Annotated in this window: 54 protein-coding genes, 1 tRNA gene and 2 pseudogenes (2 of these 57 only partly in view); 32 read left to right on the top strand and 25 right to left on the bottom strand. The window is 47.4% G+C overall.

Annotated elements, in window-relative coordinates; all coding sequences use genetic code 11:
- Nucleotides 1–1,016, top strand: the 3' end of a protein-coding gene (gene hypF / locus VJ249_09035; GenBank protein ID HKZ94705.1) for a carbamoyltransferase HypF. The gene continues 1,279 nt to the left of window position 1, outside the view; 1,016 of the gene's 2,295 nt are visible here — the last part of the coding sequence; its start codon lies off the left edge, out of view; it ends in the stop codon at nt 1,014–1,016.
- Nucleotides 1,017–1,130: 114 nt separating this feature from the next.
- On the opposite strand, the gene VJ249_09030 is transcribed toward hypF, so the two are convergent.
- Nucleotides 1,131–1,748, bottom strand: a complete 618-nt coding sequence (locus VJ249_09030; protein HKZ94704.1) for a hypothetical protein — start codon at nt 1,746–1,748, stop codon at nt 1,131–1,133.
- Between the two features lie 204 nt (nt 1,749–1,952).
- On the opposite strand from VJ249_09030, the gene VJ249_09025 reads away from it, so the two are divergent.
- The 6 genes from VJ249_09025 (at nt 1,953) to hypD (ending at nt 8,394) form a co-directional block, all read left to right on the top strand.
- Nucleotides 1,953–2,273 (top strand): hypothetical protein, encoded by a 321-nt coding sequence (locus tag VJ249_09025; GenBank protein HKZ94703.1) that lies wholly within the window; start codon nt 1,953–1,955, stop codon nt 2,271–2,273.
- 280 nt (nt 2,274–2,553) lie between these two features.
- Nucleotides 2,554–5,865, top strand: coding sequence for a NosD domain-containing protein (locus VJ249_09020; protein HKZ94702.1), 3,312 nt, complete (start codon nt 2,554–2,556; stop codon nt 5,863–5,865).
- A 94-nt stretch (nt 5,866–5,959) separates the two neighbouring features.
- Nucleotides 5,960–6,202, top strand: a complete 243-nt coding sequence (locus VJ249_09015; GenBank protein ID HKZ94701.1) for a HypC/HybG/HupF family hydrogenase formation chaperone — start codon at nt 5,960–5,962, stop codon at nt 6,200–6,202.
- Between the two features lie 26 nt (nt 6,203–6,228).
- On the top strand, nt 6,229–6,912 hold the full coding sequence (gene hypB / locus VJ249_09010; GenBank protein HKZ94700.1) for a hydrogenase nickel incorporation protein HypB: 684 nt from the start codon (nt 6,229–6,231) through the stop codon (nt 6,910–6,912).
- A 6-nt stretch (nt 6,913–6,918) separates the two neighbouring features.
- Nucleotides 6,919–7,290, top strand: coding sequence for a hydrogenase maturation nickel metallochaperone HypA (gene hypA, locus VJ249_09005; protein ID HKZ94699.1), 372 nt, complete (start codon nt 6,919–6,921; stop codon nt 7,288–7,290).
- A 6-nt stretch (nt 7,291–7,296) separates the two neighbouring features.
- Complete coding sequence (gene hypD / locus VJ249_09000; protein ID HKZ94698.1) at nt 7,297–8,394, top strand: hydrogenase formation protein HypD; 1,098 nt, start codon at nt 7,297–7,299, stop codon at nt 8,392–8,394.
- Between the two features lie 472 nt (nt 8,395–8,866).
- Here hypD and VJ249_08995 read toward each other — a convergent pair whose 3' ends face one another.
- From VJ249_08995 to hypE, 3 genes are all read right to left on the bottom strand, one after another.
- Nucleotides 8,867–10,309 carry a dihydrolipoyl dehydrogenase gene (locus tag VJ249_08995; protein HKZ94697.1) on the bottom strand — a complete coding sequence of 481 codons (1,443 nt, stop codon included), beginning with the start codon at nt 10,307–10,309 and terminating at the stop codon, nt 8,867–8,869.
- 69 nt (nt 10,310–10,378) lie between these two features.
- On the bottom strand, nt 10,379–10,732 hold the full coding sequence (locus tag VJ249_08990; protein HKZ94696.1) for a hypothetical protein: 354 nt from the start codon (nt 10,730–10,732) through the stop codon (nt 10,379–10,381).
- 48 nt (nt 10,733–10,780) lie between these two features.
- Nucleotides 10,781–11,836, bottom strand: coding sequence for a hydrogenase expression/formation protein HypE (gene hypE, locus VJ249_08985; protein HKZ94695.1), 1,056 nt, complete (start codon nt 11,834–11,836; stop codon nt 10,781–10,783).
- Nucleotides 11,837–12,071: 235 nt separating this feature from the next.
- Here hypE and VJ249_08980 point away from each other — a divergent pair, with 235 nt between their 5' ends.
- Nucleotides 12,072–13,010 carry a 4Fe-4S dicluster domain-containing protein gene (locus tag VJ249_08980; protein HKZ94694.1) on the top strand — a complete coding sequence of 313 codons (939 nt, stop codon included), beginning with the start codon at nt 12,072–12,074 and terminating at the stop codon, nt 13,008–13,010.
- Nucleotides 13,003–15,468, top strand: a complete 2,466-nt coding sequence (locus VJ249_08975; GenBank protein ID HKZ94693.1) for a hydrogenase iron-sulfur subunit — start codon at nt 13,003–13,005, stop codon at nt 15,466–15,468. The genes VJ249_08980 and VJ249_08975 overlap by 8 nt, the downstream gene beginning before the upstream one ends.
- Nucleotides 15,469–15,471: 3 nt before the next feature.
- Here VJ249_08975 and VJ249_08970 read toward each other — a convergent pair whose 3' ends face one another.
- Complete coding sequence (locus tag VJ249_08970; GenBank protein HKZ94692.1) at nt 15,472–15,852, bottom strand: Mov34/MPN/PAD-1 family protein; 381 nt, start codon at nt 15,850–15,852, stop codon at nt 15,472–15,474.
- Between the two features lie 117 nt (nt 15,853–15,969).
- Between VJ249_08970 and VJ249_08965 the strand changes: the two genes are divergently transcribed.
- Both VJ249_08965 and VJ249_08960 read left to right on the top strand, forming a co-directional pair.
- Complete coding sequence (locus VJ249_08965; protein ID HKZ94691.1) at nt 15,970–16,554, top strand: flavin reductase family protein; 585 nt, start codon at nt 15,970–15,972, stop codon at nt 16,552–16,554.
- A complete protein-coding gene (locus tag VJ249_08960; protein ID HKZ94690.1) occupies nt 16,551–17,336 on the top strand; it encodes a biotin/lipoate A/B protein ligase family protein in 786 nt (261 codons plus the stop codon). Before VJ249_08965 ends, VJ249_08960 begins: the two co-directional genes overlap by 4 nt.
- Nucleotides 17,337–17,366: 30 nt before the next feature.
- Here the strand turns inward: VJ249_08960 and VJ249_08955 are convergent, their stop codons facing one another.
- Complete coding sequence (locus VJ249_08955) at nt 17,367–18,689, bottom strand: tRNA (N(6)-L-threonylcarbamoyladenosine(37)-C(2))-methylthiotransferase (GenBank protein HKZ94689.1); 1,323 nt, start codon at nt 18,687–18,689, stop codon at nt 17,367–17,369.
- Nucleotides 18,690–18,945: 256 nt separating this feature from the next.
- On the opposite strand from VJ249_08955, the gene VJ249_08950 reads away from it, so the two are divergent.
- Both VJ249_08950 and VJ249_08945 read left to right on the top strand, forming a co-directional pair.
- Nucleotides 18,946–19,104 (top strand): ribbon-helix-helix domain-containing protein, encoded by a 159-nt coding sequence (locus VJ249_08950; GenBank protein ID HKZ94688.1) that lies wholly within the window; start codon nt 18,946–18,948, stop codon nt 19,102–19,104.
- Nucleotides 19,097–20,224, top strand: coding sequence for a cell division protein FtsZ (locus tag VJ249_08945; GenBank protein HKZ94687.1), 1,128 nt, complete (start codon nt 19,097–19,099; stop codon nt 20,222–20,224). The genes VJ249_08950 and VJ249_08945 overlap by 8 nt, the downstream gene beginning before the upstream one ends.
- On the opposite strand, the gene VJ249_08940 is transcribed toward VJ249_08945, so the two are convergent.
- The 5 genes from VJ249_08940 to VJ249_08920 all read right to left on the bottom strand — a co-directional run bounded on the left by VJ249_08940 (nt 20,221) and on the right by VJ249_08920 (nt 25,774).
- Nucleotides 20,221–20,880, bottom strand: coding sequence for a CehA/McbA family metallohydrolase (locus VJ249_08940; GenBank protein ID HKZ94686.1), 660 nt, complete (start codon nt 20,878–20,880; stop codon nt 20,221–20,223). The genes VJ249_08945 and VJ249_08940 overlap by 4 nt on opposite strands.
- Before the next feature lie 8 nt (nt 20,881–20,888).
- Complete coding sequence (gene metG / locus VJ249_08935) at nt 20,889–21,224, bottom strand: methionine--tRNA ligase subunit beta (protein ID HKZ94685.1); 336 nt, start codon at nt 21,222–21,224, stop codon at nt 20,889–20,891.
- 64 nt (nt 21,225–21,288) lie between these two features.
- Nucleotides 21,289–22,944 (bottom strand): methionine--tRNA ligase, encoded by a 1,656-nt coding sequence (gene metG, locus VJ249_08930; protein ID HKZ94684.1) that lies wholly within the window; start codon nt 22,942–22,944, stop codon nt 21,289–21,291.
- 701 nt (nt 22,945–23,645) lie between these two features.
- Nucleotides 23,646–24,407 carry a GNAT family N-acetyltransferase gene (locus VJ249_08925; GenBank protein ID HKZ94683.1) on the bottom strand — a complete coding sequence of 254 codons (762 nt, stop codon included), beginning with the start codon at nt 24,405–24,407 and terminating at the stop codon, nt 23,646–23,648.
- A gap of 83 nt (nt 24,408–24,490) precedes the next feature.
- Nucleotides 24,491–25,774, bottom strand: a complete 1,284-nt coding sequence (locus tag VJ249_08920) for an MFS transporter (protein HKZ94682.1) — start codon at nt 25,772–25,774, stop codon at nt 24,491–24,493.
- Nucleotides 25,775–25,924: 150 nt separating this feature from the next.
- Here VJ249_08920 and VJ249_08915 point away from each other — a divergent pair, with 150 nt between their 5' ends.
- The 4 genes and pseudogenes from VJ249_08915 to VJ249_08900 all read left to right on the top strand — a co-directional run bounded on the left by VJ249_08915 (nt 25,925) and on the right by VJ249_08900 (nt 28,572).
- A complete protein-coding gene (locus tag VJ249_08915) occupies nt 25,925–26,692 on the top strand; it encodes a hypothetical protein (GenBank protein HKZ94681.1) in 768 nt (255 codons plus the stop codon).
- A gap of 29 nt (nt 26,693–26,721) precedes the next feature.
- Nucleotides 26,722–27,488 (top strand): annotated as a pseudogene (locus VJ249_08910) (M55 family metallopeptidase).
- A gap of 48 nt (nt 27,489–27,536) precedes the next feature.
- Nucleotides 27,537–27,974, top strand: a complete 438-nt coding sequence (locus VJ249_08905) for a 30S ribosomal protein S12 (protein HKZ94680.1) — start codon at nt 27,537–27,539, stop codon at nt 27,972–27,974.
- A 16-nt stretch (nt 27,975–27,990) separates the two neighbouring features.
- Complete coding sequence (locus tag VJ249_08900; GenBank protein HKZ94679.1) at nt 27,991–28,572, top strand: 30S ribosomal protein S7; 582 nt, start codon at nt 27,991–27,993, stop codon at nt 28,570–28,572.
- 13 nt (nt 28,573–28,585) lie between these two features.
- Here the strand turns inward: VJ249_08900 and VJ249_08895 are convergent, their stop codons facing one another.
- The 3 genes from VJ249_08895 to radA all read right to left on the bottom strand — a co-directional run bounded on the left by VJ249_08895 (nt 28,586) and on the right by radA (nt 31,565).
- A complete protein-coding gene (locus VJ249_08895) occupies nt 28,586–29,761 on the bottom strand; it encodes a GTPase (protein HKZ94678.1) in 1,176 nt (391 codons plus the stop codon).
- A 256-nt stretch (nt 29,762–30,017) separates the two neighbouring features.
- The gene (locus tag VJ249_08890; GenBank protein ID HKZ94677.1) at nt 30,018–30,554 is read right to left on the bottom strand and encodes a hypothetical protein; all 537 of its coding nucleotides are present in this window, start codon (nt 30,552–30,554) and stop codon (nt 30,018–30,020) included.
- A complete protein-coding gene (gene radA / locus VJ249_08885; GenBank protein ID HKZ94676.1) occupies nt 30,555–31,565 on the bottom strand; it encodes a DNA repair and recombination protein RadA in 1,011 nt (336 codons plus the stop codon).
- Nucleotides 31,566–31,712: 147 nt separating this feature from the next.
- Here radA and VJ249_08880 point away from each other — a divergent pair.
- The 4 genes and pseudogenes from VJ249_08880 (at nt 31,713) to VJ249_08865 (ending at nt 33,926) form a co-directional block, all read left to right on the top strand.
- A pseudogene (locus VJ249_08880) lies at nt 31,713–32,060 on the top strand (restriction endonuclease).
- 18 nt (nt 32,061–32,078) lie between these two features.
- Nucleotides 32,079–32,321, top strand: a complete 243-nt coding sequence (locus VJ249_08875; GenBank protein HKZ94675.1) for a DNA-directed RNA polymerase subunit H — start codon at nt 32,079–32,081, stop codon at nt 32,319–32,321.
- Nucleotides 32,322–32,336: 15 nt separating this feature from the next.
- Nucleotides 32,337–32,606, top strand: coding sequence for an Lrp/AsnC ligand binding domain-containing protein (locus VJ249_08870; protein ID HKZ94674.1), 270 nt, complete (start codon nt 32,337–32,339; stop codon nt 32,604–32,606).
- Between the two features lie 150 nt (nt 32,607–32,756).
- Nucleotides 32,757–33,926, top strand: a complete 1,170-nt coding sequence (locus VJ249_08865; GenBank protein HKZ94673.1) for a PQQ-dependent sugar dehydrogenase — start codon at nt 32,757–32,759, stop codon at nt 33,924–33,926.
- Nucleotides 33,927–33,966: 40 nt separating this feature from the next.
- Here VJ249_08865 and VJ249_08860 read toward each other — a convergent pair whose 3' ends face one another.
- Entirely contained in the window at nt 33,967–34,527 is a 561-nt protein-coding gene (locus VJ249_08860) for a TOBE domain-containing protein (protein HKZ94672.1), read from the bottom strand.
- Nucleotides 34,528–34,723: 196 nt separating this feature from the next.
- On the opposite strand from VJ249_08860, the gene VJ249_08855 reads away from it, so the two are divergent.
- From VJ249_08855 to VJ249_08840, 4 genes are all read left to right on the top strand, one after another.
- Nucleotides 34,724–35,839: a DEAD/DEAH box helicase gene (locus VJ249_08855; GenBank protein HKZ94671.1), complete on the top strand. Its 1,116-nt coding sequence runs from the start codon at nt 34,724–34,726 to the stop codon at nt 35,837–35,839.
- Between the two features lie 114 nt (nt 35,840–35,953).
- Complete coding sequence (locus tag VJ249_08850) at nt 35,954–36,091, top strand: CxxC-x17-CxxC domain-containing protein (GenBank protein HKZ94670.1); 138 nt, start codon at nt 35,954–35,956, stop codon at nt 36,089–36,091.
- Nucleotides 36,092–36,186: 95 nt separating this feature from the next.
- Nucleotides 36,187–36,330, top strand: coding sequence for a YHS domain-containing protein (locus VJ249_08845; protein ID HKZ94669.1), 144 nt, complete (start codon nt 36,187–36,189; stop codon nt 36,328–36,330).
- 46 nt (nt 36,331–36,376) lie between these two features.
- Nucleotides 36,377–36,997, top strand: a complete 621-nt coding sequence (locus VJ249_08840) for an OB-fold nucleic acid binding domain-containing protein (protein ID HKZ94668.1) — start codon at nt 36,377–36,379, stop codon at nt 36,995–36,997.
- A 239-nt stretch (nt 36,998–37,236) separates the two neighbouring features.
- Here VJ249_08840 and VJ249_08835 read toward each other — a convergent pair whose 3' ends face one another.
- Nucleotides 37,237–37,452, bottom strand: a complete 216-nt coding sequence (locus VJ249_08835; protein HKZ94667.1) for a hypothetical protein — start codon at nt 37,450–37,452, stop codon at nt 37,237–37,239.
- 126 nt (nt 37,453–37,578) lie between these two features.
- Here VJ249_08835 and VJ249_08830 point away from each other — a divergent pair, with 126 nt between their 5' ends.
- The 3 genes from VJ249_08830 to VJ249_08820 all read left to right on the top strand — a co-directional run bounded on the left by VJ249_08830 (nt 37,579) and on the right by VJ249_08820 (nt 41,145).
- Complete coding sequence (locus VJ249_08830) at nt 37,579–39,519, top strand: acetoacetate--CoA ligase (protein ID HKZ94666.1); 1,941 nt, start codon at nt 37,579–37,581, stop codon at nt 39,517–39,519.
- 252 nt (nt 39,520–39,771) lie between these two features.
- The gene (locus tag VJ249_08825; protein ID HKZ94665.1) at nt 39,772–40,389 is read left to right on the top strand and encodes a hypothetical protein; all 618 of its coding nucleotides are present in this window, start codon (nt 39,772–39,774) and stop codon (nt 40,387–40,389) included.
- A 249-nt stretch (nt 40,390–40,638) separates the two neighbouring features.
- The gene (locus tag VJ249_08820; protein HKZ94664.1) at nt 40,639–41,145 is read left to right on the top strand and encodes an Lrp/AsnC family transcriptional regulator; all 507 of its coding nucleotides are present in this window, start codon (nt 40,639–40,641) and stop codon (nt 41,143–41,145) included.
- Nucleotides 41,146–41,301: 156 nt separating this feature from the next.
- Here VJ249_08820 and VJ249_08815 read toward each other — a convergent pair whose 3' ends face one another.
- The 4 genes from VJ249_08815 to VJ249_08800 all read right to left on the bottom strand — a co-directional run bounded on the left by VJ249_08815 (nt 41,302) and on the right by VJ249_08800 (nt 47,021).
- Nucleotides 41,302–44,559, bottom strand: a complete 3,258-nt coding sequence (locus VJ249_08815; GenBank protein ID HKZ94663.1) for a GNAT family N-acetyltransferase — start codon at nt 44,557–44,559, stop codon at nt 41,302–41,304.
- Between the two features lie 97 nt (nt 44,560–44,656).
- A complete protein-coding gene (locus tag VJ249_08810) occupies nt 44,657–45,751 on the bottom strand; it encodes an aminopeptidase (protein ID HKZ94662.1) in 1,095 nt (364 codons plus the stop codon).
- A 77-nt stretch (nt 45,752–45,828) separates the two neighbouring features.
- A complete protein-coding gene (locus VJ249_08805) occupies nt 45,829–46,551 on the bottom strand; it encodes an ERCC4 domain-containing protein (GenBank protein ID HKZ94661.1) in 723 nt (240 codons plus the stop codon).
- A 50-nt stretch (nt 46,552–46,601) separates the two neighbouring features.
- On the bottom strand, nt 46,602–47,021 hold the full coding sequence (locus VJ249_08800) for a hypothetical protein (GenBank protein HKZ94660.1): 420 nt from the start codon (nt 47,019–47,021) through the stop codon (nt 46,602–46,604).
- 97 nt (nt 47,022–47,118) lie between these two features.
- Here VJ249_08800 and VJ249_08795 point away from each other — a divergent pair, with 97 nt between their 5' ends.
- Nucleotides 47,119–47,814 carry a dienelactone hydrolase family protein gene (locus tag VJ249_08795; GenBank protein HKZ94659.1) on the top strand — a complete coding sequence of 232 codons (696 nt, stop codon included), beginning with the start codon at nt 47,119–47,121 and terminating at the stop codon, nt 47,812–47,814.
- Between the two features lie 40 nt (nt 47,815–47,854).
- Here the strand turns inward: VJ249_08795 and VJ249_08790 are convergent, their stop codons facing one another.
- The 4 genes from VJ249_08790 to VJ249_08775 all read right to left on the bottom strand — a co-directional run bounded on the left by VJ249_08790 (nt 47,855) and on the right by VJ249_08775 (nt 52,028).
- Nucleotides 47,855–48,010: a hypothetical protein gene (locus VJ249_08790; protein ID HKZ94658.1), complete on the bottom strand. Its 156-nt coding sequence runs from the start codon at nt 48,008–48,010 to the stop codon at nt 47,855–47,857.
- 40 nt (nt 48,011–48,050) lie between these two features.
- A complete protein-coding gene (locus VJ249_08785; GenBank protein ID HKZ94657.1) occupies nt 48,051–49,844 on the bottom strand; it encodes an ABC transporter ATP-binding protein in 1,794 nt (597 codons plus the stop codon).
- Complete coding sequence (locus VJ249_08780) at nt 49,844–51,643, bottom strand: ABC transporter ATP-binding protein (protein ID HKZ94656.1); 1,800 nt, start codon at nt 51,641–51,643, stop codon at nt 49,844–49,846. The genes VJ249_08785 and VJ249_08780 overlap by 1 nt, the downstream gene beginning before the upstream one ends.
- Nucleotides 51,644–51,794: 151 nt before the next feature.
- The gene (locus VJ249_08775; GenBank protein ID HKZ94655.1) at nt 51,795–52,028 is read right to left on the bottom strand and encodes a hypothetical protein; all 234 of its coding nucleotides are present in this window, start codon (nt 52,026–52,028) and stop codon (nt 51,795–51,797) included.
- A gap of 187 nt (nt 52,029–52,215) precedes the next feature.
- On the opposite strand from VJ249_08775, the gene VJ249_08770 reads away from it, so the two are divergent.
- Nucleotides 52,216–52,303 (top strand) — tRNA-Leu (locus VJ249_08770).
- A gap of 211 nt (nt 52,304–52,514) precedes the next feature.
- On the opposite strand, the gene VJ249_08765 is transcribed toward VJ249_08770, so the two are convergent.
- Nucleotides 52,515–53,180 (bottom strand): transglutaminase family protein, encoded by a 666-nt coding sequence (locus tag VJ249_08765; protein HKZ94654.1) that lies wholly within the window; start codon nt 53,178–53,180, stop codon nt 52,515–52,517.
- Nucleotides 53,181–53,529: 349 nt separating this feature from the next.
- On the opposite strand from VJ249_08765, the gene VJ249_08760 reads away from it, so the two are divergent.
- Nucleotides 53,530–56,637: a NosD domain-containing protein gene (locus VJ249_08760; GenBank protein HKZ94653.1), complete on the top strand. Its 3,108-nt coding sequence runs from the start codon at nt 53,530–53,532 to the stop codon at nt 56,635–56,637.
- A 393-nt stretch (nt 56,638–57,030) separates the two neighbouring features.
- A protein-coding gene (locus VJ249_08755) for a 6-bladed beta-propeller (protein HKZ94652.1) crosses the window boundary here: on the top strand, nt 57,031–57,671 show its 5' portion. 658 nt of this gene lie beyond the right edge of the window; only the first 641 of its 1,299 coding nucleotides appear in the window; the start codon lies at nt 57,031–57,033; its stop codon lies beyond the right edge, outside the window.

The raw sequence follows: 57,671 nt of genomic DNA, 5'->3' as shown, positions 1-57,671 counted from the left end.
ATGTTGGCGATGTTGAGAATTTGGAGACGCTTCGGTTTCTGAGGAGCGCTAGTGAACATCTTTTGCGTTTGACTAACAGCAAGCCTGATGTCTTCGCTTGTGATCTTCATCCGAAGTTTACAACTACACAGTTGGCTAAGGATTGGGGTGATGAGCTGGGTTGCCCCGTGGTTCAGGTGCAGCATCATCATGCTCACGGCGCAGCGCTCATAGCTGAACATGATCTGGATCATATTGTCGCCATTGTGTGTGACGGCTACGGATATGGTTTTAATGGCGAAGCGTGGGGTGGCGAAATCCTTCACTGTGACAGACAGGGCGAGTCTCATCGCGTTGGGCACCTGGAACTGCAGCCTCTGGTAGGCGGCGATCTGGCGACGCGTTACCCTTTGCGGATGGCAGCTGGAATTCTAAGTAAGGCAGTGTTAATGGAGGACTGGCTGTTGTCGAATAGCAAGTATCTGCCCCATGGAAGAAAGGAGGCTGAAGTGATAATTCAACAATTAAATAAGGGTTCGAGTCCGGTCACTTCAAGCTGTGGTCGAGTTCTGGACGCGGTTTCAGCTATCTTAGGCGTCTGTTACGAGCGCACGTATGAGGGCGAACCCGCCATGAAGTTAGAGGCTGCCGCAACAAATGGCAAGGACATATTGAAGCTTCAACCTATAGTGAAAGACAACGTGATTAACACAACAGCCATGATCCATCAGGTTTTCAATCGAAGAACCACCGAGTCCTCTAGAGATCTGGCTTTTTCAGCTCAGCAGTATTTGGCTGAAGGTTTGGCGCAGGTGGCTGTTGACGAAGCCAAACGCTTAGGTGTTAATGTCGTTGGCTTTTCTGGCGGCGTCGCATTTAACGAGCAAATAACTAAAGCAGTTGGACGTGTCGTTGAGGAAAATGGGTTGCGGTTTGTGGTTCACAGGTTTGTGCCTGCAGGCGATGGGGGTGTTTCGTTTGGGCAGGCTTTTGTTGCAGCTTGGCGTAAAACTCAGGCTACAGAGACCGAGAAATAGAGACCACACGAACCCAATTGTAAGAAACATAGATGTTCATGGCTAGGTATTCGTATTCAATGAAGGCTGTTACTTTGTACATCGCCAATAGGCTCTTTCTATTTACACCCCGAACTATCGAGTTTCCAAACTCTTCCCTATCCTATATGTAGAGCTCAATAGTGCAAACATTGTTGCCACTACCCCGAAAAATAGACACACGAAAGGAGTGAAATAGGTCAAAGGATCCACCAGCTCCGCGTGAAAAGTCATGCTGATTCCATAAAGCCCAGAGGATATGGACAGGACAAAGAATACTGCCGCAAAAAGTCCGAGATACATTATACTTGTTTCCCATTCGTAAAATGCTGCAATGCTTCCCTTTCGTATTTTTGCATCTTTTCCTAGCTCTTCGTACAGTTTCTTCAGTAACTCTTTTTCTTCTGTGGCTTCCTCGATTTTCACCCTGAGTTCATCTCTTTTGAAACCTATTTCCCAGAGGTTTCTCATGAGTTCAATTCTTTGCGAAGATAATTCCCTAGTTCTGAACGTAAGCATTAAGCCCCAAAATGCGAGAAGGCTCACGTTCGCCTGAACCACGAGTGGCAAAATAGCAATAACTTGAGAAGAGCTTGTGAATCCTCCATCAGTAAGTTTTAATGATTGGTAGAGTTCGAAGAGAAGGAATCCAGTTAGGATGCTCATCATTATAATGAAGAGTTTTCCATACTTATCCACGTGATACTTATCCACGTGTCTTTGTAACTCCTCAGCATCCATTCAACAAGGTTGTAGGATGTTTACTACGAATTTGTTTATTACGCTTTTCATTTCAACTTGCATTAATAGAGAAATCGGATATTTCACTCACTTAATAATTTAACGTGAACCAATTGAATCAGGATTCATAGCTTCGATTCATAAACAGCTTATTGCACTAGTTTAGCCTCTATTTTTATGGAAGCTTCCTACTTCTACGTGCTTATTCTGCCATTGGGCATCTTTGTTTTTCTAATGAGTTCGCTAGCGTTTTACTACGCAAGACAGGAAGAACGTGCACGAAAGAGGTGGATGGAGCTCACAAGGGCGCACAATGAGATGGAGCCTAACCAGGAAGACGTAATGAACTTGGAGCTGAAGGGACTTGAGAAGCTGCTCCAGAACAAGTCAATCGATCAGACTACTTATGAGCGACTGAAGAAAGCATTAGAAGACTACTATAAGGTGAACATAGGGGTAGACCGCCCAGAAGAAGACGCCGCCTTCAATTTTACATGATCAATGTATATGCAACTGCCAGAGCGGGCTAAGCTATCTTCCAGCGCTCAGGGAAACAGGAGAATACCTGAATTCAAAAATACTCAGATCAAGCCTTACGCCTACTAAGTACCATAGTTTTCAGCCTCCTCACTCCTACACGTCATACGTTTTTTTGGAGAGGTGACACTCGAGCAACATCCTTTTTTCTGAAGATTTTGCAACAGATAGAGGGGTAGAATAATCTTCCGTAAGGATTAGGAGTTGTTTTTATCGTTATAATATCATTAGGGAGGAGAAGATGGGTCAGAGGAAGATTGGCTTAGTTTTTGTGGCGTTGTTTCTATTAGGCATGTTTACCTTAGCATTCAAGTTTTCTCCAGTGGTATCAAGGTCAGGGACAGATGGTAGTTGGGTTTGGTTTCGAGATACCATTACGGGTGCTTGGGGTGAAGCTGTGGTTGGAACGGGCGATGCCATCTACATCGCCAGAGGCGATGGTTTTTATCGTTATCGCCCAGCAGACGATAGCTGGACTCTTACGGCATCTCCCTCAAAACCCGATGGCTCGGCTTTCAAGACTGGTACAGCCTTGGCTTGGGACTTTGGCGATTACGTTTACGCGTTATTTGGTGCAGCAACGGATGATAGCCGCAGATGGTTTTACCGTTACAGTATCTCGAGCAACTCTTGGGAGACTTTGGCAAACACCACAGCAGACCAAGGAGAAGGCAACGCCATAACATGGGTCGACATGGACAACCGCATATATGCCACAATAGGCGGCGAGCAACGCCCCACGTATTTTATGCGTTATGACCCCTCTGCAAACAGTTGGAGCGACATGCCTGCGGATCCGCCGGCTGGCATGGGTGATGGGGCCTCACTTGTTTGGACAGGCGGCGAATACTTGTATGGATTGCGTGGTGAGTTCATTGAAACCGCACCCCTTTACGATTTTTGGCGTTATAGTCTTACAGATGATGCTTGGACTGTAGTGGCTGATATTCCAGCGCTTCCACATGGTGGTAGGACAGGCGGAGTGGGAGATGGGGGTTCACTTCTTTATGTTGGGTTTTGGCTGCCGAGCCATACGGATTACGTCTATGCTCTAAGCGGAAACCAAGCCCATCCAGACGGAATACCAGACAACCGCACCTACCGGTACACCATTTCTACGAATAGTTGGGAACGCTTAGCAGACTTGCCCTTTGGAGTAGGCTACTATGTAGGGCGCCGTTTGGGCTACGCTGACGGACGCATTTACGCATGGCAGGGAGCACCAAGCACATGGACAGGCGGGGGAGACGACCTTGCTAAATACAGGGTAGCTTGGATTGTGGATGATGATGGACCAGCAGACTTTTCAAAAATACAAGAAGCAATAAACGCAGCCAACACAGGTGACGCAATCTTTGTATACAATGGAACATACTACGAAAATGTAGTTGTAAACAAGACAGTATCGCTTATTGGAGAAAATGTAGGAGGCGCCATAATTGATGGGGGCGGAATAGGCACAGTCGTTACAGTACAGACAAGTAATGTTTCAATCAATGGATTTACGATAAGGAACAGCGGCGCTGAGTGGCAAGGTAGTTGGTGGGATAGTGCCATACTTCTAAACAACAGCAACAACAATATCCTCGTAAAAAACGATGTAATAAACAACCACTGTGGCATGTGGTTAGAAGGGGCTGCTAATAACACCATAACTCGAAACTACGTCAGTGCAAACTCCATGCGTGGGATTATTCTTGTCAATTCCGTTAACAACGTCATAATTGAAAACAACGTAACCGGCAATGATGAGGGTATTTCCCTCCTCTGGTCGTTTAACAATAGCCTTAGGAATAATGTTATGTTTGGAAACCGATATAATTTTGGGATTTTTGGTGAAATCCTTGATCATTTTATTCAGGATATAGATGTTTCAAACACCGTAAATGCGAAGCCAATCTATTACCTAATCAATCAGAACAATCTTGTAATAAATTCTTCTACATTTCCCAAGGTAGGATATCTTGGACTTGTAAACTCGACAAACATAATGGTTAAGGGGCTTGATCTAACACACAACGTTCAAGGAGTCCTAATCGCTTACTCATCAAACTCGAAAATAGAAAACAACAAACTAACAGACACCGTATATGGCATAAGTCTTGTTGACTCCGCTACCAACATAATAGCTGAAAACGACCTAACAGACAACCTTTATGGTGTTGGTCTCCGATACTCGCTTAACAATACTCTTTCTGAAAACAACATTACAAAGAACGTGCGTGGCGTCCTTCTCATCTACTCAGCTAATAACAATACAATAACCAAAAATGATATAGTAGCAAACGAGTTTACTGGCATCGATCTTACAGCCTCAACTTACAATGTCATATACGGAAACAACGTAACAGACAATAGGTATGGCATGTGGGTCGATTATTCTTCGAATAATTCCATCTACCATAATAACTTCGTAGATAATACAATTCAAGTTGACACCTCCAATTCAGTGAATGTTTGGGATAACGGCTATTCTTCTGGCGGAAACTATTGGAGCAACTACTCTGGTGTTGATGAGAAAAGTGGGCCATATCAAGATGAGCCTGGAAGCGACGGCTTGGGAGACATACCATACGTTATTGATGAGAACAATCACGACAACTACCCACTTATGAACCTTTGGACTCCCCCGGTGGACTTAACTCCCCCTCTAACCACGATAGGTTTAAGCGGTGTTTTGGGCGATAATGGTTGGTTTACCTCAGATGTTACTGCAACTTTGTCGGCAACTGACGATACCAAAGTTGACAAAACAGAATACAGCTTCGAGAGCGCTACATGGATTACTTATGCAACACCCTTCACTATAATCAATGAAGGAAACACTGTCGTCTACTACAGATCAACAGACAAAGCTCGGAACTCGGAAACAGTAAAAACCACAACGATAAAAATCGATAAAACCGCTCCATCAGGTGCTATAACAATCCAAAATGACGTTGCCTATACAACTTCAACCTCTGTGACGCTAACATTATCTGCAGCAGACGCAACCTCAGGCGAATATCAGGTTAGATTCAGCAAAGACGGTGTTTGGGACACCGAACCTTGGGAAACTTCTACACCAACCAAAACTTGGACCTTAACGTCTGGAGACGGAACGAAAACAGTCTACTACCAAATCAAAGACAACGCTGGTCTAATTTCATCTTATAGCGACTCGATCATTCTGGACACAACAAAGCCAACAGCCAACGCCGGGGTAGACCAGGCTGTCAACGAAGACATATTGGTAACGTTTGATGCTTCAACCTCCACAGACGAAAACGGCATAGGAACATACACTTGGACATTCACAGACTTAACAGTCAAGACGTTAATAGGAGAAAGACCAACATACACATTCAACACGCCAGGCGTCTACAACATCACCTTAAATGTAACAGACGCAGCTGGAAACTGGGCAACAGACACAACCACAGTAATAGTGCGGCAAGCGGAGGCACCCACTCCACCGCCAACCGAAGCCTTCCCAGTAGGGATAATAGGCACAGCCATTGCAGCGATAGGAATAGCAATGGCAGCGATATTACTCCTGAGAAAACGCAAATAACGCGTCCCCGAGGAAGTTTCATAGATTCGGGGGTTCTGCATAAACGATATCCCTTTATCTCTGGATTTCCATGGTTTCTGTTCTGTGATGGAGTATGTGTCTCGCAATTCCAGCCAAAGTGGTTGAGATTCACGGCGACATGGCTAGAGTGGATTTTGGAGCTGGAACCATGCGAGACGTAAACGTGTCGTTGGTTGAGGCAAAAATCGGCGAATACGTGATTGTGCACGCTGGCTACGCTATCGAGGTTTTGGACGCAAAAGCAGCTGAGGAAACATTGGCGTTGTGGAACGAAATCCTCAATAAGTATGAGGCGACAACCACTACTTCTAACTAGAAAGCCCATAGGAAGGCTGTTGCTGGTTGGCTCCATTGAAGAAAGGTGTTGTCAAGGCGGAAGAGGGCGAAATCTACGACGTAGAGCTGTCCGAAGACCTTCTGAAAGCTAATCAACGCTTGGCTGACGAGAATAAGTGTCTTCTGCATGAGAACGGCGCTAAAGCCATCGATATAATGGGCGCCATCGGCTCGGGCAAAACCAGCTTAATCGAAAAACTAGTCCGACTGCTCAAGAACCGCTACCATATTGCTGTTTTCAAGGGAGACCTGACAACCACCATCGACGCCGAACTGATCGCAAGACACGGCGTTGAAACCGTAGCCATAAACACGGGCAAAGAATGCCACCTTGACGCTAATCTAGTCAAGAAAGCCTTGCAAAAGCTCAGCCTTAGGATAATCAACTTGCTCCTAATCGAGAACGTGGGTAATCTGATATGCCCTGCCGAGTTTCCGCTCGGCTCAGACAAACGTGTCGTGGTTATAAGCGTCACTGAAGGACCTTACATGGTTGTTAAGCATCCCTTCATTTTCATGGACGCTGATGTCGTCGCGATAAACAAGATTGATTTGGCTAAGGCTATGGGCGTTGACGTAAGAAAGCTGGAAAGGGACGTTAAGACAATCAATCCCAAAGCCTTAGTTGTCCCCACTAATTGCCGAACTGGCGAAGGCGTCGACAAAGTTGCCACTGCCCTAGGACTGTGACCCTGAGTGCACGAGTTTTCGGTAACTAGCCAAATCGTACAAAGTGTCTTGACAGAAGCTGAGAAACGCGAAGCCAAGAAGGTAACTGAAGTCAACTTAGTCATCGGCAAACTCACATTCTTAGGCTTGGAGCAGGTGCGGTTTGCCTTTGAGGCTTTGACTAAAGGAACGATCATTGAGGGCTCAAAGCTGATTATCGAAGAACAAGAGGGCATAGTCAAATGCGGCAACTGCGGCTACGAAGGCGGCTTCAAATATCAAGATGACCCGCTATACCATGTGCCTGTGCCCACCCTGAGCTGCCCAAAATGCAACAATGCAGTCCACATCGCAGCAGGCAAAGAGTGCACCATCAGGAACATCAAAATGCTGGTATGAGAAACCATGGAACGACCCCCGTCCAGCTTCAGAGACGCCACGCTTGCCAAGCGCGTGGTGGACCAAATCCGTGGGCTAGCGCCCTCCTACCCCGTTAAGATTTGTCATGTGTGCGGCACTCACGAGTGGACTATCAGTTACTATGGATTACGGAATCTTCTCCCCGAATCAGTCGAAGTCATCGCAGGCCCAGGCTGCCCAGTATGCATCATTCCAGCGGCTGAAATCGACGAAGCCATAAAACTGTCCTTGGAAAAGAATGTAACGATAGCGACCTTCGGCGACTTGGTGCGCGTTCCTGGCTCTGAATTGTCGCTGCAAGATGCAACGGCAAGAGGCGGAGACGTGCGCGTAGTCTACAGCATCTTAGACGCTGTGAAGATGGCTGAGAAAGAGCCTAATCAAGAGTTTGCCTTCTTCGCCGTTGGTTTCGAGACAACTGCCCCTTCAACCGCTGTCGAAGTCTTGAAAAAGCCGCCTCGCAACCTCAGCTTCTTGGTTTCGCATCGTTTGATCCCGCCTGCTATGGAACTATTGCTCGGCGTGGGTGACTTGCACATTGACGGGTTCATTGCGCCAGGTCACGTATCGACTATAATCGGCATGAAACCGTATGAGTTGTTTCCACGCGCCTACCGCATGCCCACCGTCGTGGCTGGCTTCGAGCCTCTGGACGTGTTATTCGCGATCTCGATGATTCTCCAACAGATCAAGAATAACGAAGCAAAGCTGGAAAACGAATACAGCCGCGCCGTAGCATGGGAAGGCAACACCAAGGCACAAGAACTACTGCAACAAGCTTTCGATGTGGCTGCCGGACATTGGCGCGGCTTGGGCAAGCTTCCAGCCTCAGCCTTGGCTCTAAAACCAGAATACAAGGAGTATGATACTCGTAGTAAATACGACGTCAAAATCACAGGTGCCCGAGACCTCTTGCCTGGCTGCCTCTGCCACCTCGTCATGATTGGAAAAATAAAACCACCAGAATGCGACATCTACATGAAGGCATGCACTCCACAGACGCCGAAAGGCGCATGCATGGTCAGCATGGAAGGCACATGCAGAATATGGGCAAGCCACACTGTTGGAAAACAACCTGAATAGCACCAAAGAACCAAGAACTTCATTGCACCAACAAAAAACCATACAAAAAAGAGGAAAATGTCTTCAAACTTGTTGATGACACTAAGAACGATTGGGCATCAACACCCACACAGCCAGCAACCTACATAGAAGTAGTAGTCAACAAACACGAGGCACAGACCACTACTTCTGAGCAGAAACGAGCTCGGTATTATTACTGATTCTAAGCGGAAGTTAATAACATCTGAAAAGAAACTCGCCTCCAACATTCAAGAAGTTGTTGTAACAAAGCACTACGCTAGTCAACAACAACTTCAAAACAGCCACAGCCCCTCCACGCGTAACATTCCGCTCGTTGATGTCACCGGGAACACTCTGACGACGATATCCATACAGCTTCAGTCGCATAACGCACCTGCAACATGGTAGAAGAAGGCTAAAGGGAAATGGCACCTTCTTCTTTTGAAATTTGTTTTCCCGCAGCCGCTGGGACTCACTCTACCTTCAATCCGAAATGATGTTCGAGCACATGATGATACACATTAGGCGGAGCCAAAGCGTCAACTGCCTTCTGCACCACTTCGCTTAGAGCGGGATGTATGTGCATCGCCTGCAGTACAGGCTGCGCACTCTGCTCAGGCGTATACATCAGATTGACCACTTCCTGTATCAACGCAGATGCGTGCGGTCCAACGATATGCGCGCCCAAAATCCTCAACGAATCCTTCAAAACAATAACCTTCACAAAATAATTCTCGTCTTCAATGCCCATGGCTTCACCCTTAGCCGTATCCGCATACCTGTGACTGCCAATCAGAACCATGTCCTCACCATACTGCTGCACAGCCTCTTTCTCACGCAACCCAACACTCGCAACCTCAGGATACGTGAACACAGCATGCGGCACAGCATGATAATCCACTTTGACTCCCCGCTTGAGAACAGCGTTGTAGTAAACCATCTGCGCATCATAATTCGCCTTATGCTTAAACGGAAACTTGCCCGTAGCATCACCCAAAGCCCAGACACCCGGCTGAGACGTCTCCAAAAACTCATTTGTCACAATCCACCCTTCCTTGTCAACTTCTATGCCAGCACGCTCCGGATGCAAAACATCCGAATTCGAACTTCTACCCGAAGCCACCAAAATCTCATGCGCCTCTATCTCAACCTCCTCTCCCGTTTCTCTGTTCACCGCAACCAGCCTCTTCAAACCATTCCCAGCTTTCACAGCTTCACGAACCTCATGATTAGTCAGTATGGTCATATGCTTCTCCAACTCCATCTTAGCTATGGCTGACACCTCAGGCTCCTCATCAGGCAGAAACTGCGGATTCCGACCGATCACAGCAACCTTCGAACCCATAGCAGACAAAAAATGCCCGTACTCAGCAGCTATGTACCCTCCACCAATAACCACAATACTCTCCGGCAAGCGACCAAGCGCAAGCACTGTGTCACTTGTGAGATAACCCGCTTCCTCCAGCCCCTTTATGGGTGGAATCTGTGGTTTTGAGCCTGCTCCTAAAATAATGAACCTCGAGGTTACGGTGTCATCCCCAACTTTCAGCGTGTAAGGTCCAGTGAACTCAGCACACATCGGGTAGTAGTCTACACTCTTGGTGCTAGTGAGACCCTGCCGAATCATACTTATATCGCCTGAAATAAGCCTCCGCATCCGCTCCATAACCTTCCCAAAATCAACGCCCCTCACATCAACATCAATTCCAAGAATGCCCGCCTTCTCAATCGTCCGCACAACCTCAGCAGGATAAAGCAGAATCTTCGACGGAATACAACCACGAGTAAGACAAATCCCACCAGGCTCATCCTTATCAATCACAGCGACTCGCCAATGCGGATTCTCCTGTAACACCGCGTTGACAATCTCCATGACAGAGCCTGTGCCAATTACAATCAGATCATATTGCTTCAAAGTTGGACACCGCAACTACAGACCATAACGAGAACGAAGCCATGCCCTATAAATAATTGCACCGAAACGCTACTTCTTCCGGCGCCTCAACTTCCTCAACTTGGCAAACTCTCTCTCTTTCTCACGCATTCGACGCATATCTTCATGAATCGGTCTCGGAATCTTTGACCTAGGAAAATAAACGTCACCCTTGCCCTCCGGCGGAACCAACGGATACCGAACATTCTCCTTCTTGTAGTATCGAACATAGAGAAAATAGAGAGAAAAATCCAAGGCAACAACAAATGAGACAACCATATACGCCCAAATTGGATGCAGAGGCAAAGCAACAGCTAAAATGAACGCGTTGACAGCAAAGACCAAAACTATCAAAATCCAAGAAACGCGCTTTCTGCTTCTAACGGGCGTCATTACTACAAGCATGTACCCACAAGGGGCTATTACGTCTTGCGAATTATATGGCAGAGAGCACTAACATATCCTAGGGATCGGGTCACCGATAGGCGGAGTTAAAACCCTCGTTCCTCCCACTACGGTCTCCATTGCCACTTCTTTGAATTGGCTGGTTGCTTCTCCAATAATCTGCGCGTTCAGTCCTTCCTTCATCGTTCTCAAAACCTGACAGACTTCTTCAGCTTTCTCCGCCACCACGCCTATGATGATCTTTCCCTCATTTCCAACCTCTAACGGGTCAATGCCCAACATTTCACACGCTGACCGCACATCATCTCGAATAGGCACCTTTTCCTCTTTGACCAATACACCCACCTTTGACTTCTGACTCCACTCGTTCAGCGCGTTGGATAGACCGCCTCGAGTAGGGTCTTTCATAGCCACAATTCCGCCCACTTCTCCTAGCAGCCGCTGAATCACCTTATTCAGAGGAGCCATGTCTGATCTGATGTTGCTGCCAAAACCATAGCCTTCCCGACTCGACAAAACAGCCAACCCGTGATCGCCAATTGTGCCAGACAGGATAATCTTGTCTCCAGGACGCAGATTAGAGTCAAGCAGCCAATGAGCGCCAAACTCAGGTCGCAACTTCTTTACTACGAGTATATCATGGTCCAAAGCTGGGTTGCGCTTGCCAATGCCCGAAGTGTTAACCACACAGCCGCCCAGAGCCCCTTTTTCAACGACCTTAGTGTCCCCTGTAATCACGTACACGCCTGCCTCTTTGCACGTTTCCCCCATGCTTGACACAATGCGTTCAAAATCCGCTAAGGGCAACCCTTCTTCCAACACAAACGCAGAGGTAAGCGCCAACGGCTGAGCACCCAAAACAGCCATATCATTCACTGTGCCCGTCACGGCCAAACGTCCAATGTCGCCTCCCGGAAAAAATAAAGGCTTAACCGCATGAGAATCCGACTTGAGAACAATTCCATCTATCACAGCGGCGTCGTCCAACGCCTCCAAAGGAACCTCAGCGTTGCTGCCACCTAAGTACTTCAGGATGTATCTCTTGATCAAATCATTAGTGACCGCTCCTCCAGCACCATGCACCATAGTTATCCTCTGTTCCACGATAACCCTCGCTCCTAGAGAAATTATGAAAGGGAAATGCGAGACACTTAAGTCATGTCCTCACAAGCGGCACAACGAATATGCATCATATTTATCATCGAAAGCTCAGAAAATCGATGGTAAGAAACATAAAACACAGAGGACAGAATGTAAGCTTTTTATTATGGTTTACAAATGTAAATACCTTCTCAACTCACCAACTTTGAAACAGCTGGAACAAAGGAGTCGGGGCGTCATGCCAATAAAAGAGCTAAAAATCGACAACGAAAATGAGCTCACGATACAACGTCTCCTGCATGCCAAGCACTACGAGCTTACATTAACCAGAACCTTATGCGTCGGCTGCGAAATCTGCAAAACTATCTGCCCCAGAGAGGCCATCGACGTCAAAAAGCAACCAAAACAGCAAGGACAGAAAACGCAACGCCCCATCATAGATGTCAACCCACAGAAATGCACATACTGCGGCATGTGCGAACCCATCTGCCCCTTTGACGCAATACGCGTCAACGTAAACGGGCAACATCTCGTCTCAGTTGTTGAAAAAGAATCCTTCCCACGACTTATTCACGAAATCGAAGTAGACGCATCCAAATGCAGTCTAGACTGCGTAGAATGCGAAAAAGCGTGTCCACTCAACCTCATCAAAGTCGCCTTACTCACGCCCGAAGGGAAACAGCTTCCACATGAGAAACTGAAAACATATTCAGATAGAAACGACTTGAAAGTCCAAGTCAACATCCTAAAAGAACAAAGTCCGTGCTGCCGGCTATGCGAAGTCAAATGCCCAGAAGGCGCAATCCACGTACGCAAGATTTTCCACGGCGTGCTCGACATAAATGTTGAAAAATGCCCCCCCAACTGCCAAGACTGCTTAGACGTATGTCCAATTCCAAGCGCCTTATTCCTAAACAGCGACGGCAAAGTCTACCCAAACGCGGCATTTTGCGTGTTCTGCGGCGCCTGCAAAATCGTCTGCCCAGCTGATGGCGCATTAGTCATGGAGCGACGTTCAGTCTATCACACGCCAATTAAATCTGGCGCATGGAACAAAGCCATTGAAAAACTAACCTCTACACGAGAATATTCAAAAGAAAGCCAAACTAAGCGAGCTGCGAAAGTGCAGCAGTCAATTGAAAGAAAATCACTGTTAAAGGGTGTCGAAAATGCCTGAAGAAACGGCGAGAGTCGGAGTCTTCGTATGCCACTGCGGTCTCAACATCGCAGGCGTTATTGACATTAAAGCACTGGTGGAATATGCCAAGACTCTGCCCTACGTCGCGTTCGCTGGAGACAACCGCTACTCCTGTGCCGACCCAGGGCAAGAGCAGATACGTAAGGAGATCAGGGAGAACAAACTCAACCGCGTGGTCGTGGCGGCTTGCTCACCGCGTATGCACGAGCCGACTTTCCGCAAGTGCATCAGCAGCGAAGGCCTGAACCCGTACTATTACGAAATGGCAAACATCCGCGAGTTCTCATCTTGGGCACACGGGAGCATGCCTAAAGAAGCCACAGAAAAGGCCAAAGACATAGTTAGAATGGCTGTAGCCAAAGCCGTGTTGCTGAAACCGTTAGAAGTTATTGAGGTTCCAGTCACAAACCAAGCACTGGTGGTGGGCGGCGGCATCGCAGGCATAAACGCAGCTCTCGACTTGGCAGACATGGGATTCAAGGTATACTTGGTTGAAAAAAGTGAAAGCATCGGCGGCCACATGGCTCAGCTGGACAAGACGTTCCCAACTCTAGACTGCAGCATCTGCATCGAAGGACCGAAGATGGTCGACGTCAACCGCCATCCTAATATCACAATAATATCCAACGCTGATGTCGTGCGAGTTGACGGTTATGTTGGCAATTTCAAAGTAAAAGTGCGCAAAAACCCACGGTATGTAATAGCTAAGAACTGCACGGGCTGCGGCGAATGCCGAGACGCATGCCCCATCGAGTATCCGAACGAATGGGACATGAACATGGGCGTGCGTAGGGCAATATCTGTTCCTTTTGAACAAGCTATCCCGCTGATTTACACGATCAACATGGACTATTGTATCGAATGTTACAAGTGTGTTGACGCCTGCGGTGCGCGCGAAGCCATAAACTTTGAGCAGCGACCTGAAGAGATCGAGCTGGACGTCGGCGCGATCATTCTGGCGACGGGCTTTGATATCTACATGCCTACAGATGACCCATTGTACGGTTACGGCAAATACGACAACGTAATAACCGCCTTAGAGTTCGAACGGCTAATCCTTGCTGCTGGACCAACCGGCGGCAAAGTGCTTCGCGCCTCTGACGGCAAGAAGCCACACAGCGTCACCTTCATTCAATGTGTCGGCTCGCGAGACGTCAACAAATACGAATACTGCTCAGGCTTCTGCTGCATGTACGCCTTGAAAGACGCCATTTTGCTGAAGGAGAAATACAAGGACGACGTTGAAGTTCACCTCATGTACATCGACATGCGCACCAACTTCAAAGGCTATGAAGAGTTCTACCGTCGAGCCCGCGACCTAGGCATAGACTTCATTCGGGGAAAAGCATCGCAAGTTCTCGAAGACCAGAAAACAAAGAACCTCTACATAAGAGCTGAAGACATGAGCCTTGGCGAGCCCATCGAGATCGAAAGCGAAATGGTTGTCCTGTGCACCGCAGCTATAGCGAAAGATGACTCAGCTGACGTAGCCAGAGTCTTCGGCATCTCGCGTGGAAGCGACGGCTTCTTCATGGAAAGCCATCCGAAACTCAAGCCCATTGACACTCCAACCGACGGCATTTTCGTGGCAGGTGCCTGCCAAGGACCAAAAGACATCCCTTACAGCGTGGCTCAAGGCAGCGCAGCGGCAAGCAGAGCCGCAACAATATTGTCGAAGCCCAAAGTCAAGATTGAACCCATCATTGCTGTAGTAGACCAAAAAACATGTCAAAACACCAGAGTGAAATGCGGAATATGCGAAAAAGTCTGCCCCTATGGTGCTGCCAAAGCGCCCGAAAAGCAGCCCGCTTTAGTCACACCTGCAATGTGTCACGGTTGCGGCACCTGTGTTGCTGAATGCCCAACCGACGCCATCGCTCAGATGCACTTCACTGACGCCCAAATAATGAGCCAAATCCACGCAGCGTTGGAAACGAATCCTCAAGAGACGATTCTCGGCTTTCTATGCAACTGGTGCAGTTACGCTGGCGCTGACTTGGCTGGGACAAGCCGCTTTGAGTACCCGCCGAATCTTCGACCCATACGAGTCATGTGTTCAGGACGAGTTGACAGAGACTTTGTCCTTGAGGCGCTGAGACTAGGCGCTGGCATGGTGCTGGTTGCTGCATGTCACTTACCATACGACTGCCACTACATTTCAGGCAACGTTTGGATGACAAAACGCATGACAGCGCTAAAAGGCATGCTGGAAAAACTGGGGATGAGTCCTGAACGCCTTCGAATTGATTATGTTTCAGCGGCTGAGGGGGTCAAATTCGCAGCCTTGATTAAGGAACTAGCCGATCAAATGAATGCGCTTGGAAAAGACAGGATAATGGCCGAGAACGCTAAACTTAAGCCTATCATAGAGAAAATGTTGGCACGAAAAAAAGCCGAGATACCAGTTGCTGTGGCGGCTCCAGCCCCAAAATCATGAGGTTCAAGTGACCTCTAACTTCAGCTTCTCACCGTTTCTGTTGTGGACCGCAACGTTCTCCATCCCATTGTATGGGAAACCAACAATCAGCATTACTCTGCCCATAGATAGATTCTGGTCTTCAACTGACGGCTTCAGGCTTCCGCTTGGATGAGAGTGAGCAACTCCAACGATTGAAAAGTCCATGGGTAACATATGTAAAGCAAAGCTTGAGAAGTCCTCTCCATGCGTTGCTAGAGGCGGAATCACCACCTCAGAAATGCTTATCACATTCTTGTTTGCCCTGCCCCTCAAGAGGATAAGAGTCTCTCTCGGATGAAGGCGCCTAGCACCTTCGAAAATCATGTCAAGCACTCCTCTAAGAATCACAACTCTAACGTTCACGCGATGCCTCCTTGCTGATTATGTCAATGCACGTTTTGACTACCTAACGCGCGCATCGAAAAAAGGATTTAGCTATAACTGTTAACACTTCTTAAGGGTAAATGGTGGCAGTTACGCATGGCAGAAAAAGTGTGTTTAGGTGTTGACAAGGCGAAGTGGCACACATCTCCGTTACCCAGACACATTGCACTAGTGAGCACCATTAACAGAAGAAAGGCTCCAAACGTGGCGCCGAAAAGCTGGATATCCATGGTGGCGGTGAAGCCAGCAATAATTGGCTTCGGCTGCAACCTTCAACATCAGACGGCGCGAAACATACTCGAAACAAAGGAGTTTGTGATAAACATTCCAGGCGAGGATCTAGCTGAAAGCGTTTGGAGGACCGGCGAATCGGCGCATGGTGACGCTTCTAGAATAAAGAAACTGGGTTTCACTCTCGGGCCTTCTATAACTGTTGCTGTGCCTCGAATTGAGGAATGCAAGGGACATCTGGAATGCGTTTATGAGTCAGATAGGCGGTATGGGGATGAAATCTGGTTTTTTGGAGAAATAGTGTTTGCCTGTATCGATGAGAAGGCATTGAAAGGCTCAAGCCGTGAACGTTACACATATCTTAATCCGATATTCTATCTAGAAGAGAAAACCTACGGCACACTTGACCGTGTACAAGAAATCCAAGCCAAACCAGTGAGCACAAATTGAAAATCTGGAGACTCCTCAAACTCGACGTATATGATGCTTCTAAAAACATGGCCATAGACGAAGCCATAACCTCGGCAAGAATTGAAGACGCCGTTCCAAATACGTTGCGTCTCTATCGCTGGAAACCTTCCGCGGTTTCAATCGGGCGGTTTCAGGATGTATCCCACGAGGTTCAGGTTGAAAACTGCCGAGAACACGGCGTTGACATAGTGAGAAGGATTAGCGGCGGAGGAACAGTCTATCACGACAGTATGGACGAGATCACCTACAGTATTGTTGTGAAAGAGAAAGATTTCGGCAGCACAGACGTAGTCGCCGCTTACAATAAGATCTGTGACGGATTAATTGAGGCAGCAAAGATTCTGGGCGTCAAAGCCAACTTCAGTCCAGGCGACCCACGAAACTGCCCAAACATAGCGGTAAATGGCCGGAAAATCTCAGGCAGCGCCCAATACCATAAAGGCGGCGTTCTTCTACAACATGGCACATTTCTCATGCACGTTGATCTAGAAAGAATGTTCACTTTCCTGCGAGTTCCTTGGGCCAAAGCTGTTGACGACGTTGTTTGCGTAGCTAAAGACAAACTTACTTCAATTGGACAGGAACTCAAGCGCGGTGTAAATGTTGAAAGGGCTTCGGAAGCACTGATTCAAGGGTTTCAGAAAGCCTTGGAAGCCGAACTCATGAACGGAGACCTGACGAAACAAGAGCAGCAACTTGTCTCAAAACTGCGAAAGGAAAAATACACTAATGAAGACTGGAATCTCAAGGGCAAAGTCTGATTGAGAAGATGCTTGAACTCTCCTGCTGTGCTAATCAACAATCTCGGCTGCCAAATAGGTTTGAAAAGCGGCAGTCACCTTGACATCGACAAAAGTTCCGAGCAAAGATGGACTGTGATTTCTAATGACTATTGGTTTGTAGGCAAAGTTTCTCCCAATGAGTGTGTTAGCACGCTTTCCTCGTTCGTCGACAAGAATGCGTCCTTTCCAATGCAGCCACTTCCTGTTTTTTTCGAAAGAGATTTTTCTGACTAAGCTGGTAGCCCTCTTGCTTCTTTCACTGACTTCCTCTAGCGAGACCTTGGGCTTCATTTTTTCAGCTGCGGTTCCCGGTCTTGGAAAGAACTTGGATATGTTCACAACATCCGGTTTGATCTCTTTAATCAAGCCTAAAGTTCGATCAAAAGCCCCTGAGCTTTCGCCTGGGAACCCGCAGATTATGTCTGTTGCCACAGTGATGTTCTGAATGGTGTTTCTGAAGGTTTCGACAATCTGCATGAAATCTTCAATTGAGTACTCGCGATTCATGAGTTCTAACACGCGGTTATCGCCGCTCTGAACAGGCAAGTGCACGAACTTGAACACATGTTCATTTCGAAAGGCTTCAACCAGATCGGGAAGGATCTCTAAAGCTAGGTTAGGCGTCATCATTCCGACTCTTACCATGTAGTTTCCTTCCAATGCGCATCCTTTTCCCAAAAGCTCCGCAAGATTGACGCCAATGTCTTTTCCATAAGAGCCCATATCTTGTCCTGTTAACCAAACCTCTCGGGCGCCACAAAGCAAATCTGACTTGATTCGTTTGACAACATCGTCAATGCTGAAGCTGTGGAGGTGACCACGTGCAAAAACAACACAACAGTATGAGCAAGAACCTAAGCAACCTTGCGCCACAGGGACGATGCTGATCACCGGGTTAACGGCATGTCTGGGGAAGCACAGACTTGGCTTTGCGTTTTGACTCGGCTTCTTCGGTGAAACAGGTTTGTTATCGATGATTTTCTGCAGTGTCTCAACCACACCTGAACCGCAACTTGGTCCCAAAACTGCATCAAAGTTGACTTCGTCCTTCAAGCGCTTGAAATTGATCAGTGGCAAACAACCAGTGACTAGGAGCTTTTTCTTGTGCGTTTTCAGGGTCGGAGCTTTTTTCAAGAGCTCTATGGCACGGTTTTCCGTGGGCGTCTTCACAGCGCACGTATTATAAATCAGAACGTCAGCCTCTTCCGCTGAGTTCACAAGGTCAAAACCCGCTTCAAGCAAGCATCCGGACATGAATTCGCCGTCAGCAACGTTAGACGAACACCCGAAACTCTCCAAGAAAACTCGGCATTGCCTCCGCCTACTGCTCATAGATCCAATCCGCCGAGACATCGTAAACAGTTTTCAACCGCAACCTAGACGTTTAATCACGCAGCGAAAACATAAAGGTTCTCGAAAGCAGCAAATATACACAAAAACAAAATGCGGATTTTCCAGAGGGATGGAAAGACTGAGCAGGCGTGTTTGTATCATATTTGAGACATATTTGTAACATAACATAAGTCTATATATGGGCTATCCCGCGCTCTGTTGCTTTTGCCTTGTGGAGAGTTGTGGAGGTGTTTGAGTGAAGCTGATTACGCTGTACCTTCCTGAACCTTACTTGAAAGCTTTGCAGGGTTTGGTGGACGATCGTTACTATCCGAACCGAGCTGAAGCGATTCGCGTGGCAATAAGGGACTTGTTGAACGCTGAGGCTTGGAGGGGGAAAAACGCCAGTGGCTAAGCAGCGCAAGCGAACGGCAGCATCTAAGCCTGCCGCTCGGCGCAAGAAGATTCAGGTTCAAAGTGATCTAGGCAAGCCTAGATGTCGTGTTGCGGTTCTGGGAGTCGGGGGTGCTGGGAATAGAATAGCCAGTCTACTTACAGATGATGGCCTAACAGGCGCTGAGTGCATTGCAGTCAATACAGATCTGAAAGACCTTAATCTTGTGGGCTCTGCCAGAAAAGTGTTGATTGGGGAAACGGTGACACGCGGCTTAAGTGCAGGCGGTAATCCCGAGACTGGAAGGGCAGCCGCAAAAGAATCAACAGCGCTTATAGAAAGCTTGGTTGAAAACATCGACGTAGTATTTGTGGTTGTTGGCTTGGGCGGTGGCACTGGCACGGGTGCGGCTCCAGTTGTGGCTGAGACTGCTCGGCGAAAAGGTGCTGTCGTTGTCGGTGTCGTCGCTACGCCATTCAGGATGAGTGAATATCGCCGTGGTTTTGTGACTGATGCTGTAAGCGAGATGCGAGTGGCTTGCGATACAGCGGTACTGGTCGACAGCGATAAGATCGTGAAGGCTGCTCGAGGGCTTCCATTTAGCGAGGCTTGCAGAGCAGCAGATCACGTTTTAGCTGACATGATCAAAGGGATAGTTGAAACTCTTTCAGAGCCCAGTATGATTAACTTGGACATAAGTGATTTCAAAACCATCGTGAAAGAAGGCGGAATGGCAACTGTTGGAATAGGGGAATCTGATGCTCCCAACCGAGTTGAAGAAGCTGTTCAAAGTGCCTTGGACACTTTACTTCTAAGTGCTGACCATGCTAGTGCTACAGGAGCTTTAATACAGGTTTCAGGCGATGTCAACATGACTTTTCAAGAGGTTGACAGAGTCAAGGAGCTTGTGGCAGACAGGATGGGTCACAGCGCGAGGGTAGTGTGGGGGGCTAGGATGTGCCCGGATAGCGAAGGTCTTCAAGTCACTCTTGTCATGACCGGTGTGAACTCACCTTACAGTCGCTATGGTTTGAGGAACATGATACCAGAGCTTTACGATATAGAGTCATCGTATTTTGAGTCCGAAAAATCTCTGACTGTGGATTTGGGCATAGATCAGATCGAGGGCTTTGAGGATTAAAGTCTTCTCAGCCTTTCCTGTATGCCTTCTGATCCTCTCGCTACTCTTTTCATCCAAGATATCGGTTTCCCAACAGGTATGGTTTTTCCGTTTCTTAAAGCCTCCATTATATCGTCTTGATTCGAGTCCGCATCAACGAATGTGTATGCGCTGCCGATTTCTTCTGGGAAGTGTGAATCACTGCCAGCAGTCTGAGGAAGCGCTAGACGACGAGCAAGTCGACGTCCTAGATATGTTGAGAGAAAAAACGGAAAAGCGGACGCGTTTATAACCTCAACTGCATCAATGCTTGAGGCCGAGGTTATTCGGCTGCCAAGTCCACTCTTGATAGCTACCGCGGGATGAGCTATTACAGCAATTCCGCCTAACTGCCTGATTTTTTCCACGGTTTCTGTGATACTTTTTTTGGGTTGCACTGGTTCAGTTATGTTCAGGCCTAAGATGTGTCCGTGCAGGCTGCTGACTTCCATGCCTGGGATAATTAACAGGTCTTTTTGCTGTGCCAATCTGCGTGCCCCTTGCACAGTATCATGGTCTGTTACAGCAACTCCGTCGAGTCCTCGCTTCTTGGCATAATGAATAACTTCACCAAGCGTGGTCTTACTGTCTCGTGAATAATGAGTGTGTAAATGTAAATCGATTTTCAACAGAGGCACGTAGTTTTTCACTTTATTCTGCTGCCAGTTGTGACTGGTCGGTCTGGCATGAGCATGGAAACAGTGTTCTCGTCTTCTGCTGCAAGAATCATTACGTTGGATTCGATTCCGAACATTTTCTTGGGCTGTAAGTTTGCTATGACGGCGACGTGTTTTCCCTCAAGTTCCTTAGCGTTATAGTATTGGGCCAGCCCAGCAACTGCTTGTCGAATATCGTCGTTGCCCACGTCTATGAGCATTTTGATGAGGTTGCGTGAACCCGCAACTGGCTCAGCTTTAGTTATCTTGCCTATGCGCAGGTCCATTTTTGTGAACTCTTCAAATGAGACGATTTTTTCTAGCATGCTAAGTAGCTTCCTATGCGGTTTACTTGTGCAAGAAGAAGCGTTGGCTTATTTGTCTTATGATTCATTTAGCTGTGGCTGTTGCTCTGCCGAGTTTCTGTCTCTCTTGTTCAATTTGCTTGTCAAGGATCTTTTCTAAGAGAACGCTGGGCTGGTTGATTTGGTGTCCGCCTTCGATTTCGAGTCGCGATGCGGAATCCCAGTTTTGCTTGTGAACTGACCCGTTGAGATTTAGCTGCTGCCAAAGTCTGTCAGCTGAGAAGGGCGTGTAAGGCTCTAGCAGTATGGCCAGTGTGCGCACTGCGTTGACGCAAACGTACAAGGTTGTCTCTGCTTTTTCTTTGTCTGCCCAAGGTTGCTTCTTCTGGAAGTATCGGTTGCAGAGGGCTGAGAATTCCACGATTTTTCGCAGCCCTTTCGTTAGTTCGTTGTCTTCGAATTCCCTGCTTACGTCTTCGGCTACCTGTTTGATTCTTTCTATTAATTCATTGTCTGCTTCGTCGTATGCTTTGGGTTGGGGTACTTTTCCTTTATATTTGGACCATGTGAAGGTCAGAGTTCGATGGATGAAGTTGCCTATGTTGGCGATTAACTCGTTGTTTATCCTTTTTTGGAAGTCTGCCCAGTCGAAGTTGACATCGGCTTGAGTGTACGCCGTGATTGAGGCAAGATAATAGCGCAGGTAATCTGCTGGAAACTTGTTCAGTAGGTCTCTGAGGCTGATGTACCATCCTCGGCTCTTGGAAAACTTCTGTTGCTCCAGAAGCAAGTGTCCTCTGGTTGGAATGTAGTCTGGAAGCTTGTATTCTCCGTTGCCTATTCGCATGGCTGGCAGGAACAAGTAGTGATGATAGACTATGTCTTTTCCGATATAGTGGTAAATTTTCGATGTGTTCCAGGCTTTTTTGCCGTCGATTCCTTTTGCCTCGAAGTATTTCTGCGCGGTGGCTATGTACCCTAAATGGTTGTCGAACCAGCCGTAGAGCACTTGACCCTTGGCTTCGTTAAGTGGTATGGGCACGCCCCATTGTATGTCGCGGGTTATGTCCCAGTCAAGTAAGCCTTCTTTGATCCAGTTGAGCACGTAGTTCTTGACCTCGTGTTGGAGATTCTGGTTGTCTTCAAGCCATTTTTTGAGGGCGTCTGAGAATTGTGAGAGCTTGAAGAAGTAGTGTTGGCTTTCTCGGTTGACTGGCGTGGTGCCGCATAAGGAGCAGTGAGGGGCTTGGATTTCGCTTGGCTGGAAGGTTCTGCCGCATTTCTCACAGCTGTCTGAGTACTGTTCGGTAGCGCCGCAGAATGGGCATGTGCCTTTGACGTAGCGGTCGGGTAGGAATTTTTTGTCTTTTGGGCAGTAGGGTTGCAGTATGGTTCGTTTGAAGATGTATCCTTTATCGTATAACGTTTTGAAAAAGTGTTGAGTCAGCTCAGTGTTTTCTTTTGAACTGGTTTTGTGGAAGATATCAAAGGATATTCCGAGGTCGCTGAAGTCTTTTTGGTCAGTTTTGTTCCAGTGTTCCACGAACTCTTCTGGGCTTTTTCCCGCTTTCTCAGCTTCGATGAGGATTGGTGTTCCGTAATCGTCGGTTGCGCCAACGTGTATGGCGTCGTAGCCTTTGAGTCGGCAGTATCTTACAAATATGTCGGCTGGAAGATATGTGGAGGTAACGTGTCCTAAGTGGATTTCACCGTTTGCGTAGATAAGCGCAGTTGTAACGATGATTCGGTTGAGTGCAGTGCACCTCCAATTCGCTTTTTAACATGTTGCTGCGCTTGTACTTAAGCGCAACGGAGTCTCGATTTGTAACGACTATATGCTGGCTTGGGTTATCTGAACTGTGACTGGCAGGTGCTCAGGTTCCTCAGCGCTTGGGAGGCGCACTTCAGGAGAAGAAGGCGACTGACCATTAAGGTCTTTTTCTCCAGTGGTTGCGACTGTGTGCGTGATGAAGTTGACTTGCGCTATTGTTTCATCATCACGTGTGGGTGTGGCTGAAGCTGTGTGGACATCGTCATACGACTGTTCCCGGCGACATCAACGCTCAGACGCTGTGGTTGAGGGCAGTGGTTTGGACAGTTGTAGTTGAACATGCAAGCGCAGACTGTGTGGCGTTGAGTGATCAAGCGTTTTGAAGTTGTTGTTGACGTTGAAGGGTTTGCCACAACAACTTCTTGGATGTTGAAGGTGATGTTGTGAGGGTGGTTTCTGTTTCAGATGTTATTAACTTTCGCTTAGAAATGGTAATAATACCAAGGTGCTTCAGGTTTAGAAGTAGTAGTCTGTGCCGCGTGTACGTTGACTACTACTTCTATGTTCGCCGTGTAGTTCTCTCATGTGCTCTCTAAGCTTGTAGAACAAGCTGTCCGAAGAGCTTTAACTGGGACATTGACGCGGTCTGCATTGTTCACATGATCTGGCTTTTATTGTGGTGGTGTTGATGTTCGGAGCCTTTCTGTCAAGTCTTTTTTGGCTAGTGAATGATAGGTCAGGAGTTTTCTATTGTACACGATTTGGAAGACGCCGTATGGAGACGGTGATATTTTTCTGACGTCTTCAGAATTCTTTAGCTCTATGGTTTGTGTTTTGATTCCAAGTTCTTTTGCTGCTTCGAGTGCTGCATTCACTGCGGCGTCTATGTAGGGGCATTGATCTGAACGGATAATTGTGAGACCGCTTCCACAGTTTTTCAGCTTTTGTTCAAAATCACCCGTGAATGATGGTGGCGGTGCCTCAGTAAATTTCTTTACCATTAGTTCAAAAGGAGGGTACTGAGCAACGGACTCGAAACCGTGTTTCATGAGAAACTTTTTTTCAACAAGCCAGTTTTTCTCGCTTGTAATCATTGCCACTCCTTTCATGCCTGATTTTCTCGCGTCTTTTATGCATTCGTTGAGGAAAAGAGAGCCGTATCCTTTGCCTCTGGATTTTCCAGCAATCCAAATGCAGTGGATAAACATGTATCCTTTGGCGCTTACAGCTCTCCAAGCGAATCCCCCTGGTATGTACTCGACGAATCCTCTGCCGCCCTGTGCGAGGTCAAGCATTTTAATTTGCATGCCCTCGTCGAATCTTTCTTTGAGCCATCTCAGTTTTCTTTGATATCCGGGAGTCTTCTTCTTGCTCATATAACAGAAGAATCCTTTTTCAGACACGTTTTCCTCGTTGACTGTGACTATATTCATGCGACCACGCCTTACCTTTCGGCAGCTAATTTGAGCTATCCCGTGCCTATAAAGCACAGCGCGCTAAAAGGTTTGTTCGGTCATTATGTTTGTCTTCTTACTTTGACGAAAAACACGAATGTTCCTGCCAATACGAGAAGGGAGGAGGCGAGGAAAGCGTTGACGTAAGCTGCATGCACTGGGACATTGAGGATTCCCGTCTGAATGTCGGCTAGCGGTCCACCTATGAGCAAGCCTGCTGGTCCCCAGCTCAGCGCCATGACTGTGTTATACCTGCTAAGTAGTCTGCCTCGTCTATGCTCTGGGATTATATCTCCCGCTAAGGCGAAGCCTGCTGTCTGCAATGTCATAAAAGCTATGCCATTAATTCCATAGACAATTCCTATTACGACCACATTTGGCACCAGCCCATAAAACAGCGGAGTTGCGGCAGCGATCAGCAAACCGGTCAATATTACAGATGTTCTTCCCGTCACATCTGCCATTCTGCCTGCGATGATGCTAGCAAGCATTCCGCCAAGAGTCCATGCTGAGAGAATGAAGCTTACTTCTAGGTCTGTTGCGTGCAATCCTTGGTTGAGTTTGAGGAATAAAGGGAAAACTTGACCTGTGGATGCTACTCCAAGAACCACAATGGTAAGTGCAACTAGGAACCAGCGGAAAGCCTTTTCGTTTTGGGGCTTGTTTCTGGATCGGGCATCTTTGGCTGAGTCGCTCTCCTGTGTAGAGTCTGTTGAACGAGTTTCAGGTGCTGGTTTGATGTTTTTTGCCACTAGCCACATTATGAAGGCGCCTATGAACAGCATGACGCTTACGATGTAGAAGATAGTGCCTTGTCTGAAGCCTAGTCCATCTGCGTAGAGGGAGCCTGCCAGTATTATGCCCGTCATTCGTCCAATGGACATTATGAAGTTTATTCCTCCGACGAAGCTGCCTCGTGTCGCTGGAGTTGTGATGTCGGTAACCAGCGAGGCCCAACCTACGTCTGACATTGACCAGAAGAATTCGAGGATGGCTAAGCCGATGACAAGTGAAAATCCTGCTGCGAGGTCTAATCGCGCGTCTATGTAGTATTTGTGGAGGAAGAAGACTGCAATGTAAGTCAGTCCGGCTGTTGCTTCCCCTATAACTACAAGTTGGGCTCTCATTCTTTGACGGTCGGAGATTCTGCCCCATAGTGCGTTTTGACCTATGGCAGACATTAGCATTGTTAAGGTGCCTAAAGCAGCTGTGCTTGTTACGTTTCCGAGGAGTGAGAATAGGTAGATGTACATGAAGGAGTAGAAGACTCCTCGACGCATCATGGTTAAGAACTGGAACGACCACATGCCGAGAAGTGTCTGCCTTGCCACGCCCGGGGTTTTCATGTTTCTGTCCTTTCTTGACTACACAGAAGTGAAGCGCCAAATCAAAAACGTTGTCCTTGCATTCTTGAGCGTGAGAAACACCTACTTGGTTCAGGCTGAAGACAAGGATTAAAAGTTGTTACGGCGTGATGTAGGTGTGAGGTTGGCTATATGCAGGTGAAAGAAGTCACAGCTGAGGATTTGGCATCAACCTATTGTTGCATGAGCGAGACACCGCCAGGCGTTTCATGGACTGATTTCGTGCCTGATTCAAGACGGTGGTTTAAGGCCAATCTGGGCAAGACGGTGGAGGGCTACCATCTTCTCGACGGAGACAAGGTCGTCGGACACATCTATTATGGAGTCTCGGAGAACGCTCTGATTCCATACGAGATCGAGTCGAAAGTGGCGTGTATTTACTGCACAGAAATGCTACGCAGCCACGCACACAAGGGTTTCGGCAAGATGATGTTTGACTACATGAAAAACGACCTCAAGAAAAAAGGATTCAGAGGCATCTTGGTGGACGCGACTGATATCAAGGAATTCATGCATTATGAGTTGTTCCTTAAGCAGGGATTCAAAATTGTCAAAGAACACGCGCCTTTCAAACTCATGTATTTTCCGCTTACCAAAGAAGCCGTCGAATTCAAACTAATCGAACTCAACTACAAACCATCAACCGAAAAAGTTGAGGTCACACTATCCAACAGTTTCTTCTGCCCCGTCGGAGTTCACATGTACCATCGAATCAAGAAAGTGGCAGAATCCTTCGGAAGTAAGGTGAAAATAATTGAGATTGATACAACGCCCGAGACAGTACGGAAATATGGAACCGCGGAGCCCCTGATAAACGGGAAGATCAGACTGTTCGGTCCCGCCTCCGAGGACGACGTCAAAAAAGCAATACAGGAAGAGATCGATCATTTCAAACGTTAAGCTTACTACCTCAGAACAATGGTGACGACATGAAAGCTTTCATTTCAGTTGATTTGGAAGGCATGCCTTACCTCGTGATTCCTGGGCAGTTGGCTTTGCAGGGAGCGCTGCATGATGAGGCTAGGAAGATTGCTACAAAGGTTACGTTGACTGTGGCGGATGAACTGAAGAAGAATGGTTTTGACAGAGTCTGATCGCTGACAGCCATGGAACCATGGTCAACTTACTCATAGATGATTTGCCAGAGTATGCTGAGATTGTGAGAGGTTTTCCGCGACCTTTGAGTATGGTTGCGGACGTTGAAGGTTGTGACGCGGCCGTTTTCTTGGAGTATCATGCCAAGTTTGGCACTGCTAAGTCGACTTTTGATCATACCTACAGTGGTGCGACTATCAATAAGGTGGAGATAAACGGGGTTACGGCAAGCGAGCCCTTGTTGAACGCTTACGTGGCCGGAGAGATGGGCGTGCCCGTCATAATGGCTGCAGGTGAAGCTCAACTCATAAAGGACGATGTCAAGCGCCAAGCACCATGGACTGAAGCAGTCGCTTTGAAACAGTCTCTGAGTAGGCTTTCGGCTGGAAGCCCTAGTATGATAACAGTTGAGAAAAATCTGAGCGAAGCTGTTAGGAACGCGGTTGCTAAACACAGAGGCGGCAAGACTCGAACACTTGTGGCAAAACCTCCAGTGGAAACAAGGATAACTTTCATGACGAGTCTCTATGCTGATGCTGCAGAGTTGTTGCCGACTGCAAAGACAATCAGTGTTGGCTCCAGACAATCGGTTATCGCTTAAATACTGGTTGTTGTGTTTTATGGATAGACACGAGGTTGAAACAACAGCATGGGTTCTAAGACGGCTGGCGAGTTCGCGGCGCGGAAACTGATTGAGCGTAGGAAGCAGTTTCGCTGGAGCGACATGTACTATAAGCGCCGCATGATGAGACTTGACATCAAAGCTGACCCTTTAGCTGGCTCGCCAATGGGTCGAGGCATAGTTTTGGAGAAAGTAGGTGTAGAGAGCAAGCAACCCAACAGCGCCATCCGAAAGTGTGTGCGCACTCAACTGATCAAGAACGGCAGAGTTATCACAGCTTTTCTGCCTGGAGACGGCGCCCTAAACGTGGTCGATGAGCATGATGAGGTGATTGTTGAAGGAATAGGTGGCTCACGTGGAGGAGCTATGGGCGACATTCCAGGCGTACGATGGAAAGTTGTAACCGTAAACGGTGTTTCACTCAAGCAGTTGGTGTTGGGCAAGAAAGAGAAACCCATGCGTTAAAGCGAGGACAGCATGTATGAGCAAACAAGTTGTGGAAGAAATCAAGCTCTTCGGAAAATGGTCTTTCAGCGGTATTGAAGTTCACGACTTGGGCTTAAAACGTTACATTTCATTGCGACCCATATTTTCGCCTCACAGCATGGGCAGACACGAGCACGGCAAGTTCCGCAAGGCAGAGGTCAACATTGTTGAACGCTTGGTCAACAACCTCATGCGTCCTGGAAGAGCAGCGGGGAAGAAGGAAAGGGCTGTAAACGTCGTGAGAAACGCATTTGAAATAATCAATCTGCGTGCCGGACAAAGCCCAATTGAAGTGCTGACTAAAGCAGTAGAAAACAGCGCACCTTGCGAAGACACAACGCGTCTGAGTTATGGCGGCATCGTCTATCACATGGCTGTGGATGTGGCGCCTCAACGTCGTGTGGACTTGGCATTGCGTTTGCTCACGGAAGGCGCAAGAAAGGCATCGTTGAATAATCCGCGAACGTTGGAAGAATGCGTATCTGAAGAGCTAATCTTAGCCGCTAACAAAGACGTCAAAAGCTACGCTGTCTCGAAACGCAACGAAATCGAAAGAATTGCGCGTTCGTCACGTTAGCTAACGGCATCTTCTATCTTGTGCGTAGCTCCACGCTGTCTTTGTCTTTCAGTGGGAACGATGGGCCAACCTTCTGCGGACTGAATGTGAGCCTTTTTGCCCAAACTCGAGCGTACGCGAATCTCTCGATAAAGTCGCTGTGAATCTGCCTGGCTAAACTAGCTACAGTTGAGCCACTCTTCAAAATGAACGGGTTACTCGAAGGTTCACGATCGTTTGGCTCTTTAGTATAAACTCTGATTATGTCCAGTGCCTTGAAGACTTCTGCTCCTAGTTTTTCCAATCCCGTTCCTGTGCGACATGAAACCGGCACTATCGGCAACGTATTGCCCACGAACTGCTTCAACTGCTGCAACGCGCCTTCTGCCTCGGGCAAGTCCGCTTTATTGGCAACCACGATTGCAGGTCTGTAAATGGTGCTCTCGAAAATGGCATCTTCAACATCATCAAGTGTTGCTTTGCCATAAATCTTGACGGTCGCGTCAACGATTCGATACCCTTTGAGCAGGTTTTCAACATCGCGGAGGTTGCAGTCTAGCAACTTTCCGAACATGATGATGCGTAGTCCGGCACCGACGTGTTTTCGCTCAATCTCGACCCTAGCACGTGGTTTCTGAGTCAAAATGCGAGCTTTCTCGAGTTCTTCCAGAATTGTCGTCAACTGTTGGGTCGTGTCTTCAGACAAGTCGACCATAAGTATGATTCCATCGGCGTTTCTGGCCAGCCCAAGTGTTTGAAGTCCGCCTGAGCTGCTGCCTGCTGCACCTTTAATCAGCGCTGGAGCTTCCACCAGCTGAAACTGGAGGTCTTCAAATTGCAGCATGCCTGGCACAGGTTCACGAGTGGTGAAGGGGTAGTCAGATACATCGGTCTTGGCGTTAGTCACAGAAGTTAGTAGACTGCTTCGGCCTACCTTGGTAGGGCCTAGAATAATGATCTGTGCTGCGCCTTCTTTTTCAAAGAAAAATCGCGGCCCACCTCGCCCAGCTCTTCGACGTCTTTTTTCCTCAAGTTCTTTGTGCAAAGTTGAAATCTGGCGCTTCACTTGTGCTCGAAGCTTCTCTGTTCCCTTGTGCTTTGGAATTAGGCTGAGAAACTCCTCTAGCTTCTCCACTTTTTCCTGTGGCGTTCTGGCTAGTGAAGCCTCATTCCATTTCTTCTTAGCAACAACAGGCAGATTGGTGGGCATCGGTTGACTCTCTAGAAATTGAACAGAAGGATTCCACTAATATGCTTTGATGCTTCTATGAAAAGCCTTCCAGCAGGGCCTTCACGTTCGTGCCCAACAGAGAATGATTATGCCCTCCTTCACTAGTTCAAAACGCCCCTGCTAACTCTTCACGTTTACTCTCAACTCTGCCTAGGATCGATGCTGGGTCAGAGGAGTAAATCGCACTGTAGCGCCTATGATGGACAGCTTTCAACGTTTAACGCGCGTTAAGGACTTACGTTTGTTTTGCATAGTCTACAATTAGACTTTGGCGATGCTCTACAGTTTCTGCCTCGTTCTTATCCTCAGCAGGCTCTGTTTTGCTTTTCGCCTCAACTTTTTCCTGAGTCACGAGCACTTCTGGTTTTTCTTCCTGAATCCTTTCTTCTTCAGCTACTTTCTGGGTGTTTTTGTTGCTGACTGGTGGAACCTCGATTTTTGGCAGTATTCGCATGTAGTCTGCCCAAGCTTCGAAATATCCGCGGTCGTAGTCATCGTGGAGACGACTTTCCATGTGGCTCAGAAACTCTTTTCGGCAGTTCTTCAGTTGCTTTTTGTCGGTTAGGTCTGCGGTGGATAGAAACGCGTATCGGTCGCTGTTCTTCATTGTTAGGAGCATGCCGTACAATGCTTGGAAATAGCCTCGGTTGCGGTCGCTCACATGCATTTTTTGTTTGACGCGTTCGAGAATGCGTTCAGCTTCGGCAAATTGCCGAGATGTCACCAGTTGGAAGAATCTTGTAGCATAGACTTTTGGAACAGGCTTGGTCAATTATCGTCTTCCCTGCTGATCCTCTTCAGATGTGTCTTCTACACCATTCTCAGTTATCTTGAAAACTCTTTCGCCCTCGGGGAGGTAGGGACTCGATACGAGCCGAGCGATGCGGAGTGGCCCGCGAGATGATTTGCGCAGGTACACGCGTGTGTGACTAGTGTGGGCTACGATATGTCCGCCTACTGGGTGAACTGCGTCGCCGAAGAAGACATCGGGTTTAGCCATGACTTGGTTGGTCACGGCGGCGACTGCGTTGAAGGCTCGGGCTAGGCGGATTAGTCTATGCATGTGTTTGTTGAGTTTCTGCTGCCTCTCAGCTAACATTTCTCTACCTAGGTACTCGCTGCGGAAGTGGGCAGTTAAGGAGTCGATGACTATGAGGCGGATGTTGTTTTCTTTGACGATTTTGTCAGCGTTTTCCAAAAGAAACATTTGATGATCTGAGGTGTAGGCCTCTGCGAATATGATTCGTTTGATCACGTCTTCTGGGTTTAATCCCATATGTTGTGCCATTTGGATAATGCGTTCGGTTCGGAACGTATTTTCGGTGTCGATGTATAATGCGCCTCCGTTCAGTCCGCCGCGTTCGTTGGGCAGCTGGACGTTGACGCACATTTGGTGGCAGAGTTGGCTTTTGCCGGTTCCGTATTCGCCGTAAAATTCGGTTATGGTTTGTGTTTCTAAGCCGCCTGCTATTATCTCGTCTATTGCTTTGCTGCCTGTGGTGAGGCGCATGACGCTTTGGCGTATTTTCATCAGTTCATCGGCACGCATAAAAGTGAGCGCTAAAGTTGACCTAGCGGCGCGTATGATGTCTAGGGCTTTTTTTTCGCTTATGCCTGCAGGTTCGAGTTCTTTGATGGCTGCGGTTGCCATGGATTCAACGGTGTTGAAGCCGAGTTCGCGCAGTTTTTGGGCTGTAGCTGGTCCAACACCTGGTAGGTCTTCCAGTCGTTCGTATTTTTCCTCTGCAGGTTTCTCCTCTTCGTGTTGTTCTTCAACAACCATGGCTTTTGCCTCTAGGCTGTCGCTGGTTCATTGCAGATAGAGACATTAGCGCGTATTTAAGTTACGCGAAGGGCGGGATAATGGTTTCATGGAGTGCTAGCTGAAAATATTGTGTGGGCTGTGTGAAGCGTAAAGTTTAAGGGTTGTTTGAGCGCTGTTGACTACAACGCTTTCAGATATTGTTGGGGTTGTTGTTTGAGCGCTGGAGAAACCATTGAAGAACGTAAAGCGCAGATTCTGATAGAGTTGCGCGGCTACAAGCAGATCAGCAAGAAAAAGCACAAGGAGGGCACAAGTTTCCTTGTGAAAACGGGTGAGGGCAAGAAAATGCTAATCTACTGCTGGTCTTCGCAGGGCACTGTTGGCGTCCAAGCTATGGGTCAGGTCAGAAAAGTCATGATTGAGCAGGGAGTGGACAAAGGCGTTCTTGTCACAGGTGGACGCTTGACTCAGGCAGCAAAGCAGCAAGCTAAAGGAAGTTCCAAGAGGGCGCCAGTGGAGCTTATTCCAAGGATTTTCCCATCGTTCAACATCTTTAGCCATGTACTTGTGCCTAAGCATGAGATTGTTGCGGCTGAGGATCGTGAGAAACTGTTGAATGAGTATCGTGTTCAACCGTATCAGTTGCCAAGGCTTAAGGCTTCGGATCCTGGTGCGAAGGCAATTGGAGCTAAGCCGGGTGATGTTGTGCGCATTATTCGGGACAGCCCCACAGCTGGGAAGTACACTAGTTACAGGTATGTGGTCGAGGGTTGAAGGGGGGAGACATGAATGATCTACGCGTATATCTTAGGAAAAGTTCAAGCAGGAACGGAACAAGAGATTCTAAGTCTGATGAAGAACGTTAAGCATCTGAAGAAAGCAAGTCTTACTTATGGAGTTTACGACGTGTGCATTGAAGTCGAGGCCAAGACTATGGAGGAACTGGACGATTTCATACTAAATGTGGTTCGGAAGATTCCTGGCATAAAAGAGACTGTCACGTTGATTGCTTCAAAGACTGTTTTCGCGCATCCTGAACAGGCTTTATCTTTCGGCTAGATGTTGCCCCATATTCTTTTTTTGTGTTACCTTTGCGTGTTTCATGGATGGTAGTGTTTCAAGTGGCTTTAGAAACACTAACAACTAGTATGAAATGCGTGCTTGCACATTGATGGCGGTGTGAGGGAAATTCGGTATAGATGGTTGATTTTGGCCGCTGTCCTTGTTGTGGTCATAGCCAGCAGTATGCTTGCGGTTGCGTGGTTGGCAAATCAGCCCGCCCCGTCGCAAAATGAAACTAGGTATGAAGTCGATGTTGCTTTTTCGAATCTTGTTTTTGACCGCCCAGTCGGTTTGTATATCTCGGGTGATGGCACAGATCGGCTTTTCGTTGTAGAAAAGAGCGGCGTGATCTACATATTCCAGAACCAGCTGGATACGACGGCTGCGAATGTTTTCTTGGACATTCGTGATCGAGTCAACTCTGCTGGATTTGAAGAAGGTTTGCTCGGGCTGGCCTTTCACGGTGACTTTTCAGATAATGGTTTTTTCTATGTGGATTACACAGCGGGCAATCCGAGGCGAACTGTTATTGCGCGATATTCGGTTGTTTCTGGCGATCCGAATCGTGGTGATGAAGCGAGTGAGGATGTTCTCTTAGAGGTTTTGCAGCCGTATAGTAATCATAATGGTGGGCAGTTGGCGTTTGGACCGGATGGTTACTTGTACATTGCGATGGGCGATGGCGGCTCAGCGGGAGACCCACATGGCAATGGGCAAAGTCGCGCGTCTTTGTTGGGTAAGATTCTTCGAATTGATGTTGACAGAGCGTTCCCGAGTCTCAATTATGGGATTCCAAGTGACAATCCTTTTGTGGGGAACACGTTGGGTTTTCGTGAAGAGATCTACGCTTATGGGTTTCGCAATCCATGGCGGTTTAGCTTTGATTCCGTTACAGGGCGGCTTTGGGCAGCAGATGCCGGGCAAAACAGGGTTGAGGAGATTGACATTGTTGATAAAGGCAAGAACTATGGTTGGGACATCATGGAGGGTAACCTCTGTTTCGAGCCAAGCCTAAACTGCGATCAAACGGGACTGACGCTGCCTGTCTGGATCTATGACAACAGCCTAGGGAATGCTGTAATCGGGGGCTTTGTGTACCGCGGCTCGGAGCATCCTGAGCTGGTTGGCTCTTATATATATGGGGACTTTGGGTCTGGGCGGATTTGGGCGCTTCGTTATGACGGCGTGAATTCGGCAGTTAACACAGAGCTGTTGGACTCAAGTCTGAGTATCACGTCTTTCGGCGTTGATGAACAGAACGAATTGTACATCTGCGACTATAATGGTAGAATTTTCAAGCTGGCGAAGGTTCGATAATGGAAAAAAAACGGGGGAAATCTGGAGAAGTCCAGCTTGGCTATTCTTTGGCGATCATGATTTCTGTGGCTTTTATCACGGCTTCGACGTTGTCCCCTGCTTTTATCTTCAGGTCGTCGACTGCTTCGCGTGATATGAGTGCAGTGATGACTGCGGGTGTTTTCACTTCGAGTTTAACTTTGGCGATTATGTCGCCTTTTTCCACGGATTTGACTGTGCCTTTGAGTCGGTTTCGTGCGCTTATTTTCAATCCGGCTGCCACCCAGTATTCTTTGTCTTCGAGGACCTCGCCCACGTAGGCTTCGACTCGTTTGTATTCTTTGAGCAGGGCTTCGCCTAGGTTGGTCAGTTTGGCTCCGCCTCCGCCTTTTGTGCCGCCCTTGTGTGTTTCAACTATGGGTTCATCGAGTGCTTTTTGCAGTTTAGCTAGGTAGTTCCAGACGTATCGGTATGACATGTCTGCTTTTCGAGCAGCTCTGGATATTGATTGTTCGCTTCGTATTGCGTTAAGTATGTCGGCGCCGCCCTTTCCTAGCAGGGGTTCGCCTTTGAATTCAAGCCAGACTTTGGCTGTGGTTTTGTGTTTTTTTGGCGAGGTCATTGTAGGCTTGTTTTAGTGTTATCGGCTTATAAGTGGTGAGCATTGTGGATTGGGTTTTTGTGTGTGTTTGCGTGCTAAACCTTTTTATGGGAGATCGACGTTGAATGGTGTTGTCACATTGATCATGTAGTTAACGAGGCTTTTGAAAGCTTTTGGGAATGCATGAAGAGTTTTTGTGACAGGAGAAATGTAGAATATGAATATGCAAGTACAGTACTTTGCGGACTTGCCCTTGAGTGCGGAGACTATGAAGGGCATTGAGGAACTTGGGTTTGATAGTCTTTTTCCGATTCAGGCTCAGGCGATTACTCCGCTGCTTGAAGGCAAGGACGTTATTGGGCAGGCGCAAACTGGGACGGGGAAAACTGCGGCTTTTGGAGTTCCTATGATTGAGCGCCTAAACCCCGAAGTGAGAAAGATTCAAGGTTTGGTTTTGGTGCCGACTCGTGAACTCGCTGTTCAAGTTGCGGATCATATTGGTCGGTTTGGAAAATATACGAAGTTGAGAGTGTTGCCTGTCTATGGGGGAGAACCTGTTGAGAGGCAAGTGCGCGCGTTGAGAAATGGTGTCCATATTGTTGTGGGCACGCCTGGCCGCGTGATTGATCTGCTTGATAGACGCATTCTGGATTTGGCTTCGGTGAAGGTTGTTGTTCTGGATGAGGCGGATAGGATGCTCGATATGGGTTTCATAGATGATATTGAGATCATTCTGAGAAGGGTGCCGTCTGATAGGCAGACTAGTTTGTTCTCGGCGACGATAGATCAGTCGGTGATGAATGTGTGTAGCAGGTATCTGAAGAATCCTGAGATGATTCTTGTGAGTAAGGATGAGATTGCTCTTACGCAGATGAGCCAGTATTATTTGGTTGTGAATTCGCGTAACAAGTTTGAGACCTTGCGTAGCATTTTGGATGAGAATCATATTGGTCGTGCTATTGTGTTTTGTAATAGGCGTACGGACACGAGCATTCTGGCTGATGAGTTGAGGGATCGGGGGTATGATGCTATGGCGCTTCATGCTGGTTTCACTCAGTCTCAGAGAGATGTGGTTATCAAGTCGTTTAGAAGGGGCGAATTGAGGTTGCTCGTTGCAACTGATGTTGCTGCCAGAGGCTTGGACATTCATGGAGTTACTCACATAGTGAACTATGATGTTCCGTTGGATGCCTTGGTGTATTTCCACCGGATCGGTCGAACCGCTAGGATGGGAGGCGAAGGCACGGCTATTACGCTTGTGGGTTATGGAGAGATGACCGAGTTCAATAACATAAAGGCTTTGACCAAGACTACCATAGAGGAGATAACGTGACTTTGGGGGGAACCGTTTTTGTCAATGGATAGATTTAAGAGAGCTAGTCTTGTAATGAGGGTGTGCAAAAAAGAGATTTTTGCGCTAAACAGTTTAGGGAGTTGAAATGGTAGAATGTATAGAAGCGAAACGCATAAGGCAGTCTGTGCTGACTGTGGGCAGGAATGCGAAGTTCCGTTCAAGCCTGACGGTAGCAGACCTGTGTACTGCCGAGAATGTTATGCTAAGCGAAGACCCCCGAGAAGATATTAGGTTTACGTGGTTGTCTTTGTTTCATAAACCCTCTTTTTTACCACTAATCACAATAAGGAGTATGTGCACTTTAACATGAGGTCAAGGCTAGGATAATGCCAAGGGATCCGGTTTGTGGTGCAGTTCTGGATGACAAGTCTGCTAAGTTCAAGAAGACGTATGATGGTGAGACTTATTATTTTTGCAGTGTGACGTGTAAGAAGAGGTTTAAGAGGCATCCGTTGAAGTTTGTGAAGTGAGGCTTGCGGCGATGGAAATGGCTCTGGCGGGAAGGGTGGGATAGTGTTGCGGAATAAGGCGTCGCCTGCTGAGTACTTGGCGTTTCTGTCGGCTAAGTATGATGTTGATGCTGACGTGTTTTTTAATGCGTTGGTTTCGGCTGGGGAGAATCGGAGGTCGTCGTGTGGTAGTCTGTCTATTGAGTGTCGTCTGAGGCAGAAGGATAGAGTGGTTTTGTTGATTACGACGGGTTCTAAGGTGGTGGCGCAGTTTCCGGTTTTTGACGAGTTTTTGTTGAGGCAGGGTAACCCGATTAAGGATGTTGAGAACTTGGATGCGCTTTGTAGGCATCATTTCAGGAAGGATGGTAGGTCTGAGTTGCTCCTGATTAAAAACCTGCGGGTGGGCATGAAGAAGGTGAATTTGAAGGGTGAGGTTTTGGAGATTACGAAGCCGACGTTTGTGATTACGCGGTTTGGTAATCATGCTAGTGTTGCTAATGCGTTGATTTCGGATGAAACTGGGAAGATTAAGCTGTGCCTGTGGAATGACCAGATTAACTCTGTGTCTGTGGGCGATGTGGTTCAGATTGAGAATGCCCGGATTTCTACGTTTAGAGGGGAGCGGCAGTTGAGGGTTGGGAAGACGGGTTCTGTTCGTGTCGCTAGTGGCGTTGTCGCTAACTGAAGGCTCCGGCTGGACATTGCCTCTGAATAGGATAAAGTAATCTCGATGTCCCTGAAATCGCGGGAAGAGCTGTGTGGGCGTCATCGTCAAGCTGTTCCTAGTGACATCATCATCCAGCATGGCTGTTGTGCGGGGAAAGAGATTTCAGAAGAAGAAGGCGCCATTTCCCTTTAGCCTTCTTCTACCATGTTGAGTGTGTTGTGCGGCTGAAGCTGTATGGATGTCGTCGTCAGAGTGTTCTAAGTGACATCAACGAGTCTGCGCGTTGTTTCTTGGGGTGTGTTTGGGTTTTTGTATGGTGATTTGGGTTCTGCTTGCCCGCTGGTCTGTGTCAGGGCTTCGTCACTGGTTGGACCTGGCTTCGTCAAGGACGGCGTGTGAGGACCGGTTTCTGTTTCAGATGTTATTAACTCACGCTTAGAAACAGTAATAATACCGAGCTTGTTTCTGCCCAAGAGTAGTCTGCACCCACGTGTTTGTTTGCTTCTTCTTTTTTGGTGTATGTTAAGGGTTTTATGTTTGTGTTTTGCATAATTGCCCTTTCGGAGCAGGATGTGTCTGGGTTGAGGAAGCCGCTTTGGGTGCCTTCACAAGAACGGGTTAAGCAGGCGAATGTGACGAAGTTCATTGACGTTGTCAATAAGAGGCATGAGCTCAGGATTGGCTCCTATAATGACTTGTACAAATGGTCTATTGAGTGCATTCCAGATTTTTGGGCGGCTATGTGGGATTTTGCAGACATTAAAGCCTCGAGGAAGTATGATCATGTCGTCGACGATTTAACCAAATTTCCGGGCGCAAAATGGTTTGTTGGCAGTCGGTTGAATTTTGCTGAGAACCTGTTGCGGTATAGGGATGATCGTTTAGCGTTTGTTTTCCGTGGTGAGACGGCTAAGACAGCGAAGATGACGTATGCCGAGTTGTATCGTGTTGTGGCTAGGCTGGCTGAGTCGCTTCGGAAGATGGGTGTGAAGCCGGGTGATCGTGTGGCTGCTTACATGCCTAATTTGATGGAAACTGCCATTGCCATGTTGGCTACTACGAGCATCGGTGCCATTTGGTCTTCTTGTGGTAGTGAGCTTGGACCCGTCGCGGTTCTCGATCGGCTAAGTCAGATTGAGCCTAAAGTGTTGTTCACGGTGGATGGTTATCCGTACAAGGGTAAGGCGTTCAACTTCTTGCCTAATGTTGAGAAGATTGCTGGGGAATTGCCTTCGCTTGAGAAGGTTGTTGTTGTTCCGTACATGAGTGAGAAGCCCAACATAGGCAGCATTCATAAGTCTGTGGTGTACACGGATTTCCTTTCTCGTGATAGCCCGTCTGAGCTTAGGTTTGAGCAGGTGGATTTCAATCATCCAGTTTATATCATGTTTTCTTCGGGCACTACAGGTAAGCCAAAATGCATGGTTCAGGGTTGCGGTGTGCTCATCAATCATTTGAAGGAGTTGCAGCTGCATTCGGATGTGAAGCGTAAAGACCGTGTTTTCTACATTACATCGCCCAGCTGGATGATGTGGAACTGGCTGCTGGGTGCGTTGGCTGTGGGCGCTACGGTCGTGTTGTATGATGGAAACCCGAATTACCCTGACTGGACTGCCATGTGGCGGATGGCGCAGGATGAAAAGATTAGCATTTTTGGTTGCAGTGCCAGCTACATCAATTATCTGCGAAGTGTAGGCGCCAAGCCGGGCAAGGAGTTTGACCTCCCTGCTCTTAAAGAGATTAGTCAGACGGGTTCGCCTTTGTCAGCTGAAGGTTTCGAGTACGTTTATCGTGAGATCAAGGGGGATTTGCATTTCAACTCCATTGCTGGGGGCACCGACATCAACGGCTGCTTTGCCATTGGCACCCCGATTCAGCCGGTTTATGCTGGTGAGTTGCAGAGCCCAGCCTTAGCCATGAAAGTTAAAGCCTATGATGAAAAGGGCAAGTCTGTGGTAGACCAGCAGGCTGAGCTTGTGTGTGAAGCGCCTGCGCCTCCTATGCCCATTTATTTCTGGAATGACCCGGATGGCAAGCGGTACAAGGACGCGTACTTTAATGTGTTTCCGGATGTTTGGCGGCACGGTGATTGGGTTCTGTTTCACGGTGACACGGGCGGCATAACCTTCTTGGGTAGGTCTGATTTCACGTTGAAGCCATCTGGCGTGCGCATTGGACCCTCCGAAATCTACAACGTAGTAGAGAAGTTTCCCGAAGTAGCGGACAGCATGGCTGTGGGACAAGCGTGGAAAGGCGAGGAACGCGTCATCCTATTCGTCAAGCTAACGCAGGGTTACGGGTTAACTGAGGATTTGAAGAACAAGATACGAGTAGCGTTGCGGGAGCAGGCTTCGCCAAGACATGTTCCAGCCTTAATCATTGAGGCACCAGACATTCCCTACACATTCAACATGAAGAAAGTAGAGAGCTCAGTCGCCAACATCATCCACGGCAGACCAGTCACAAACAAGGATGCATTAGTCAACCCAGAATCATTAGCTTTCTATGAAAAAATCCTCCCTGAACTTCAAAGGGATTGACCGTTCAGAGTTGTACCACTGCTTACACTGCCAGAAATATCACCTACACGAATCTCAAATCGGTGAATAGTGGTGATTCGAGCAATCAGGCTTTTATGCCTAAAAACTCTAACCTATCTTCCACTTCCCAAACTGTAATTGTCATCTGCACAGATTCTACTGTTTCTGTATGTTCTTAAGTGTAAGAATTGCAGAAACGTTATAACGGAGCTAAAAAGAGCTAACTAGAATTGTGAAAGGTGCAGAAAATCAATGGCTACTGAAGACAGAAAAACACTGGAAGAAAAAATCGACTTTTTGATAGAAGAATCCGAGAAGACGAAGCAAGAGAGGAAGAAAGAGAAAGTTCTCTCCAGAGTTGATGGATTTTTCTACAGCCTCATCGCTCTTTCAACGTTTACTAGTGGACTAATAATTAGCCAACATGATTTTTTGACTGCTAAAGAGTCTGCTGGTTTGTTGTTTCTTATGGTAGCAGTCGTTTTTTCAATGCTGTTTTCTTTCATCATAGGTTTCAAAGGTATGTTGTATGATTCAATGAAGAACCGTATTCTCGCATGGTGTTTCCTGCTAGTGTGTTTGATATTCTATCCGACAGCACTATTTGTTTATGTGGCTAAAATTATCGTGCAAAATGAGACTGCAGTTCTTCTGATAGGATTGATTCTTGGGACTGCTACCGTTCTTGTTCAAGGACTCGTATCTAAGAAATTCACAAACTGGCTTGAAGCGAGACTTGCTTCTCTTCTAGGACAGAAGATAGATGTGTGGGGAGAAATCAAAGGGAAAATATTAAGCAGGTTCTTGTTAATCTACGTACTCTCTCTGGTAGTATCAATTGCCATATCTGCACTTATACAAAGACCCTAAACATCGTCACCCTGCTGAAAGACCTAGCTCTCCTTTAGAAGCTTTGACTCTTTCAGAGACTTCTTTGTCTCTCTGTCTGTAATTGTAATAGAGAGGTAATAGAGAGGGGGGAAGAAGGGGTAGAAGGAAGGGTTGTTGTTGTGATAGAATTTCTACCCAAACGACCAACAGGCTTTAACGAAGCCTAACGATTTTCCAAAAGCAATATGAAGTAGGACAGAGAACACATGAGCGATAAGAGCGATAACTATGAAAAGATCAAAAGATATCGACCACAGAATAGTTACCGAGTTGATAAAGAACTCCAGAGTGAGTGACAGGGAACTAGGTAAGAAACTGGGAGTCTCTCAGCCTACCATTTCAAGAAAGAGAGCAATTCTAGAGAAGGAAGTAATCGATGGTTATACGATAGTTCCGAAATGGGACAAGATGGGTTATCAAATACTCGCAGTGACTTTCGTCAAGATTAAACCAAGTGTTGCCACTGAGGAGAAATACCAGACTAGCCGGGAAAGGGGACTGAAATGGCTAATGAACCAGCCTAACGTCATTATGAATGCTGCATCGCGAGGAATGGGCATGGACGCTTTCAACATTTCAGTTCATAAAGACTACTCAGACTATGACGAATGGTTTCGCAACTTTAGACTCACATGGGGTGACCTAGTGGATGACATTGAGTCGGTTCTTGTAAATCTTCGCGGAAAAGAAGTCATAAAGCCCCTACATTTCAAATACTTATCAGAGGCAAAGTAACCCCATCGTAGTCAGCCTTCAGAATGAAGCCCTCGATATTCCTCCAATCTACAGTCTGTGGACAGAGACTTCTTGCGCGCACAAGAATGTCTACTGGGTAGGTCCTGCGCTTCTGAAAATCACTAATTTATATGATTCGTGATTCTGGCATAGTGCTCATGCTGTTTCACGAAGCATTCTTGAAAACTTGTCCATGGGTTCGTGGTCTGCACTGCTTAGAACTGCATAATCCTCCAGTTTACAGCTTTGCTTAGGCTGCAGTTGAACCCTTGACATGACTAGTAGTTCCAGCATGGTTTTCCCCACGTCCAACGAAAGTATCATTGACTTGTCAGTGTTCCCAGCGATCACGCCGAGACCCGTTTTCTGCTCCGCATTAGCTACTAGCGCCCATCCTTTCTCTGTTTGAACTCCGGCAACCGCTGGCTCTCCCGCTCTCCTGAACTGAAGAATCTTGCCGCCTCGTGGAAAGATCACATCGTTCTTGTAAAAGGTTCCTCCAACATTCGGAGAAATCCAGAGGCAACTGCTGAACATGAAACTCGCAGACGTAGGATTCTCAAACCTACGCTTAATCTTGATGATGTTGCTGAGTGGCAAAGTCAAATACGAAACCGATCCCACCACGCCCTTAATCTGCTCCTGCTGCTTCGACTCAAAAGAAAACTTGACTCCCTTCCACCGTCCTTCCTCAACCAACTCTGCCTCATACAATTCCTCATGGCTTTTCGACTTCGCAAACTCAAAGCCATCACCCAAAAAGAACGCCCTTATCCCACCCGTGTAATTCTCTAAGAACACCTTTGTGCCAACACGAGGGAAATTCGAACACAACTGATTCACAGCATCGCCTTTCGACAAGAAGTAGAGGCACCCAGCAAACTCTGCGCTCGCCTTGAACCGAAGCAACCCATTCGAAACTTTGAACACAGCCTTGTCCTCCTCCCTGCCTTGAGCAACCGACACAGCCCGCTTCGCACTGCGAGAGATAAGACAAACATCAAGAGGAAACCGAACCACCTGCCTATCGCTGTGGAAGGCGATATCTCCACTGTGAACGCCCATCTCAGCCTTGGAAGGCGGAAGCAAGGATACATTGGCAGTAAAAGGACTGTTCATCGCGACTTTCTTGACCTCAACCTTGGAGGGAACGATTTTCCAGCCTTTCGGCGGCGTCAAAACGACCTCGCCACTGGCTTCCTTGTTTCTAAAGTTCTCAACTCTAAGCTGAGTCTTCAGTTCAGCCTTGTCATACAACACGGTTTCAGTAAGCTGGACATTGAAGAGAGGCTTCGAATCGATCATTTCCTCATCCGGGCGAATTTTCCTCTCGACTAGGGATTGCCATTTCCTGCGAATGTTCTGCCAGCTTCCTCTCTCAATGACATAATACAGTTCTGACGTACAAGCGGTCTCGCCTGGCTTCACTTGACCCAGCTTATACTCGGGAGTCACAAGAGACTGCTCGCCAAATCTGATTTTGAAGAGTTTTTCAGGCGACCAAATCTGTCCAAAGCAGAAGTCCTGCGCCTCATTCTGATAACAAATCCACGATTCCCCATACTCCTTAGGGTCAGTGGGCAGATCTGACTCAGACACGGGAAACGCAATCATCTCATGCTCCACGACTTCCTTCAGCGGCACAACCATCCTGAACAGATTCCTCACAGAGCTTTGCCCACCCACACGCACATTCACATCATAGGCAACCTCAGGATTCAAGTTAACAACCTTGACCTGTTCCTTGATGAGCGAAGACCCAGCGTAGAAAGTCAACACCCGCATCATCTTAACACCCGGCTTATCCGGATGCAAACCCGAAAGAACCAACTCTAAGCCCTCAGGCTGCTTCACGATCTCATAACTGTAATCAATTGGCTTCACAAAGCCAAACGGCGGTCCGACTCCAAACCCGCCACGAAGCCACACATCCTGCCGCCCAGACAAAGCGTTCTTAAACGTAATATTCAACAGCGCATCCCGGAGCTGCACATGCGCAACAATGTCTTCATTTTCAACAATCACTACTCTTCCCGGTTCCCTCTTCTCTACCGAAGCAACTATGCCTCCAGGTCTCAAGCATTTGACATACAATTGCTCAGTCTTGGTGTCAACCGAAGCTCCCTTAACCTTGCCTCTTGCGCGCAACTCAAGAGGAATCACAGACGTAGGCTGATCGTCTCCAACTTTCATGCCGATGCTGAAGCCAGAATGACTCTTCGCTGGCACCTCCAATGGAAAAACAGTCTTGCCCAATGAAAGCCTACTGCCCTCGTCGACAACGAAAACGCTTCCACGGAAAGGCTCTTTCGAATTATTGAACACGTTGACATGAATTTCGCCCGCTGTTCCAGGAGTAACAGTCAAAGTTTCTGGAAAAGTCTTAAACTCAAGCAGTGGCAAGATGCGCATGCCGATTTCAAACGGAACCAACTCACCATTGATAATCAGGCTTGCTTTGACTGTTTTCTGTTTCCGAGAAGCCTCAGGAGCCTCAGTCTGCGGGTTAACCGTGAACTTAGCGCTCAACACTCGAGACGCGCCGCTCTCAACCATGAACGACTCCGACGGATGAACTGTAACGTCAAAGCCCTCGAACCCAGACAAGAACAATGAACCATGCATACTGCTCTTAGTGTCGTTTGCAACCTCTATGAGGAGTTCATGTTCCAATCCGGCGATTACTTTATGATCCTTAAGCCTGCACATAACTCGCAGATGCTTACCTTCAAGAGTCCGCTCCACTCCCACGATGCCGCGACCATACCTGTCCACCCACACTTTGAGATTATCCTTACCCTCAGCGAATTCATACGGAAACACTTCCATTTCCTCAAGCCTAAACTCGTCGGGAACAAGCTCAAGCTTCCGCACCTGCGACGAATACCAATCGTGCTTCTTGAAGAACTCCCGCGCCAAAGGAAAATTCAAAATCCCCGGAACAAAGTCCTGCATGTAAACGCTTGTCTCCGGAACCCAAAACATGCCAGACTTCTTGTACAGGGGCACCGCTCGCATGTTGCCCGCCCACGTGTTCAAATCAACCCGTATCAAGCCATTGTCAGCTGCAATCTGAAGCGCCTTAAGAATCATAGCTTTTCCATGACCTTTAGCCAAAAAATCCGGATGAACTCCAAACACCCCAATGTAGGCAGCTTCGGCATCTTCACCATGAGGATGAAGACTACAAATGCCAGTGAACTTGCCCCTATGAGTTGAAATCAAAATGCTGATGCTCTTCACTCCCGCAGGAAAAGAGCTAAGCACTCTCTCTGCCGTGAACGGCACGCCACCAGTGAAACCTCCAGGCCACAAGCCTTCCTTGTCAAAGGAGTTGAACAGCTCCGCTAGCTTCTTGGCGTCAGCCTTCTGAAACGCAACGATTTTCGGAACAGATCTCCCCTTTTCATTCATTCTGATGGACCTTCAGAGCCGTTAATGCGATTCGAAACAGCGAATCGGCTTCCTCTAATGCAATACTTAACAACAAAAATCTATCGGTGCAGACAAGCTAGATTACGAAATGTCCCTTTTCGTAGATGAGCTGCTTGTCAGCGTAGATTTCTCCTTTCTTCATGTCCTTGAGAATGTCCCAGTGAATGCTCGACTGATTCTTGCCGCCTGACATCGCAATGGATCTGCCCAAAGCCATGTGCATAGTGTAGCCCATCTTCTCATCGAAAAGCATGTTCTTAGTAAACCTGTTAATACCCGCGTTCGTGCCAATAGCTATCTCACCAATTCTCTTCGCGCCTTCATCAGTCTTCAGCAGTTGTTGAAGCAGGTCTTCGCCTTTCGCAGCCTTGGCTTTCACCACCTTGCCATTGTTGAAAGTCAAGGTTATGTCCATGATCTCTCTACCCGCATAAATTCCCGGATACGTGAACCTGACCTGTCCCTGAGCCGAGTTCTCGATGGGTCCGGTGAAGATTTCACCGTCAGGCATGTTAATGTGCCCATCACAGTTGATCCACGTTCGCCCTTTAACATTCAGCCTCAGATCAGTGTCCTCGCCAACGAACCGTACGTTCTCAGCTTTGTTGAGAAGTTGAACCGTTTTCTCTTGCCTTTTTGAGAGATTCTTCCATTCTTTAACTGGATCCGGCTTGTCCAAGAAGCAGGCTTTACCCACAAAATCCTCGTACTCAAACAGAGACATCTCCGCTTCTTGAGCAAACGCCAGCGTTGGAAAAGGTATAATTGCCAAGCCGCCGATTTTCACGTGTTTTGCGTAAAGCTCAGCTACTTCTCTTTGAGACACCATCATTCTCTTAATTTTCTCCGCGGGCACACCCGATAGCCTTTTTACATTTGTTTCTGCGAACACTTTGATAATCCCGTCAATTTCCGTCATGAAGAACTTGTCGAATGGCGACACGAAAGTAAGCTGTTCCTCGCTAGCATGTGCAAAGTGTAACTCGGCTAAGCCATCCATCCCTAACTCCGTTATTGGATATCCGCCCCTCAAGAGAACATGCTTATACAACTGCTGCAAGAGCGGCGCAGCCACAACGTTTCCCATAATGCCAATTTTCTTACCCTTAGAAACAGGAAGACAGTATTCCGTGGTGAGTTTAGCCAGTTTCTCAACAGCGAACGAGGACAACTAGTCTTTCACCTGCAGATCTGATTTTCAGAGGATCTGTGTTCATAAAGGTTTGCCGTCGATAAGCTTCTGGATTATCATTCTGTCTTCTTCTCCGCTTGCGTGAACGGCGTGTTCAAGACTTGTTTGACTTTCTCCGTTATGATCGGCCCGAGCCCATAGGCGTCTTTCTTCCAGTTATCCACGTTTAGAAGGGCATTCATAGGCGTCTGATATGACTCAAGCAGCGAAACGGCTTTCTCACGTCCTATGACAGGTAAGCTAGCCAGAAAGAACACCTGCTGGTCTTGAAGAGTCTCATTCGGCTTAATCGGATGGACAACCGGCGCTCTCTTCTCCACAATCTGCTCCTGCTTAGCTGCAACGTAGAGGAAGTCAATGGTTTCCTTGTAGCTGTTCGTGTGAATCATGTTGATACCCTGCTTAGCCAACGCGAACATGGCGCCCCACACAGACGCGGGCTGTATCCGGCTGAATCGGTAAACGATGGGCAAGTAGCCTTCAATCAGAATGAAAGGCTTCACGTAGACCTCTTTCAACCTGAACAACTGCTCAAAAAGAAACCTTCGCGTCAACGTGTACACAAAGTCATGAACTGTTTTACGTTCAATGGCAACCTGATCTGAAACTATGTAATCGCCTTTCTGCAAAGCTTCCAACCGAATCTCAGCACCCAACTCAGTCAATCCTTTGACGATTTTGGGCGCACTGCTCGCCTCACGCGTATCAACGATAATGATCGGCTTATCGGTTTTCTCCGGTTCCTTCAGAAAGGGTATGAGGGTTTCTGTACCAGACATAGACATCAACATTCCTGTACCCTGTTATATATTGTGCGTCTTTTGTCTTTCTAGACGCTGCCCATAGAATCCACCTCAGCCAAGGAGGCGCGTTTGAAACGCCCCAACGAGTAACACAGCAGATCCTTCGCCAACTGCTCATTCTCATGACACAAAGCCCTCAGACTCTCCAGTCCGACAGGCTCAAAGGAACGAATCTGGCATTCTTGCGCCAACCTTTCACACTTCTCCTTGACTCTGGCGCTGTTCAGAATCAGGGAATCAATAAACCTGTCAAGCTGTTCCATCGCCGAGTTCAGTTTCCCAGCGTCGGCGTCAGTTCTCACGTAGCCTTCCTTACTTATGTGCAGTTCAAGATCGTCTATCCTCTTTTTTAGGAACGCCACTGTTTTGACAGCTTCCTCGTGATCCTTTTTCAAATTTCTAATCGCCAAGTCAACCTGATTCTGAAGGTCGCTGACTTCGGGCACCTTTTCCCTTCCTTTGCCTGCGCAGCTACCAGATACTGGCTGCTAAACAAGGATTTTAAAGCTTGGTAAACATCAATGAGTGGACAGTGAAGCCATCATGGACACAACCTCATTCATAGTGGAGTTTCACGGCGGAAACCCTACGCAAGCAACTCTGGGCTTACTAGCTAGACCCAAAACAGCTGACAAGTACCCCGCCGTAATCGTTATTCATGAAATCTGGGGACTCGTCGACCACATTAAAGATGTTGCCACTCGACTGGCACACGAAGGCTACGTAGCCCTCGCAGTTGATCTCTTTGACCGCAAAATCGTAACAAACCTGGAAGAAGGCCGAGAACTACGCCAAAAACTAACTGAAGAAAAAAACCTAGGAGACCTGAACGGCGCCTTTAACTACCTCAAAACCCTCGAATACGTGAAACCAGACCATATAGGCAGCATCGGATTCTGCATGGGAGGCGGCTTCTCACTGCAACTGGCCTGCCGCAACCCCGAACTCGCAGCCGCAGTCATATTCTACGGCAGAAACCCCACGCCAATCGACCTAGTCAAAGGCATCCAATGTCCAATCCTTGGCAACTACGCAGGAGCTGACATGGGCATTACAGAGCAGGACATAAACCTCTTGAAGCAAGCGCTCGCCAAACATGGAAAGCAGTTTGACATCAAAGTATATCCGGGTGCTCCACACGCGTTCTTCAACGATACGGGAGAACGCTACAGACCTGAGGCAGCGAAAGACGCTTGGGAAAGAACACTAACGTTTTTCAACAAACATCTGAAACAATGAAACACTCTCATTGAGACAAATCGCGCACTATCCAGACGTGTCACTTCTTCGGTCGCGGAATGAAGTAGACCATGACTGCACTTATCACCACGCCAATGCACACCACGATTATCCATGGCGACTTCAAGTAGCCGTTCAGAAGAAGTAACGCTATAGCCATCCACACTAGGATGGCAGAGACGGTTCTTTTCTGCACCTTCTCAACCTTGTCCTTTCAGTTCAGCTATGGCAGATTCCTACTTGGCTTCGATTGGTTTCAACTGCATTTCGTACAGCTTGCGGTACAAGCCTTCTCGGCGCATCAGCTCCTCATGTGAGCCCATGTCCACAATTCTGCCGTTGTCAACAACCACAATTCTATCCGCGCTTCGCACAGTCGACAAGCGATGAGCAATAATCAGCGTGGTCCGCTTTTCCAACAATTTCTTCAACGCATTCTGAATCAGCAACTCGGTGTAGGCGTCCACGCTGGAGGTAGCCTCATCCAAAATCAGAATCCGAGGGTCAGCCAACAAAGCCCGAGCAAACGAGACAAGCTGCCGCTGCCCCATCGAAAGCCTAATGCCTCTCTCACCAACAACGGTATCGTAACCCTGAGCAAAATTCATTATGAAATCGTGAGCGCCCACAGCCTTCGCCGCCTCCACAATTTTCTGCTCACTCGTCTCCGGTCGACCATAAGCTATGTTCTCTCGAATTGTGCCGCTGAACAACAAAGGATCTTGAAGCACAATTCCCATCTGGCTTCTAAGCGACTTCAAAGTAACTCTGCGTACGTCGTATCCGTCGACAGTTATGCTTCCTTTCTGCGGGTCGTAGAAGCGAGCAACAAGGCTGGCCAAAGAGGTTTTGCCCGCACCTGTCGGACCGACTAGCGCAATCCGCTGGTTTTCCCTGATCTCCAATTCTATGTCGTCTAGAACGGAATTCTCCGGATCGTATCCGAAAGACACATCGTTAAATTTGATTTCTCCCCTAATTTTGGGCAGCTCTACTGCATCCTTAGCCTCTTCAACTTCAGATCTGGCGTCAAGAATTTCCGTTATCCTCTCCGTGGCAGCCAAAGCAGACTGCACATTATTGTACAACATGCTAATCTCGCGGATCGGCATGAAAAACCGCGTGACATAAGCCATGAAAGCCACTAAAACGCCCAATGTCAAGGAACCATTCATCACCGACGTGCCGCCAAACCAGAGAACAAGACACATTCCAACAGAGCCAAGCACGTCTACCACAGGGAAGAAAAGCGCCGAAACCCGCGCCGCCTGAATATTCGCTTGAAGGTTCTCCACGTTCACGCGGTCAAACTGCTGGGCGTTCGCCATCTCCCGGGAGAAGGATTGAACCACCCGCATCCCAGATATGCTTTCAGCAAGGTTTGCCGTAACGCCTGAAATCTTCTTTCTCGTCAACCTGTAAGCTTCTCTAACCCGCTCTCCCAGCAAGATAGTTCCAACCAACAGAATCGGAATCACAGTCAAGGTTACCATTGCCAGCTGCACGTTCAGAATAAGCATCATCACCACTATGCCCACTAGGATGAAAATGTCGCCGATGGCAACTTCCACACCTGAAGTCAAGAACTCGTTCAATGTTTCCACATCGTTCGTGACGCGCGACATAATTCGCCCTACGTGCCGCTTGTCGTAGAAGCTCATCGAGAGCCGCTGAAGACGGGAGAACAGGTCCATTCTAAGGTCGAGGATTAAACGCTGTCCAAGCCAGAACCTCAGGTACGTTTGAAAAGAGCTGACAACCCAGACTATCACGTACACGCCAACATAAACCGCCGAGATCCAGTAGAGGGCAGAGAGATTTCCTTGTGCAATGTACTGATCGATGGCCACAGCCAATATGTAGGGACCGACTAGTCCCAAGCTTGAGGAAACAAGAAGAAGTGAAATGATTGTCGCAAAATTCGACTTGTAACGAGCCATGTACTTCAGAAGTCTCTTTATTAGGACACGATCTGGGACAGTGCGTTTGGTTTCCTCCTCATCGACTAGAAAAGCTTGGTGAAAACCCATCAGTGAGCGCCTCCCACAGGTCCCTTTGTTTTCCGGCCAGCAGAATCCTTCACGACTTGCACTTGAACTTCAGGCTTGGCTTGCGCTGCAAGCTGAGTTTCGTAAATACGCCTGTACATCCCGTTCTTTTCCATCAACTCGTCATGCGTTCCAGTTTCCACGATTCGCCCTTGGTCAAGCACAATGATTTTGTGAGCGTTCTTTATAGTTGACAGACGCTGCGTGATGACGAAAGTTGTCCGATCTTTGAGAAGCGCCTGCAATGCCTTCTGAATCTGATACTCAGTTTCGATGTCGACGCTGGAGGTTGAGTCGTCGAGAATCAGAATTTTAGGATCTTTCAACAACGCTCTAGCTATGGCGATTCTCTGTCTTTGACCGCCTGAAAGTGTGGAGCCTCTTTCACCTACCACAGTGTTGTAGCCTTGAGGGAATGACGTAATGAAATCGTGGGCTTCCGCGGATTTTGCGGCATCTATTATCTCTTCCATGTTTGCCCCGGGTCTGCTGTAGGCTATGTTTTCTCTGATTGTGGCTGAAAAAAGAAAGGTCTCTTGATGGACAATGCCTATGTGCTTTCTCAAGGATTCGATTTTCAGGTCTCTAACGTCGAAATCGTCTATTGTTAACTTTCCTTCGTTAATGTCGTAGAACCTTGGAATCAGGCTGATAACTGAGCTTTTTCCCGAGCCTGTTGTGCCAAGTAACGCGATGGTTTCACCGGGCTTTGCCTCAAACGCCACGTTTCTAAGCACCGGCTCCTGGCCGTAGCTGAACGAGACATTCTCGAATCTAACTTGCCCCTTTGTTGGAGGCAGTTCCACGGCGTTGGGCATGTCTTTTACTTCGGGAACGGCGTCCATGATTTCGAATGTTCTTTTTGCTCCGGCGATGGCTCGTTGCAAGAATGATGTGATGAAGCCGAGGAAGCGCATGGGCATGAGCAGTAGTAGAAGGTAGCTGTTGAAGGCCACGAGTGTGCCGATTGTTATTTCTCCTGACATTACTTGTGTGCCGCCGTAGAGCAGGATGAAAACCGTGCCTAAGCCAGCCATGAATTCCATTGGTGGAATATGAAGGGCTCGAAGCTTGGCGGCACGTAGGTTGGTGTTGAAGTAGTTCTTACTTTTGTCCATGAATTTGCGTTCTTCGAGGTCTTCCTTTGCGAATGCTCTAACAACCTTCACGCTTGTTATGTTTTCCTGCAAGACCTCGTTTATGGCGCCTAACCGCTCTTGTCCTTCAGTGAATACCGGCCTTACCCGTTTCGCAAACCTGTACGTGATCAAGAATACAATAGGAATCGGTGAAAGAGCAAGTAGGGTCAGTTTCCAACTCATAGAGGCAGCAATCGTAAACACGCCGATGAACGTGGCTAAAATGCTGATGAACTGGGGAAAACCCCACGCCAAGAATCCTCTCAGCAAGTCAACGTCGCTTGTAACCCTTGACATAAGCTGACCGGTGGGCATCTTATCGTAGAACGTGAATGACTGACGCTGTAGAGCCTCATAAATCTGGTTTCGAACGTCGTAAACGGCTTTCTGAGCCACATATTCCATTGTGTATCTTTGCGCAAAGGCGAGAGCGCCTCTCAACGCTGCAATGCCAAGTATGCTGAGCGTCAGGAAAAGCAGCAACTGGTACTCCATTCGAACAAGTACGTCGTCAATTATTATCCGGATAAGATATGGAACCATAATGTTGAGTGCTGTGACTCCTAGAAGGCAAAGGATGACTAGAAGCTCTAGGAGCCAGTACCTTCTCAGGTAACTGATCACTCTGATCGGGACACTCATTTCAATGCTTTCCTAAACTCTCTCAGAGAAGCCGTGGCGGCTCCTCATAACGCTCGTGGTTATGTTTTTCAGAGACTAGGGGTAAAATAAGAAACAATGATATAATGCTTACTCACGGCTAAATGTTGGCAGTTCTGCAGGAAGAGAAATTTCAGAAGAAGAAGGTGTCATTTCCCTTTAGCCTTCTTCTACCATTGTTGGAACGCATCAGCGGCTGAAGCTGTGTGGACATCGTCGTCAGAGTGTTCCCGGTGACATCAACGCCCTTCATGGCTGTGCTGTTTTGGAGTTGTTGTTGACTCTGAAGGGTTTGCCCAACAGCTTCTTGAATGTTGGAGGCGAGTTTCTTTTCAGATGTTATTAGCTTCCACTTAGAACAAGTCATAATACCGAGCTGGCTGTGTTCAGAAGTAGTAGTCTGGGTCGCATGTGTGTGGTCTACCCCTTCTATGTGCAGTGTGACAGGGCTTTTTGTATGGGCTGGGCTGCTCTGGACTGTGTTCGCAAGGAAGCGTTAGGTTTCAAGCAAGGCTTAAGTTGAGCAGTCAATATTGAAGGCATTAATAAAAGCGGCGGGGGTACCCGAGCCAGGTCTAAGGGGGAGGACTTAAGATCCTCTGGCGAAGGCCTTCGTGGGTTCAAGTCCCACCCCCCGCACCACCTACGGAAAAATATGCGAGGGTCCGTGAGGGTGATGTTGGGCTGTCTGGTGATGTTGATGCACGTTCTCAAACGTTGCTAGACATCCTAGCTGCAATAAGCAACTAGAAACCAAAATCTTCTTCCCTTTTTTCTCTACATTACATACGCATTTGAATACTTCACACTTGATTCTCAGACTATTCTCGCAACGCTTTGCAAGCGTTAACGGTTAAAGAAGGTGTTTCAGCCTGTTCTTAAGACGCTGTATTCTCTGATAGAGATTCAAAAGCCAAAACGTCTTGTAGCCATCGATAATCCAGAAAACTGGAGCCTTGTAAGCTTTATCAAGCTTTCTCGCTTCTTCTTCAATAGACACAAAAGCTCCCAAGTCGGCAAGAACAGCTTGGGGCTCAATACAGCAAACATCTTTTTCACCATCCCAATCGTCTGTATCAGGAACCAGAGCTTTGTCAAATGTGGCGTCAGCCATTATCCATCTGCCCTCTATGTAAACTTCTACAAAGATGTGCGACCACCGTTCAGGTAATCTGGAAACACTGAATGAAGGCACTATGCCTCGCCACTCCGCGGGATCATTGCCCTTGAACTCCACAACTCTGAACCTAGCTGGAATTCCCACCGACCTCAACAATGCAACCTGAAGAGTAGCCTTAGTGAGGCAACTGCCCTTACGCATTCTCAAAGTCTCCGACGCAGTCTTCCACGGATTAACGATAGCTAGAGGTATTTTGTCCCTAACGAAACTGAATAGCTTAACCGCAGCATCTTTCGGCGTCCCCGCTTCTCCTGCGATCCTCAAAGCTGCTGTCCTGACCAGCTGGTGATTTGAATCGATAAGCTTAGTAACGCTAAGATATTCTTCGAGGTCTTCCACGGCAGAGAACCCTGCGTGACATTCGAGAATCAGGCAATGCCAGTCCTCTTAATATTCAACCCTTGTTGTTTTAATCTTTATGCATGCGTTGCAAGCGTGTTTAAGCAGACAAAAAAAGAAGGGGTGTTGCGGGAGACATCGCCAGCTCTCTGAGGGTTCAAGTCCTATCCCCCGCACCACCTATGGAAAAACCCTCGGGGAGTTCGGACCCGGGTAATGTTGACCATGCCGCCTAGATGTTCTCTATCGAATATTGTTTCACAAGGCATAAATCGGATTGCAGCCATGTGTTTAACTGCCAAGTCTCTTGTTTCTTGGGCGATGAAGCATCCTACAGTCGGAAGGAGAAGTGAGAAAACTGGAAAAGAAAGCAGTTTCTGGAACAATGCTGACACTGCTCATTGTTGGCATGTTGACATTAGCATTTAACATTCAATTAGCCCAAGCAAATGTAAACGTTACAAGTGGCTGGTTAAGTATCGCCGTTACCTTTGATGGCAAAATGACGACAGCTGAAGAGTGGTCGGATACGATTCCCGTTGACCTAACCTTATTGGAGTGGCACGTAGGTCCTGGAACAGTTTCAGCCAGGGTTTGGATAAAGAATGACAACACATGGCTTTACATCCTGTATAGAGTGGAATGGCCTGCTGGGGATATCGATCCATTTGACGGAGGATATATCGACTATTTCTGGGATTGGATCGGGGAACCCCCTCTACTCTGGGCTCACAGTGACTTTAGCTTCGTCGAATTCGACAACGCAACATTCGACTTGTACGGTTGGGACGAAACCAGATGGTACAATGACGTTAGTGCGTCACCACTTGGAGAGAACAACGTTGAAGGTGCAGCAACTCACGATGGAACCTACTACTGGTATGAATTTAGGAAAGAACTTAACTCAGACGATGGCTATGACTGGGCCTTCACCCCAGGCCAAGTCATAAGGACAAACCTACTTGTGGGCGTATGGGACGACAGTACAAGAACACCCTATGAGACTTATGTCTCGTTGTACATTTCCACGTCAACTCCACATGTGGTCCATAATGTTGACACGGGTTTGGACTATGCATGGATTCAGGAAGCAATAGATGCTCCTGAAACTTTGGACGGACACACAATCCAAGTTGATGCTGGAATATATTACGAAAACGTCTTTCTGTACAAATCTTTAACCCTTGTGGGTGAAGATTCTGAAACCACGATTGTTGACGGTGGGGCAACTGATCACGTAATTCATATAACTGCTGACAACGTGAGGATCAACAGGTTTACGATTCAAAACGGGTTGGGTGGTCTGTCTCTTTACTACTCTAATGGGGATATTATTGAAGGCAACATACTAACTCTAAACGAATGGGCCGGCATCGAACACTACCACTCAAACAACAACATCATCCGCGACAATAATGTAACGTTGAACAGTCACGCAGGTATATGGTTAATAAATTCAAGCAACAACGCCATAACATATAACAATGTTTCTGGCAACAGTTGGCAAGGCATTGCTCTGGGAGACGCAAGCAACCACAACATTGTGTCAAATAACGTGGCAACTGAAAATGGAGCGGAGGGTATCGCCTTGTGGAAAAACGTAGTTTCTCCCAAGTACAACATGGTGTCAGACAACGTAGCGAGCCACAATAACTTCGGGATCATGCTTTTCAACTCATCGGAAAATTATCTCCAGGGAAACAATGCATCCTTTAACAGTTGGTGGGGTATTAGTCTCCATGACTCCTCGAATGACAACATAATACAAGAAAACATAGTAACTTCAAATGGTGATATTGGCATCGCACTATGGGAATCTGATAACAATTGTGTGGAAGGAAACATAATAACCTCAAATGCCTACGCTGGTATACACCTCCATCGTTCCAAAAACTCTAAGATAGGAAATAACACAGTAACGAATAATTGGGCTGGCATCTGGTTAGGAGAATCTCACCACAATTTAGTTAGCCAAAACATAGCAGCTTCAAACTTCGCCGGCATAAACTTCTTTGCTTCATCAAATTACAATAAAGTGTTGGACAACGTGGCAAGCGACAATGAAGCTGTCGGTATAGTCCTCTCCCAGTCTTCATACAACATTATCTCTGGTAATACTGCAAGCAACAATGCGCAGGGCATCGCACTGGTAGAGTCGAGCGATAATAACGAAGTATCACATAATGTGGTGATTGGAAATGGAGAGGAGGGCATCGTCTTGTGGAAAGACAATGACCACAACTTGGTGTCAAACAACGTAGTAAGCAGCAATAACAACGGCATCTCGCTTTTCAACTCAACTGAAAATCATCTGCGAGGAAACATTGTGTTCTTTAACAATTGGGAGGGTATTAGGCTCCATGACTCCTCGAACCACAACATCGTACAAGATAACCAACTGATTTCAAATGGTGAGCGTGGCATCTCCTTATGGTATTCCGACTACAACACTGTCTCTGGGAATATCGCCCACAGCCATACTTGGGACGGCGTCCTCGTTGTCCACTCAAATCACAACACGATTGAGGGCAACATAGCGGTAAGCAATTTTAATGGAATAGTGCTCGACGAATCAAGTTTCAGCAAAGTTAAAGGAAATAGAGTGATGTACAACAGTTATGGCTTAGACATCCGCAACTTTTCAGAAAATAACGAAATTTCCTCTAACAATGCAACCAGCAACACTGTAGGGATCATGGTTTCAGACTCTGACTACAATAAATTTCTGGACAACATTGCAAGTGACAATTTTGAAGGAATCTCCATATGGTTTTCTTATGACAACAAGTTAGAAGACAACTTGGCAATTTCCAACTCTTATTGTGGCATTCATCTGGTAGAATCATATGACACCATTGTGCAAATGAACACTGCATCTTTCAACGTCGAAGACGGCATAGTCTTACACAACTCTTTCAATAACAAGATCACAGAGAACATGGTTGAAGGCAACTATCGTGGAATAACCCTTGTGGAATCTGATTACAATGTGGTGGAAGCAAACACGTTGGTTGGCAATATCCGCTGGGGCATCGTAGTTGATGGGTCGGAGCATAATGCTCTCGAAGAAAATATAGCCACGCGCAACCAACGCGGCGGCATCATCCTCTACAATTCAAATTACAACAAGGTCGAACATAATGAAGCAACAAACAACGGCGTGTACGGCATCATTCTCTATGGGTCAGACAATAACAAAATCGAGGAAAACCAAGCTAAGGAAAACAACCATGGGATATACCTTTTCGCTTCCTCCAGCAACATCATCGAAAAAAACGTAGCTGCCAAAAACCGGATGTGTGGCATAGCAGTTGCCCAAGACGAAGGAATAAACTCTAATTACAACAAAATTGAGCAAAACAAGGCTCTAACCAACGAAGAGTTTGACCTATACTGGGACATGACAGGCACAGGCAACATCTGGGAAGAAAACAGATACAAAACCAAAAACTGGTAGTTTACCACAAATCACCCCACCCTTTTTCTAACGTCGCTCCTCAACTAGAATCTTTTTGGTGGAACAACAAATATTATGGTTAGATAGAACGACCCGTCAAACAAGCAATCATGACAGAGAAATTTTCCGCGTCCATCATCAACTCAAAACCTTAAGACAGAAAAAAGGGAAAGTGCGGGAGACAGTGGAGACATCGCCACTCCTCGGTGAGTTCAAGTCCCACCCCCCGCACCACCTATGGAAAAACCACCCTCGGGGTTTTGTCTTGGCGACGTTGAGGGATTTTGGGTGTTATTGCTAAGAGCGTTATTGTTTTCTGGATTCATTGTATAGAATACAGACACTGCAAATCTAATAAGAATGATGCCACAACACAAAGTGGGCAGAGAGAGTATGATTGGTTGTTATTCTCGTAGGATCAGATTTTCAGGTGCCGCTTTTCTGTTCACCGTTCTTTTCTTGGGTGTGATCAATCCAGTCTCCGCTCAATCATACCTATTCATCCTGAAATGGGGAAGTAATGGCTCCGGAGACGGACAATTCAACTATTCTTACGGTATTGCTGCCGATGGCTCAGGAAACGTGTACATAAGCGAACTGTACGGTTACCGCGTTCAAAAGTTTACCACTTCTGGAAGCTTCATCCTGAAATGGGGCACTCAAGGTTCCGGCGATGGACAGTTCGACCGTTCTCTGGGCGTCGCCATCGACGGCTCGGGAAATGTGTACGTAGCCGATGACAACAACCATCGAGTTCAGAAGTTTGATAGCTCTGGCAGTTTCATGCTAAAATGGGGAAGCTTTGGCTCTGGGGATGGTCAATTTTATGGTCCTTCGAATGTTGCTGTTGATGGTTCAGGAAACGTCTACGTTTCTGACACAAGCAATAATCGTATTCAGAAGTTCAATAGTTCTGGCGGCTTCGTAACGAAATGGGGCAGCAGTGGCACAGGCGACGGGCAGTTCAGCTTTCCAGCTGGCGTTGCAGTTGACAGCTCGGGAAACGTGTACGTGGTAGACAATAGCAATAATCG

This window comes from Candidatus Bathyarchaeia archaeon (assembly GCA_035283685.1).
In the GTDB taxonomy this organism is placed as follows: domain Archaea; phylum Thermoproteota; class Bathyarchaeia; order Bathyarchaeales; family Bathyarchaeaceae; genus DATETJ01.
This window is presented reverse-complemented; position numbering and strand designations above follow the sequence as displayed.

Coding starts and splice junctions, on each gene's coding strand:
- VJ249_09025 (HKZ94703.1), top strand. CDS start 1,953: ATGGAAGCTTCCTACTTCTACGTGCTTATTCTGCCATTGGGCATCTTT.
- VJ249_09020 (HKZ94702.1), top strand. CDS start 2,554: ATGGGTCAGAGGAAGATTGGCTTAGTTTTTGTGGCGTTGTTTCTATTA.
- VJ249_09015 (HKZ94701.1), top strand. CDS start 5,960: ATGTGTCTCGCAATTCCAGCCAAAGTGGTTGAGATTCACGGCGACATG.
- hypD (HKZ94698.1), top strand. CDS start 7,297: ATGGAACGACCCCCGTCCAGCTTCAGAGACGCCACGCTTGCCAAGCGC.
- VJ249_08990 (HKZ94696.1), bottom strand. CDS start 10,732: ATGCTTGTAGTAATGACGCCCGTTAGAAGCAGAAAGCGCGTTTCTTGG.
- VJ249_08980 (HKZ94694.1), top strand. CDS start 12,072: ATGCCAATAAAAGAGCTAAAAATCGACAACGAAAATGAGCTCACGATA.
- VJ249_08975 (HKZ94693.1), top strand. CDS start 13,003: ATGCCTGAAGAAACGGCGAGAGTCGGAGTCTTCGTATGCCACTGCGGT.
- VJ249_08965 (HKZ94691.1), top strand. CDS start 15,970: ATGGCAGAAAAAGTGTGTTTAGGTGTTGACAAGGCGAAGTGGCACACA.
- VJ249_08955 (HKZ94689.1), bottom strand. CDS start 18,689: ATGAGCAGTAGGCGGAGGCAATGCCGAGTTTTCTTGGAGAGTTTCGGG.
- metG (HKZ94685.1), bottom strand. CDS start 21,224: ATGCTAGAAAAAATCGTCTCATTTGAAGAGTTCACAAAAATGGACCTG.
- VJ249_08925 (HKZ94683.1), bottom strand. CDS start 24,407: ATGAATATAGTCACAGTCAACGAGGAAAACGTGTCTGAAAAAGGATTC.
- VJ249_08920 (HKZ94682.1), bottom strand. CDS start 25,774: ATGAAAACCCCGGGCGTGGCAAGGCAGACACTTCTCGGCATGTGGTCG.
- VJ249_08915 (HKZ94681.1), top strand. CDS start 25,925: ATGCAGGTGAAAGAAGTCACAGCTGAGGATTTGGCATCAACCTATTGT.
- VJ249_08905 (HKZ94680.1), top strand. CDS start 27,537: ATGGGTTCTAAGACGGCTGGCGAGTTCGCGGCGCGGAAACTGATTGAG.
- VJ249_08900 (HKZ94679.1), top strand. CDS start 27,991: ATGAGCAAACAAGTTGTGGAAGAAATCAAGCTCTTCGGAAAATGGTCT.
- VJ249_08895 (HKZ94678.1), bottom strand. CDS start 29,761: ATGCCCACCAATCTGCCTGTTGTTGCTAAGAAGAAATGGAATGAGGCT.
- radA (HKZ94676.1), bottom strand. CDS start 31,565: ATGGTTGTTGAAGAACAACACGAAGAGGAGAAACCTGCAGAGGAAAAA.
- VJ249_08870 (HKZ94674.1), top strand. CDS start 32,337: ATGATCTACGCGTATATCTTAGGAAAAGTTCAAGCAGGAACGGAACAA.
- VJ249_08860 (HKZ94672.1), bottom strand. CDS start 34,527: ATGACCTCGCCAAAAAAACACAAAACCACAGCCAAAGTCTGGCTTGAA.
- VJ249_08855 (HKZ94671.1), top strand. CDS start 34,724: ATGAATATGCAAGTACAGTACTTTGCGGACTTGCCCTTGAGTGCGGAG.
- VJ249_08850 (HKZ94670.1), top strand. CDS start 35,954: ATGTATAGAAGCGAAACGCATAAGGCAGTCTGTGCTGACTGTGGGCAG.
- VJ249_08845 (HKZ94669.1), top strand. CDS start 36,187: ATGCCAAGGGATCCGGTTTGTGGTGCAGTTCTGGATGACAAGTCTGCT.
- VJ249_08825 (HKZ94665.1), top strand. CDS start 39,772: ATGGCTACTGAAGACAGAAAAACACTGGAAGAAAAAATCGACTTTTTG.
- VJ249_08820 (HKZ94664.1), top strand. CDS start 40,639: ATGAAAAGATCAAAAGATATCGACCACAGAATAGTTACCGAGTTGATA.
- VJ249_08815 (HKZ94663.1), bottom strand. CDS start 44,559: ATGAATGAAAAGGGGAGATCTGTTCCGAAAATCGTTGCGTTTCAGAAG.
- VJ249_08805 (HKZ94661.1), bottom strand. CDS start 46,551: ATGTCTGGTACAGAAACCCTCATACCCTTTCTGAAGGAACCGGAGAAA.
- VJ249_08795 (HKZ94659.1), top strand. CDS start 47,119: ATGGACACAACCTCATTCATAGTGGAGTTTCACGGCGGAAACCCTACG.
- VJ249_08785 (HKZ94657.1), bottom strand. CDS start 49,844: ATGGGTTTTCACCAAGCTTTTCTAGTCGATGAGGAGGAAACCAAACGC.
- VJ249_08780 (HKZ94656.1), bottom strand. CDS start 51,643: ATGAGTGTCCCGATCAGAGTGATCAGTTACCTGAGAAGGTACTGGCTC.
- VJ249_08775 (HKZ94655.1), bottom strand. CDS start 52,028: ATGACTTGTTCTAAGTGGAAGCTAATAACATCTGAAAAGAAACTCGCC.